Source organism: Angustibacter speluncae (assembly GCF_054777815.1).
This window is the reverse complement of record NZ_BAAHAF010000095.1, coordinates 1-48,072: the sequence shown is the minus strand read 5'-3', so window position 1 is coordinate 48,072 and position 48,072 is coordinate 1. Positions and strand designations below refer to the sequence as shown.

General features: G+C 74.9%; 43 protein-coding genes and 1 pseudogene. 23 read left to right on the top strand and 21 right to left on the bottom strand.

Annotation, left to right across the window (positions count from 1 at the left end):
- The first annotated feature begins 288 nt into the window (after positions 1 to 288).
- A complete protein-coding gene (locus tag ACYVKY_RS12400; RefSeq protein ID WP_460435299.1) occupies positions 289 to 2,607 on the top strand; it encodes a putative bifunctional diguanylate cyclase/phosphodiesterase in 2,319 nt (772 codons plus the stop codon).
- Here the strand turns inward: ACYVKY_RS12400 and ACYVKY_RS12395 are convergent.
- From ACYVKY_RS12395 to ACYVKY_RS12375, 5 genes are all read right to left on the bottom strand, one after another.
- Positions 2,578 to 3,336 carry a hypothetical protein gene (locus ACYVKY_RS12395; RefSeq protein WP_460435298.1) on the bottom strand — a complete coding sequence of 253 codons (759 nt, stop codon included), beginning with the start codon at positions 3,334 to 3,336 and terminating at the stop codon, positions 2,578 to 2,580. The genes ACYVKY_RS12400 and ACYVKY_RS12395 overlap by 30 nt on opposite strands.
- Positions 3,336 to 3,677 carry an S-adenosylmethionine decarboxylase gene (locus ACYVKY_RS12390; RefSeq protein ID WP_460435297.1) on the bottom strand — a complete coding sequence of 114 codons (342 nt, stop codon included), beginning with the start codon at positions 3,675 to 3,677 and terminating at the stop codon, positions 3,336 to 3,338. Before ACYVKY_RS12390 ends, ACYVKY_RS12395 begins: the two co-directional genes overlap by 1 nt.
- 234 nt (positions 3,678 to 3,911) lie before the next feature.
- The gene (locus ACYVKY_RS12385) at positions 3,912 to 4,376 is read right to left on the bottom strand and encodes a hypothetical protein (RefSeq protein WP_460435296.1); all 465 of its coding nucleotides are present in this window, start codon (positions 4,374 to 4,376) and stop codon (positions 3,912 to 3,914) included.
- Positions 4,377 to 4,409: 33 nt separating this feature from the next.
- Positions 4,410 to 5,588 carry a ribosome small subunit-dependent GTPase A gene (rsgA, locus tag ACYVKY_RS12380; RefSeq protein ID WP_460435295.1) on the bottom strand — a complete coding sequence of 393 codons (1,179 nt, stop codon included), beginning with the start codon at positions 5,586 to 5,588 and terminating at the stop codon, positions 4,410 to 4,412.
- Positions 5,589 to 5,754: 166 nt separating this feature from the next.
- A complete protein-coding gene (locus tag ACYVKY_RS12375; protein WP_460435294.1) occupies positions 5,755 to 6,837 on the bottom strand; it encodes a YihY/virulence factor BrkB family protein in 1,083 nt (360 codons plus the stop codon).
- 72 nt (positions 6,838 to 6,909) lie between these two features.
- Between ACYVKY_RS12375 and ACYVKY_RS12370 the strand changes: the two genes are divergently transcribed.
- From ACYVKY_RS12370 to treY, 3 genes are all read left to right on the top strand, one after another.
- The gene (locus ACYVKY_RS12370; RefSeq protein WP_460435293.1) at positions 6,910 to 8,607 is read left to right on the top strand and encodes an acyl-CoA dehydrogenase family protein; all 1,698 of its coding nucleotides are present in this window, start codon (positions 6,910 to 6,912) and stop codon (positions 8,605 to 8,607) included.
- A gap of 93 nt (positions 8,608 to 8,700) precedes the next feature.
- Complete coding sequence (glgX, locus tag ACYVKY_RS12365) at positions 8,701 to 10,950, top strand: glycogen debranching protein (RefSeq protein WP_460435292.1); 2,250 nt, start codon at positions 8,701 to 8,703, stop codon at positions 10,948 to 10,950.
- On the top strand, positions 10,947 to 13,502 hold the full coding sequence (gene treY / locus ACYVKY_RS12360; RefSeq protein ID WP_460435291.1) for a malto-oligosyltrehalose synthase: 2,556 nt from the start codon (positions 10,947 to 10,949) through the stop codon (positions 13,500 to 13,502). The genes glgX and treY overlap by 4 nt, the downstream gene beginning before the upstream one ends.
- On the opposite strand, the gene ACYVKY_RS12355 is transcribed toward treY, so the two are convergent.
- Positions 13,499 to 16,237, bottom strand: a complete 2,739-nt coding sequence (locus tag ACYVKY_RS12355) for a helix-turn-helix transcriptional regulator (protein ID WP_460435290.1) — start codon at positions 16,235 to 16,237, stop codon at positions 13,499 to 13,501. The two genes, treY and ACYVKY_RS12355, sit on opposite strands and share 4 nt — an antisense overlap.
- A gap of 120 nt (positions 16,238 to 16,357) precedes the next feature.
- Between ACYVKY_RS12355 and ACYVKY_RS12350 the strand changes: the two genes are divergently transcribed.
- Positions 16,358 to 17,455 (top strand): class I SAM-dependent methyltransferase, encoded by a 1,098-nt coding sequence (locus ACYVKY_RS12350; RefSeq protein ID WP_460435289.1) that lies wholly within the window; start codon positions 16,358 to 16,360, stop codon positions 17,453 to 17,455.
- A gap of 25 nt (positions 17,456 to 17,480) precedes the next feature.
- Positions 17,481 to 19,604: an alpha/beta fold hydrolase gene (locus tag ACYVKY_RS12345; RefSeq protein ID WP_460435288.1), complete on the top strand. Its 2,124-nt coding sequence runs from the start codon at positions 17,481 to 17,483 to the stop codon at positions 19,602 to 19,604.
- Here the strand turns inward: ACYVKY_RS12345 and ACYVKY_RS12340 are convergent.
- Entirely contained in the window at positions 19,601 to 20,203 is a 603-nt protein-coding gene (locus tag ACYVKY_RS12340; RefSeq protein ID WP_460435287.1) for a hypothetical protein, read from the bottom strand. The two genes, ACYVKY_RS12345 and ACYVKY_RS12340, sit on opposite strands and share 4 nt — an antisense overlap.
- Positions 20,190 to 21,047 (bottom strand): polyphosphate kinase 2 family protein, encoded by an 858-nt coding sequence (locus ACYVKY_RS12335; protein WP_460435286.1) that lies wholly within the window; start codon positions 21,045 to 21,047, stop codon positions 20,190 to 20,192. Before ACYVKY_RS12335 ends, ACYVKY_RS12340 begins: the two co-directional genes overlap by 14 nt.
- A gap of 69 nt (positions 21,048 to 21,116) precedes the next feature.
- Between ACYVKY_RS12335 and sigJ the strand changes: the two genes are divergently transcribed.
- Positions 21,117 to 22,037, top strand: a complete 921-nt coding sequence (gene sigJ / locus ACYVKY_RS12330; protein ID WP_460435285.1) for a sigma-70 family RNA polymerase sigma factor family protein — start codon at positions 21,117 to 21,119, stop codon at positions 22,035 to 22,037.
- On the opposite strand, the gene ACYVKY_RS12325 is transcribed toward sigJ, so the two are convergent.
- On the bottom strand, positions 22,019 to 22,615 hold the full coding sequence (locus ACYVKY_RS12325) for a carboxymuconolactone decarboxylase family protein (protein WP_460435284.1): 597 nt from the start codon (positions 22,613 to 22,615) through the stop codon (positions 22,019 to 22,021). The two genes, sigJ and ACYVKY_RS12325, sit on opposite strands and share 19 nt — an antisense overlap.
- 103 nt (positions 22,616 to 22,718) lie before the next feature.
- On the opposite strand from ACYVKY_RS12325, the gene ACYVKY_RS12320 reads away from it, so the two are divergent.
- Genes ACYVKY_RS12320 through treZ form a run of 3 tightly spaced genes read left to right on the top strand, consistent with a single transcriptional unit; the run spans position 22,719 to position 25,850 of the window.
- Positions 22,719 to 23,315 carry an ArsR/SmtB family transcription factor gene (locus ACYVKY_RS12320; protein WP_460435283.1) on the top strand — a complete coding sequence of 199 codons (597 nt, stop codon included), beginning with the start codon at positions 22,719 to 22,721 and terminating at the stop codon, positions 23,313 to 23,315.
- Complete coding sequence (locus ACYVKY_RS12315; RefSeq protein WP_460435282.1) at positions 23,312 to 24,076, top strand: SRPBCC family protein; 765 nt, start codon at positions 23,312 to 23,314, stop codon at positions 24,074 to 24,076. The genes ACYVKY_RS12320 and ACYVKY_RS12315 overlap by 4 nt, the downstream gene beginning before the upstream one ends.
- A 37-nt stretch (positions 24,077 to 24,113) precedes the next feature.
- Positions 24,114 to 25,850, top strand: a complete 1,737-nt coding sequence (treZ, locus tag ACYVKY_RS12310; RefSeq protein ID WP_460435281.1) for a malto-oligosyltrehalose trehalohydrolase — start codon at positions 24,114 to 24,116, stop codon at positions 25,848 to 25,850.
- A gap of 159 nt (positions 25,851 to 26,009) precedes the next feature.
- On the opposite strand, the gene zapE is transcribed toward treZ, so the two are convergent.
- Complete coding sequence (zapE, locus tag ACYVKY_RS12305; RefSeq protein WP_460435280.1) at positions 26,010 to 27,029, bottom strand: cell division protein ZapE; 1,020 nt, start codon at positions 27,027 to 27,029, stop codon at positions 26,010 to 26,012.
- A gap of 99 nt (positions 27,030 to 27,128) precedes the next feature.
- Between zapE and ACYVKY_RS12300 the strand changes: the two genes are divergently transcribed.
- From ACYVKY_RS12300 to ACYVKY_RS12285, 4 genes are read left to right on the top strand one after another with little or no spacing between them, the layout of a single operon-like run.
- A complete protein-coding gene (locus ACYVKY_RS12300) occupies positions 27,129 to 28,034 on the top strand; it encodes a CHAD domain-containing protein (RefSeq protein ID WP_460435279.1) in 906 nt (301 codons plus the stop codon).
- Complete coding sequence (locus ACYVKY_RS12295; protein ID WP_460435278.1) at positions 28,031 to 28,930, top strand: sulfurtransferase; 900 nt, start codon at positions 28,031 to 28,033, stop codon at positions 28,928 to 28,930. The genes ACYVKY_RS12300 and ACYVKY_RS12295 overlap by 4 nt, the downstream gene beginning before the upstream one ends.
- Positions 28,927 to 29,376 (top strand): SufE family protein, encoded by a 450-nt coding sequence (locus ACYVKY_RS12290; RefSeq protein ID WP_460435277.1) that lies wholly within the window; start codon positions 28,927 to 28,929, stop codon positions 29,374 to 29,376. The genes ACYVKY_RS12295 and ACYVKY_RS12290 overlap by 4 nt, the downstream gene beginning before the upstream one ends.
- On the top strand, positions 29,376 to 30,146 hold the full coding sequence (locus tag ACYVKY_RS12285) for a dihydrofolate reductase family protein (protein WP_460435276.1): 771 nt from the start codon (positions 29,376 to 29,378) through the stop codon (positions 30,144 to 30,146). The genes ACYVKY_RS12290 and ACYVKY_RS12285 overlap by 1 nt, the downstream gene beginning before the upstream one ends.
- Before the next feature lie 3 nt (positions 30,147 to 30,149).
- Here the strand turns inward: ACYVKY_RS12285 and ACYVKY_RS12280 are convergent, their stop codons facing one another.
- Complete coding sequence (locus ACYVKY_RS12280) at positions 30,150 to 31,334, bottom strand: alpha/beta hydrolase family protein (RefSeq protein ID WP_460435275.1); 1,185 nt, start codon at positions 31,332 to 31,334, stop codon at positions 30,150 to 30,152.
- Positions 31,331 to 31,762 carry a DoxX family protein gene (locus ACYVKY_RS12275; RefSeq protein ID WP_460435274.1) on the bottom strand — a complete coding sequence of 144 codons (432 nt, stop codon included), beginning with the start codon at positions 31,760 to 31,762 and terminating at the stop codon, positions 31,331 to 31,333. The genes ACYVKY_RS12280 and ACYVKY_RS12275 overlap by 4 nt, the downstream gene beginning before the upstream one ends.
- 177 nt (positions 31,763 to 31,939) lie before the next feature.
- Between ACYVKY_RS12275 and ACYVKY_RS12270 the strand changes: the two genes are divergently transcribed.
- A complete protein-coding gene (locus tag ACYVKY_RS12270) occupies positions 31,940 to 32,236 on the top strand; it encodes a Fe-S cluster assembly protein HesB (protein ID WP_460435273.1) in 297 nt (98 codons plus the stop codon).
- 69 nt (positions 32,237 to 32,305) lie between these two features.
- On the opposite strand, the gene ACYVKY_RS12265 is transcribed toward ACYVKY_RS12270, so the two are convergent.
- The 4 genes from ACYVKY_RS12265 to ACYVKY_RS12250 all read right to left on the bottom strand — a co-directional run bounded on the left by ACYVKY_RS12265 (position 32,306) and on the right by ACYVKY_RS12250 (position 35,338).
- Positions 32,306 to 33,385 (bottom strand): ATP-dependent DNA ligase, encoded by a 1,080-nt coding sequence (locus tag ACYVKY_RS12265; protein ID WP_460435272.1) that lies wholly within the window; start codon positions 33,383 to 33,385, stop codon positions 32,306 to 32,308.
- A gap of 9 nt (positions 33,386 to 33,394) precedes the next feature.
- Positions 33,395 to 33,883, bottom strand: coding sequence for a hypothetical protein (locus tag ACYVKY_RS12260; protein WP_460435271.1), 489 nt, complete (start codon positions 33,881 to 33,883; stop codon positions 33,395 to 33,397).
- A gap of 23 nt (positions 33,884 to 33,906) precedes the next feature.
- On the bottom strand, positions 33,907 to 34,674 hold the full coding sequence (locus ACYVKY_RS12255) for a hypothetical protein (protein WP_460435270.1): 768 nt from the start codon (positions 34,672 to 34,674) through the stop codon (positions 33,907 to 33,909).
- A 91-nt stretch (positions 34,675 to 34,765) separates the two neighbouring features.
- Positions 34,766 to 35,338, bottom strand: a complete 573-nt coding sequence (locus ACYVKY_RS12250; RefSeq protein WP_460435269.1) for a nucleotidyltransferase family protein — start codon at positions 35,336 to 35,338, stop codon at positions 34,766 to 34,768.
- Positions 35,339 to 35,408: 70 nt separating this feature from the next.
- On the opposite strand from ACYVKY_RS12250, the gene ACYVKY_RS12245 reads away from it, so the two are divergent.
- Complete coding sequence (locus tag ACYVKY_RS12245) at positions 35,409 to 36,173, top strand: endonuclease/exonuclease/phosphatase family protein (protein WP_460435268.1); 765 nt, start codon at positions 35,409 to 35,411, stop codon at positions 36,171 to 36,173.
- The gene (locus ACYVKY_RS12240) at positions 36,170 to 36,889 is read left to right on the top strand and encodes a polyamine aminopropyltransferase (protein ID WP_460435267.1); all 720 of its coding nucleotides are present in this window, start codon (positions 36,170 to 36,172) and stop codon (positions 36,887 to 36,889) included. Before ACYVKY_RS12245 ends, ACYVKY_RS12240 begins: the two co-directional genes overlap by 4 nt.
- A gap of 4 nt (positions 36,890 to 36,893) precedes the next feature.
- Here ACYVKY_RS12240 and ligD read toward each other — a convergent pair whose 3' ends face one another.
- The gene (ligD, locus tag ACYVKY_RS12235; RefSeq protein ID WP_460435266.1) at positions 36,894 to 37,943 is read right to left on the bottom strand and encodes a DNA polymerase domain-containing protein; all 1,050 of its coding nucleotides are present in this window, start codon (positions 37,941 to 37,943) and stop codon (positions 36,894 to 36,896) included.
- A gap of 22 nt (positions 37,944 to 37,965) precedes the next feature.
- Between ligD and msrB the strand changes: the two genes are divergently transcribed.
- Genes msrB through ACYVKY_RS12220 form a run of 3 tightly spaced genes read left to right on the top strand, consistent with a single transcriptional unit; the run spans position 37,966 to position 39,698 of the window.
- On the top strand, positions 37,966 to 38,400 hold the full coding sequence (msrB, locus tag ACYVKY_RS12230) for a peptide-methionine (R)-S-oxide reductase (protein WP_460435265.1): 435 nt from the start codon (positions 37,966 to 37,968) through the stop codon (positions 38,398 to 38,400).
- 10 nt (positions 38,401 to 38,410) lie between these two features.
- Positions 38,411 to 38,878 (top strand): GNAT family N-acetyltransferase, encoded by a 468-nt coding sequence (locus ACYVKY_RS12225; RefSeq protein ID WP_460435264.1) that lies wholly within the window; start codon positions 38,411 to 38,413, stop codon positions 38,876 to 38,878.
- A gap of 49 nt (positions 38,879 to 38,927) precedes the next feature.
- Positions 38,928 to 39,698, top strand: coding sequence for a class I SAM-dependent DNA methyltransferase (locus tag ACYVKY_RS12220; protein ID WP_460435300.1), 771 nt, complete (start codon positions 38,928 to 38,930; stop codon positions 39,696 to 39,698).
- Here ACYVKY_RS12220 and ACYVKY_RS12215 read toward each other — a convergent pair.
- On the bottom strand, positions 39,674 to 41,269 hold the full coding sequence (locus ACYVKY_RS12215) for an alpha-amylase family protein (protein ID WP_460435263.1): 1,596 nt from the start codon (positions 41,267 to 41,269) through the stop codon (positions 39,674 to 39,676). The genes ACYVKY_RS12220 and ACYVKY_RS12215 overlap by 25 nt on opposite strands.
- Positions 41,270 to 41,309: 40 nt before the next feature.
- On the opposite strand from ACYVKY_RS12215, the gene ACYVKY_RS12210 reads away from it, so the two are divergent.
- Positions 41,310 to 42,737, top strand: coding sequence for a serine hydrolase domain-containing protein (locus ACYVKY_RS12210; protein ID WP_460435262.1), 1,428 nt, complete (start codon positions 41,310 to 41,312; stop codon positions 42,735 to 42,737).
- Positions 42,738 to 42,743: 6 nt separating this feature from the next.
- On the opposite strand, the gene ACYVKY_RS12205 is transcribed toward ACYVKY_RS12210, so the two are convergent.
- Positions 42,744 to 43,940: a sigma-54-dependent transcriptional regulator family protein gene (locus tag ACYVKY_RS12205; protein WP_460435261.1), complete on the bottom strand. Its 1,197-nt coding sequence runs from the start codon at positions 43,938 to 43,940 to the stop codon at positions 42,744 to 42,746.
- 135 nt (positions 43,941 to 44,075) lie between these two features.
- Here ACYVKY_RS12205 and ACYVKY_RS12200 point away from each other — a divergent pair, with 135 nt between their 5' ends.
- Entirely contained in the window at positions 44,076 to 45,917 is a 1,842-nt protein-coding gene (locus ACYVKY_RS12200; protein ID WP_460435260.1) for a flavin-containing monooxygenase, read from the top strand.
- A 14-nt stretch (positions 45,918 to 45,931) separates the two neighbouring features.
- Here the strand turns inward: ACYVKY_RS12200 and hemQ are convergent, their stop codons facing one another.
- Positions 45,932 to 46,615 carry a chlorite dismutase family protein gene (gene hemQ / locus ACYVKY_RS12195; protein ID WP_460435259.1) on the bottom strand — a complete coding sequence of 228 codons (684 nt, stop codon included), beginning with the start codon at positions 46,613 to 46,615 and terminating at the stop codon, positions 45,932 to 45,934.
- Between the two features lie 92 nt (positions 46,616 to 46,707).
- On the opposite strand from hemQ, the gene ACYVKY_RS12190 reads away from it, so the two are divergent.
- Positions 46,708 to 47,493 (top strand): TerC family protein, encoded by a 786-nt coding sequence (locus ACYVKY_RS12190; RefSeq protein WP_460435258.1) that lies wholly within the window; start codon positions 46,708 to 46,710, stop codon positions 47,491 to 47,493.
- 3 nt (positions 47,494 to 47,496) lie between these two features.
- Here the strand turns inward: ACYVKY_RS12190 and ACYVKY_RS12185 are convergent.
- Positions 47,497 to 48,072, bottom strand: a pseudogene (locus ACYVKY_RS12185) (protoporphyrinogen oxidase); the annotation flags it as partial.

Genomic DNA, 48,072 nt, shown 5'->3' with positions numbered 1-48,072 from the left:
CGCCCCGTCCCCCCGGGCGAGCTCGGCGGCGTGCTGCGCCGGCGGCACGAGGCGACCGACGCCGGGCGGGCCGCCGGACCGGCCGCGTAGCCGCCCCCCTGCCGAGGGGCGGCGGACGGGTGCGTGCGGCGCCGCCGAACGGGTCGCCGCTCACCCGTCCGGGCGCCTGCGGGACCGCTCCCACCCGGTGCGGCTCAAGACGGTGCGTGACGGCGTCGATCCTCGGAGCACGGTGTCGGGGGACTCGAGGACGGTGCGGGGGGACCGTCCGGAGGAGGGAGGACGAGGATGCGCGCGTCGCGACCCCTGGCGGGTCACGGGCTCACGCTGCTCGCCGTCGCGCCCTGGTGCGTGGCGGCGACCGGGTTCACCTCGTCCTTCCTCCTGCCCGGCCCCGTCGACGGCCCCGCCGTCCGTACCGCGCTGCTGCTGACGACCGGCGGCTTCTTCGCCCTGCTGCTCGCCCGCGTCGTCGTGACCGGGGCGCGCCACCGGGCCCGCCGTCCCGCCCTGGCCCTGCTGTTCTCCGGCGTCGTGCTCTGGGCCGCGGGCTCGGCGACGCTCAGCGCGAGCCAGGCCCAGGAGGTCGTGCCGTTCCCCTCGCCCGGCGAGGCGCTGTACCTGCTGTCGTACCTGGGGCTGTTCGCCTTCCTCCTCGTCGACGTGCCCCGGCGCCGCCTGCCGGTCACGACGGTCTGGCTGGAGGCCGCGGTGCTGTCGACCGCCGGCGCCTGCCTGACCGCGTTCGCGGTGCTCACCCCGTTGTCGAGCTCGCTCGAGGGCGACGGCCTCGCCCTGCTGGTGGCCCTGCTCTACCCCCTCATCGACTGCCTGCTCGTCGTGCTGGTCGTCGCCCAGGTGCTGCTCGGGCTGCGCGGACGCACCTGGCGCACAGCGGGTCTCGTCCTCGCGTTCGTCCTGCTGGCCGTGGCCGACAGCAGCCTGGTGACCCACGGTGCCGCCCACGGGGAGTACGCCGCGAGCGTCTACCTCGAGTCGCTGTGGGGGGCCGCGTTCGGCGTGCTCGTCGCCGCCGCCGTCGCCCCGCAGCGCGAGGACCGGCTGCAGCCCCGTCCGCAGAACGGGTACCTGCTGCTGGTCGCGGCGTCGGTCGCGATCGCCGTGCTGGTGCTGCGCCCCGAGGGCCCGCTCGAGCCCTACGTCGTCGTCCCGGCCATGCTCGCGCTCGTCTGCACCGGTGCCCGCCTCGTCCTCGCGCTGCGCGAGGCGCAGGGCGCGGCCGAGGCGCTGCGGCTGTCGCGCACCGACGAGCTGACGGGCCTGCCCAACCGACGCGCCCTGCTGGCCACCGCCGACGAGCGGCTGGGCGGTCGCGGGACCACCGGGCTGCTGCTGCTCGACCTGGACGGCTTCAAGGACGTCAACGACAGCCTCGGGCACCAGGTCGGCGACCACCTGCTGGTGCTGATGGCGCAGCGGATGCGCTCGGCCGCCGACGACGACGTCCTGGTGAGCCGGCTCGGCGGCGACGAGTTCGCCCTGCTCGTCACCGGCGCCGACGACCTCACCCTCTTCGAGATCGCTGCGGACGTGCGCCGCGCGCTGCGCACGCCGGTGCGCACCGACGGCCTCGACCTGTCGGTCGACGCCTCGGTCGGCATCGCCGTCGCCCGTCCCGGGGACTCGGCCACCGAGCTGCTGCGGCGCGCGGACATCGCGATGTACCAGGCGAAGTCGTCGGGCGCCGGGACGCTGGCCTTCGATCCCGCGCACGACGGCCTGTCCCGCGAGCGGCTGCTGCGCGGCGAGGAGCTGCGGCACGCGCTCGAGCTCGACCAGCTCGTGCTCTGGTACCAGCCCCAGGTCGACGCCCGCACCGGTGCCGTCGTCGGCCTGGAGGCGCTGGTGCGCTGGGAGCACCCCAGCGAGGGCCTGCTCGGCCCGATGGAGTTCCTGCCGGACGCCCGGCGCGCCGGCCTGATGCCGCACCTGACCGTCGCGGTGACCCGGATGGCGCTGCGGCAGGCGCGGGAGTGGGCGACCGCGGGCGCGTCGTTCCGGGTGTCGGTGAACTGGGCCCCGCCCGAGCTGCTGGGCGGGCTCGCCCTCGACGCCCTGGTGCGCGACCTCGCCGACCTGGGTCCGGGCGGGACCTGCTCGCTCGCGGTCGAGGTGACCGAGGACTCGTTCGTCGCCGAGCCGCAGCGGGCCCGCGAGGTGCTGCAGCGGCTGCGCGACCTCGGCGTCGAGACCTCGATCGACGACTACGGCACCGGCTTCTCGTCGCTCGCGTACCTGCGCGACCTGCCCGTCCAGGAGCTGAAGATCGACCGCTCGTTCGTCTCGACCGTCACGGGCGACGAGCGCAGCGCGATGATCGTGCGCACCACCACGCAGATGGCGCACGGCCTCGGGCTGCGGCTCGTCGCCGAGGGGGTCGAGGACGACGACACGGCAGCCCTGCTGCGCGCCCTCGGGGTCGACGTCCTGCAGGGCTACGCCGTCTGCCGGCCGGTGCCGGCCGACGAGGTGCTCGGCTGGGTCGCCGACTGGCGCCGGCGCCACCCCGCGACGGCCAGGCCGGCGCCGCCGCGCCCGGCGACGCCGGCGACCGGCTCAGGTCGTCGGGAGCAGCTGTCCCGCTGACGCGCCGGCGGCGGCGAGACCGCGCTCGGCGTCCGCCAGCCCGATCGTCGCGCGCGGCCGCAGCCGGAACGCCTCCGGCGGCGGTACCTGGACGCCGTCCAGGCCGATGCCGAGCGTGACGAGCCGGTAGGCGTCCGGCAGGTTGCGGCGCTGGTTGTCGCGCATCGGCGCGTAGTGGCAGTACACCGGGACGCTCGCCGCCGAGCCGAGGTACGAGGCGACGCCGGTGCCGGGCAGCGGGTGGGTGACGATGCCGACCGAGGCGAGCAGCCGCTGCACCCGCACGTCGAGCACGGCGACGAACGTCGACATCCCGTTCTCGTGGGCCACGGTCATCAGCGCGTGGTACAGCACGAGCGCGAGCCGGGTGCCGCCGACCACGCCGGTGCGCACCCCGAGCGTGGCCACCTCCCAGGTCGTCGCCTGCTCGATGCCGGCGGCGCGCGCCGACCGCTCACCGTCGACGTCCCACGGGGCGGTACCGACGTCGACCAGGGTCTTGAAGCCGCTGCGGCCGCCCGGGGCCAGCAGCCGCACCGCCGCCAGCACGTGGTCGTCCTCGTCGGCGACCGCGACGAACACGGTGGCGTCCTCGTACGGGTCGTACTCGCGGGCGAGCTGCTCGCGGGTGTTGCCGAACCAGCGCAGGAACACCTCGGCCTCGCACTCGCGGGCCGACTCGAGCACGGCGCCGACCGGGTCGAAGACCAGTCGCAGCGGGGCGCCCATCAGAACTCCTTGGCGACGACCTCGGTGGCGCGGAACCACTCGCGGGTCATCTCGACGACGGCGTCGGCGCTGAACGGCTTGCAGGCGTACACGTCGACGCTGAAGAACATCCGCGGCTGGTCCCACGCGTAGAAGTGCGCGCCCGAGGTCTCCCAGTGGATCCAGCCGGCCCACCCGTACAGCGGCGACTGGTGGGTGACCGGCTCGGTCAGGGTGATCATGTCGATCGTCTTGGACAGCTGCGCGAGGTACATCGAGATGTCCTCGGCGCTGATGGACTCGGTGACGAGGCCCTCGACGACGAGGCGCTGGCGGTGGATCTCGGGGGCGAGGTCGATCACGGTCGGTCTCCCGGAAAGGCCGAAGGGACTCCCCGGCCGCCGAGGCGCACCGGGGAGGACGCCGGAGGGGTCGGCGGAGCACCATCGTCGCAGCGGGACGCCGCCGCCCGGGGCGGTTCCCGCACGCACGGCGACCGCGGTCACCCGCTCCGCGCACCCCCCGACCACGGACGGCCCCCCGGACCACCCGACGGGGCCCGTCCGGGTGAGCCACCGGTCATCCGGTCGGCCCCGTCAGTCCGGCTGGTCCCCCGTCGCCTCGGGCGGCAGGTGGGTCGCCGCGAGCTCGACCGACCGGCGCGCGGTGGCCACCTGACGCAGCGCCTCGTCGCGGTCGCCCGCGTCCTCGGCGACCGCCGCCGACGTCGCGGCCATCGACGCCTGCGCGGCCACCGCGGCCCACCGCGAGACGGCCCGGTGCAGCTCCGGGTGGTGCCCGTCGGGCCCGCGCGGCACCTCCAGGCCCGCGCTCGGCGCCTCGGCCTGGGCGCGCACGCACAGCGCGCGGACGCGGTCGAGACCCCCGACCAGCTCTGCCGCGACCTCGTCGAGCCCGGCGCGCACCGGCCCGGCAGGCACCGGCTCGACCACCTGGTGGAACCGGTCGACCGCACGCCGGGAGCGGTCGTGGGCACGGCGCCAGACGCCCTCCCCCAGCGGGTCGAGCCGGCGCCGCCACGGCCAGCGGATCGGGGTCACTCCCCCACGGTGCCAGGACCGGCGTGCGGGGGCTCAGGGGCGTCCGCGGCGGCCCTCGAGGCGCTGCTGCTCGCGGACGCCCGCGCGAATCTGCTTCCAGCGGGCCGCGCGCTGCGCCGCCACCCGCTGGTCGACGCGCGCGGCCTGGAACTCCTGCTCGCGCAACAGCTTCCGGTACGAGGTCATCCGCCGCTCCGACACGGTGCCGTCCTCGACGGCGGCGAGCACGGCGCAGCCCGGCTCGACCTCGTGCGAGCAGTCGCGGAACCGGCAGGTGCCGGCGAGCGCCTCGATCTCGGGGAAGACGTCGTCGAGGTCCTCGGCGCCCGACAGCCCGATGCTGCGCATGCCGGGGGTGTCGACGAGCGACCCGCCGCCCGGCACGAGGTGCAGCTCGCGGGTGACGGTGGTGTGCCGGCCCTTGTTCATCGTCCCGAGGTCCTGGGTGCGCATCAGGTCGCGCCCGGCGAGCACGTTCAGCAGCGTGGACTTGCCGACCCCCGAGGCCCCGAGGAACGCGAGCGTGCGGCCGGCGGCGAGCATCTCGCGCAACGGGTCGAGGCCGACGTCGTCCAGGGTCGACACGGCGAGCACGAGGACGCCGGGGGCGCTCTCGCTCATCTCGTCGACCACGGCCTGCGGGTCGGCCGCGAGGTCCGACTTGGTGAGGACGAGCACGGGGGTGGCGCCGGAGGCCCAGGCCAGCGCGAGCAGCCGCTCGACGCGGGCGGTGTCGGGGTCGGGGTCGAGCGCCTCGACCACGGCCACGACGTCGGCGTTCGCGACGAGCACCTGGCCGTGCGAGCTCTTGCCGACCTGGAGCCGCACGACGCTGGTGCGCCGCGGCAGCACCTCCTGCACGGACGGGCCGAGGCCGAGCTCGGCGTCGCCGGGGTCGACGAGCACCCAGTCGCCGGCCGCCGGCGTGCTGGTGGGGTCGTCGTCGACGCCGCGCGCGACGCGGGCCGACCACTCGACGACCGCGGGGCCGGACGCGAGCAGCACCTCGCAGGCGCCGCGGTCGGGCCGCAGGACCCTGCCGGGGACGAGGTCGCGGGCGGTCGGGAGCAGGTCGGCGGCCTCGTCGGCGGCGCCGGACCAGGTGTCGTCCCAGCCGGCGGAGCGCAGCAGCCGCAGCGGGGTGGCCGGGCCGGAGGGTGGTGGTGCGGGAGCGGTGGTGGGATCAGGGGACGGGGTGGTGCTGGTGGTCACGGGAGGGTCCTTCGCTGTGGGAGCGGAGCGTGCTGGTGGGGGTCGAGCTCACCCGGGGCGCGGTCATCGCCGTCCACCTCCTCCCGGACACCTTCGCGGGGTCCCGTCCTGCGTGCCGCCCGTGCGGCGCCGTCGCGACGAGGCTAGGCGCGCCCCGCGCGGCGGGTCACGCCGATTTCCCCGCCCTCCGGTCCCCCGCCTCCTCCGCCACCTGCGCCTGCTCGGCCTCGGTGTCGCGGACGGGCGTGAGGGTGCCTGCGACGACCGGCACCTCGCCCGTGAGCGCGAGCGCGGCGGCGCGCCGCGCGGCCGAGCGCTCGCCGTGCGGCCAGAGCTCGTCGACGGCCGCGTTCACGGCCGCGCCGATGAGCACCGCGATCGCGACGAGGTACAGCCACACCAGCACCACGATCGGCGTCGTCAGCGGGCCGTAGATCGACAGGCTCGCGGTCGAGGACCCGCTGCCCGGCAGGGCGAGTCCGAGCACCGCGCGCAGCAGCGCGCTGGCCAGCACCCAGATCACCAGGGCGGTCAGCGCACCCGGCAGGTCGCGGCGCCAGGCCGTCCGCAGCGGCACGCTCACGTGGTAGAGCGTGGCCAGCAGCGCGACGCCGAGCAGGGTGACGACGGGCCAGTAGAGGACCAGGACGGGGTCGAACGGCGCCGGCAGCGCCCGTCCGAGCAGGGTCGGGCCGACCAGGACGAGCGGGATGGTCACCGCCCCGAGCGCGAGCAGCAGGACGTAGAGCAGGAACGACAGCACCCGGGTGCGCACCAGGCTCCGGTGGCCGCCGAGGCCGTACATGATCGAGATGGTGTCGAGGTACACGTTCAGCGCCCGCGACCCCGACCACAGCGACAGCACGAAGCCGATCGAGACCAGGTCGAGGCGCGGCGAGTCGAGGGCGTCCTCGAGGGTCGGGATGATCACCGTGTTGACGACGTCGTCGGTGAGGAACGGCGACAGGTACTCGCGCAGTCCGTTCTTCAGCTGCAGCGCGGTGTCGGTGCCGAGCCGCGACCCGATCCAGGCGGCCGAGCCGGCCAGCCCGAGCACGAGCGGCGGCAGCGACAGCAGGGCGAAGAAGCCCGACTCGGCGGCCAGCCCGGTCACCCGGTAGCGCAGGCACACCTGCACCGTGTGCACCACCAGGGCCACGAGCGGACGCAGCGGACCGCGGTCGACGACGTCCACCAGCGCGCGGCGGGCACTCGCCCACCGCTGCCCGATCACCCCGTCGGCGGCCACCCGGCCACGGTAGCGAGCACGGGGTGCCGCGGCCCGGCGCCCGGGCCGTGCGGCGGGCACTACCGTGGTCCGGTGCCCGCGACCCACGCCGTGACCAACCAGGTGCCGCCCCTCACCGACCGGGCCGCGGCGTCGCTGTGGAGCGGTGACGCGGTGCTCCGCGAGGCGGTCGCCCGGCACGGCGCGGACGCCCACGAGCCCCGGCTGGCCGAGCTCGGCGAGCTCGCGGCGGGTGCCAAGGCGCGCGCGTGGGGCGAGCAGGCCGAGCGGTACGCGCCCGTCCTGCGCACCCACGACCAGCGCGGCGTGCGGCTCGACGAGGTCGAGTACCACCCCGCGTACCACCAGCTGATGCGCGTCGGGGTCGAGCACGGCCTCGGCGGCGGCGCCTGGACGGCCGACCCCGGCACCGGTGCCCATGTCGCACGGGCCGCGGGGCTGCTGCTGTGGAGCCAGGTCGACGCCGGCCACACCTGCCCCCTGTCGATGACCGCGGCGGCCGTGCCCGCGCTGCGCACCGACCCGGTGCTCGCCGACGTGTGGGTGCCGCGGCTGGCCGCCACCGACTACGACCCCGGGCTGCGCCGCGCGCGCGACAAGGCGGGCGCGCTCGCGGGCATGGGCATGACCGAGAAGCAGGGCGGGTCCGACCTGTCGGGCACCTCGACCGTCGCGGTCCGCACCGCGGGCGGCCCGCTCGAGGGCGGCGAGGGCTACCGCCTCACCGGTCACAAGTGGTTCTGCTCGGCGCCGATGAGCGACCTGTTCCTCGTCCTCGCCCGGGTCGGCACGGCCGACGGCCCGCTCACCTGCTTCGTCGTCCCCCGCGTGCTCGAGGACGGCAGCCGCAACCCGTGGCACCTGCAGCGGCTCAAGGACAAGCTCGGCAACCGGGCCAACGCCTCGAGCGAGGTCGAGCTCGACGGCACCTGGGGCGTGCGCCTCGGCGGCGAGGGCGAGGGGCTGCGCACGATCCTGGCGATGGTGAACGCCACCCGCCTCGACTGCGTCGTGGGGTCGGCCGCCACCATGCGCGCCGGGTTGGTGGGCGCGGTGCACCACGCGCGGCACCGGAGGGCGTTCGGGTCGCTGCTGGTCGACCAGCCGCTGATGTCGAACGTGCTCGCCGACCTCGCGATCGAGTCCGAGGCCGCCACCGTGCTCGGGCTGCGCCTGGCCGCCGCGGCCGACGCCGCCGCGGCCGGCGACAGCGGCGAGCGGGCGCTGCTGCGGGTCGGCGTCGCCGTCGGCAAGTACTGGGTCTGCAAGCGCACCCCGTTCGTCGCGGCCGAGGCGCTGGAGTGCCTCGGCGGCAACGGCTACGTCGAGGAGAACGGCATGGCCCGCCTCTTCCGCGAGTCGCCGCTGAACTCGGTGTGGGAGGGCTCGGGCAACGTGGTCGCCCTCGACGTGCTGCGCAGCCTCGGCCGCCACCCCGAGTCGCTCGACGCCGTCGTGGCCGAGCTGCACGCGGCCCGCGGCGCGTCCCGCCGGCTCGACGCCGTGCTCGACGAGGTGAGCGGCACCCTCCGCTCGGCCGCGCAGGAGCTCGCGACCGACCCGGCGTCGGTCACCGGCGCCGCCCGCTGGCTGGTCGAGCGCCTCGCGGTGACCCTGCAGGCGTCCCTGCTGGTGCGGTTCAGCACCCGCAAGGTGGCCGACGCCTTCCTCGCGACCCGGGTCGAGCGGCAGGGCGGGTCGTGCCTCGGCACGCTGCCCGTCGGCGAGCGCACCACCCGCGAGGTCGTCGAGCGGGCGGTCGCGGTCTAGGCCATCCTCGGAGGGCACCACCCCTGCGCAGCGTCGCGCACCACCCCTGGCACCACCCCCTCGCACCACCCCACTGACCACACGGAGCAACGCGTGCAGATCTGGCCCGGCAAGCCCTACCCCCTCGGGGCGACCTACGACGGGAGCGGGACGAACTTCGCCCTCTTCTCGGAGGTCGCCGAGCGGGTCGTCCTGTGCCTGATCGCCGACGACGGCACGCAGGAGTGCATCGACCTCACCGAGGTCGACGGCTTCGTCTGGCACGTCTACCTGCCCTCGGTGCAGCCGGGCCAGCGCTACGGCTACCGCGTGCACGGCCCGTACGAGCCGGAGAAGGGCCTGCGCTGCGACCCCTCGAAGCTGCTGCTCGACCCCTACGCCAAGGCGGTCGACGGCCAGGTCGACGGCGACCCGTCGCTGTTCTCGTACCGGTTCGACGACCCGGAGGAGCGCAACACCGACGACAGCCTCGGTCACACGATGCTGTCGGTCGTCATCAACCCGTTCTTCGACTGGGCCGACGACCGCCTGCCGCGGCACGAGTACCACAACACGGTGATCTACGAGGCGCACGTCAAGGGCCTCACCCAGACCCACCCCGGCATCCCGGACGAGATCCGCGGCACCTACGCCGGCATCGGCCACCCGGCGATGATCGACCACCTCAGGGGCCTGGGCGTCACCGCGATCGAGCTGATGCCGGTGCACCAGTTCGTGCAGGACACGCACCTGCAGGAGAAGGGCCTCGCGAACTACTGGGGCTACAACACGATCGGGTTCTTCGCCCCGCACAACGCCTACTCCAGCAACGGCACCCGCGGCCAGCAGGTGCAGGAGTTCAAGGCGATGGTCAAGGCGCTGCACGCCGCCGGCATCGAGGTCATCCTCGACGTCGTCTACAACCACACCGCCGAGGGCAACCACAACGGCCCGACGCTGTGCTTCCGCGGCATCGACAACACCGCGTACTACCGCCTGGTCGACGACGAGCAGCAGCACTACTACGACACCACCGGCACCGGCAACAGCCTGCTGATGCGGCACCCGCACGTGCTGCAGCTGATCATGGACTCGCTGCGGTACTGGGTGCTCGACATGCACGTCGACGGCTTCCGCTTCGACCTCGCGGCCACCCTGGCCCGCCAGTTCCACGAGGTCGACCGGCTGAGCGCGTTCTTCGACCTGGTGCAGCAGGACCCGGTGATCTCGCAGGTGAAGCTGATCGCCGAGCCGTGGGACCTCGGCGACGGCGGCTACCAGGTCGGCGGGTTCCCCCCGCTGTGGACCGAGTGGAACGGCAGCTACCGCGACATCGTCCGCGACTTCTGGCGGGGCGAGCCGGCCACGCTCGGCGAGTTCGCCTCGCGCATCACCGGCTCGTCCGACCTCTACCAGGACGACGGCCGCCGCCCGATCGCGAGCATCAACTTCGTCACGGCGCACGACGGCTTCACCATGCGCGACCTGGTGTCGTACAACGAGAAGCACAACGACGCCAACGGCGAGGGCGGCAACGACGGCGAGAGCCACAACCGGTCGTGGAACTGCGGCGCCGAGGGCGACACCGACGACCCGGCGATCCTCAAGCTGCGGCACCGCCAGATGCGCAACCTGATGACGACGCTGCTGCTGAGCCAGGGCGTGCCGATGATCGCCCACGGCGACGAGATCGGCCGCAGCCAGGGCGGCAACAACAACGTCTACTGCCAGGACAACGAGATCTCCTGGATGGACTGGCAGCTCGACGACGAGGGCCGGTCGATGCTCGCCTTCACGCAGTCGGTCGTGACGCTGCGCCAGCAGCACCCGGTGTTCCGGCGCCGGCGGTTCTTCGCCGGCAGCGCCGACCACGGGGGCGAGTCCGAGCTGGGCGACATCGCGTGGTTCACGCCCACCGGTGAGCACATGGGTGAGGAGCACTGGCGCAACGGGTACGCCCGCTCGCTGATGGTGTTCCTCAACGGCGAGGCGATCCCGGAGCCGGACCCCCGGGGCCAGCGCGTGGTCGACGACTCGTTCCTCATCCTGTTCAACGGCCACCACGAGAAGCTGTCGTTCACGCTGCCCCCGGCCGAGTACGGCGCCACCTGGGTGGTCGTCTTCGACACCGCCGAGCGGCACGCGACCGGCACCGAGTTCCCGTCCGACGACGAGGTCGTCTGCTCCTCGCGCAGCACCGTCGTGCTGACGCGACCGCGCACCGGCACCGGTCCGGCGGGCGAGCTCGAGATGGCCGCCACCGTCCCGGTGATCGACCCGGTGCGGCAGGCGATCGAGACGGCGGCCGAGAACGAGGCCGACGACGCCGCGACCGAGCAGGGCGAGGAGGCCGAGCAGGCGTGAGCGAGCCGCACCGCTGGCCCTCGCACCGACCGGCGGCCGGGCGGCCGGTGCCGGTCTCGACCTACCGCCTGCAGGTCAACGCCGACCAGACGTTCGCCGACGTCGCGCGGGCGGCGCCGTACCTCGCCTCGCTCGGCGTGACCCACGCCTACCTGTCGCCGGTGCTGGCCGCCGCCCCCGGGTCGACGCACGGCTACGACGTGCTCGACCACTCGCGGCTGTCGCCGGAGGCGGGTGGGCGCGAGGCGTTCGACGCGATGGTGTCGGCGCTGCGCGAGCACGGGCTCGGGGTCGTGGCCGACGTCGTGCCGAACCACATGGTGGTGCCGGTGCCGGTGCGGCTGAACAGCCAGCTGTGGTCGGTGCTGCGCGAGGGGCCGCACTCCCCCTTCGCGTCCTGGTTCGACATCGACTGGGGCGCAACCCGTCTGACGTCACTGCAGGTCGAGCCCGGTGACGAGGGCGTCCGCTCCATCCTGATGCCCGTGCTGGGCGCGCGCATCGGCCAGGTGCTCGCCGAGGGCGACCTCGTGCTCGACGCGACCGGTGACGAGCCGGTGCTGCGCTACCACGAGCACGAGTTCCCGGTGCGGCCCGGCACCGAGCACCTGCCGCTCGCCGAGCTCGTCGACCGCCAGTGGTACCGCCTCGCGCACTGGAAGGTCGGTGACAGCGAGCTGAACTACCGCCGCTTCTTCGACGTCGGCACCCTGGCTGCCGTCCGCGTCGAGGACCCCGACGTGTTCGAGGCGACGCACCGGCTGCTCGTCGACCTGGTCGCCGACGGCTCGCTCGACGGGCTGCGGATCGACCACCCGGACGGGCTCGCCGACCCGCGGCAGTACCTGCGCCGGCTGGCCGAGGCCACCGGCGGCTCCTGGGTCGTCGTCGAGAAGATCCTCGAGGGCGAGGAGCCGCTGCCCGACGACTGGCCGTGCGCCGGCACCACCGGGTACGACGCCCTGCTGCGGGTGGGTGGCCTGTTCGTGCACCCGTCGGCAGCCGGTGCGCTGCAAGCGACCTGGTCGCAGTTCGCCGGCGACGACCCCGACCTGCTGCGCGACATGCACCACGTCGTCGAGCTGGCCAAGCACGAGGTCGTGCGCGGCGGCCTCTACGCCGAGGTGCACCGCCTCGTCGAGCTGCTGGTCGGCATCACCTCCGCCGACATCCGGCTGCGCGACCACACCCGCCGCGGGCTCGAGGCCGTGGTCACCGCGCTGCTGGTCGCCTTCGACCGGTACCGCGCCTACGTCGTGCCCGGTGAGCAGGCCCCCCCGGCGCAGGTCGAGGTGGTGCGGCACGCCGCCGACCTGGCGCGCGAGCGGCTGCCCGACGACCTGCACGAGACCCTCGACCTGGTCGTCGACCTCGTGCTCGGGCACGAGGCCGGCAGCGCGGGCCGCAGCGGCGACGCCGACCGCGCCGAGCTGGTCGTGCGGTTCCAGCAGACCTGCGGGCCGGTGATGGCCAAGGGCATCGAGGACACCGCGTACTACCGCTCGTTCCGGCTGCTCGCCCTCAACGAGGTCGGGGGCGACCCCGACCGGTTCGGGGTCAGCCCCGAGCAGGTGCACGCGTGGGCCGAGCGGCAGCTGACCCACTGGCCCACCGCCATGACGACGCTGTCGACGCACGACACCAAGCGCGCCGAGGACGCCCGGGCGCGCCTCGCCGTGCTGTCGGAGGTGCCCGGGCTGTGGGACGAGTCGGTGCGCGCGTGGCACGCGGCCTCGGCCGACGTGCGCTCGCCCCTGCTCGACGGGCCCACGGAGTACCTCGTCTGGCAGACCCTGATCGCGACGTGGGACCACGTCGCCGACGAGCCGATCTCGTCCGAGCGGCTGCTCACCTACCTCACCAAGGCGGTGCGCGAGGCCAAGGTGCGCACCACCTGGACGGCCGTCGACGAGCCGTACGAGCAGGCGGTCGCCGCGTTCGCCACCGGTGTGCTCGGGTCGGCCGACCTCGTCGACGGGGTGCGGGCGTTCGTCGCGGCGACCGCCGACCTGGTGCGGGTCGGCGTGCTGGGCCAGAAGCTCGTCCAGCTCACCACCGCCGGCGTCCCCGACGTCTACCAGGGCACCGAGCTGGTCGAGTCCTCGCTCGTCGACCCCGACAACCGGCGTCCGGTCGACCTCGTCGACCGCGGTGCCCGGCTCGAGCGCCTCGACGCCGGGCAGGCGCCGCGCGGCCTCGACGAGGAGAAGCTGCTGGTCACCTCACGGGCGCTGCGGCTGCGGCGCGACCACCCGGAGGCGTTCGTCGGCACCGGTGCGGGGTACGCGCCGCTGCCGACCACCACCGGTCACGTGGTGGCGTTCACACGCACCGACGACGGCGGGCCGCGGGTGGTGACGCTCGCGACCCGGCTGGCGAAGGAGCTCGACGACCTCGGTGGCTGGGGCGAGCACACGGTGGCCCTGCCCGAGGGGCGCTGGCACGACCTGCTGACCGGTCGCGACGTCGACGGCGGCGCGCCCGTGCGGCTCGGCGAGCTGCTGACGGCGCTGCCGGTGGCGCTGCTGGTCCGCGTCGAGGACGCGCGCTAGGCACCCTCCAGCGCGGCCATCGCGCGCGCGAGCTCGTCGCGGGAGCGGATGCCGAGCTTGATGTACACGTTGCGCAGGTGGAACTCGACCGTCTTGGGGCTGAGGAACAGCGCCGCCGCGGCCTCGCGCGTGGTGAGCCCGGTCGCGATCACCTGCGCGGTCTGCCGCTCCTGCGGCGTCAGCTGCTCGACGGGCCCGGTGCTGCGCCGGCGCACCGTCCGGCCGGTGGCCCGCAGCTCGGCCGCGGCGCGGTCGGCCCACGGCCGCGCACCGAGCCGGACGAGGTCGGCCAGCACCGCCTCGAGCAGCGGCCGGGCGTCGGTGGGACGCCGGTCCCGACGCAGGCGGGCGCCGAACGCCATTCGCGTGCGGGCGGTCTCGTAGACGTCGGCGGTGCGGGCGTGGTGGGCGAGCGCGGCCTCGAGGTGCGCCTCGTCGACGCCGTCCGGCCGGGACGTCCCGACAGCGCGGTGCGCCCGCGCCAGCGACCACGGCTGCCCCTTGTCCTGCGCCGCGATCAGGTACGTGTCGGCCAGCGCTGCCGCCTCGTCGGGACGCCCTGCGGCCCAGCAGGTCTCGACCAGCTCGGGGACGGGTGACAGGTCGGGATCGCCGAGACCGAGCCGGTCGAGCAGGGACAGCAGCGACCGGTAGCGCTCCTCGGCCGCCGCCACCCGACCGGCTCCGGCCTCGAGGTCACCGAGGGCCGATGCCGCCCAGGCCCGGGCCAGGTGCACCTCGTGCCGCTCCCCCAGCGCGTCGGCCCGGGCGGCGGCCTCGCGCGCCTGCTCGTCCTCGCCGCGCCGGGCCTGCAGCCAGGCCAGGCCGGCGAGCGCGAACGCGGCGTCGGTGCTCTGGCCCAGCTCGTCGGCGAGCCGGGCGGCCTCGAGGTAGCCGGCCTCGGCGTCGGCCCAGCGGTCTGACGTCGCGTCGTCGCGCGCCACCGTCCCGAGCAGCATCGCCAGGTGCGCCGACGCCGCCCCTCGGCGGAGCCGGTCGACCACGGCGCCCAACCGGTCGCGCGCCGTCCCCTCGCGCAGGAACATCGGGCCGAGCACCGCCCACTGCACCCGCAGCGGGTCGTCGACCCCCGGGGTCGCCGGCACGGCCAGCCCCATGCGGACGAGCTCGGCACCGCGGTCGCCGGACCCGGCCAGGACGTGGGCGGCGCCCGCGGCGACCAGGCCGACGCCGCGCACGGGGGCGGTCGTCCTCGGGCCGAGCAGGTCGAGCACGCGGTCGGCCGCGGCGACCGCGTGCGCGGTGTCGCCGAGGTAGAAGCAGGCGTGCACGGCGTCGGCGAGCAGGAGCACCGCCCGGTCGGGGTCGATCCCGGCGGCGCGCTCGGCACCGGCGAGCAGCAGGTCGCGGGCGACCGGCAGGGACCCGGCGCGGGCCTCGACGGCGCCCCGGAGCTCACTCACCCGCACGGCCTGCACCGGCGACGCGGACGCCTCGACGCGGTCGAGCAGCGCGGTCGCGCGGCGGGGCAGCCCGGCCAGCCACGCGCCGGCCGCCGCGTCGAGCACCCTCACCGTCCGGTCGGCCGGGTCCGGCGAGAGCACCGCGGCCCGCTCCAGCAGCGCGGCCGCCACCGCGTGCGCCCCCCGCCCACCGGCACCCTCCGCGGCCGCGACCAGGGTGGTCGCGACGTCCTCGTCGGGCCCGAGCACGGACTCGGCTAGGTGCCACGCCCGGCGCTCCTGGGTGGCCGCCGAGGGTGCCGGGCCCTGCGCCACCGCCAGCGCGTCGGCCAGCGCCCGGTGCGCCTCGCGCCGGCGCGCAGGGTCGGCGGCGCCGTGCACGGCAGCCCGCACGAGCGGGTGCCGGAACTCGACCGTCCCCGGCCCCACCACCACCAGTCCCGCCCGCTCGGCGTGGACGAGGGCACCGACGTCCAGACCTGTTGCCCGGCAGGCGAGGTCGAGCAGCGCCAGGTCGTGCGTCCCGGCGGCGGCGAGCAGCAGCACCTGCTGGGCGTCGTCCGGCAGGTCGGACGCACGGGCTGCGAACGCGTCCTGCAGCCCGCGCTCCAGCGCGACCGGCGCGCCGCTCTCCGACCCGCGCAGCGCCTGCGGCCGCGCCGCCAGCTCGAGCAGCGCGAGCGGGTTGCCCGCGGTGGCCCGGTGCAGGTGCGCGGCGCGGTCGCGGGTGCCGCCGACCAGCAGCCGGGCGGCCTCGACGTCCAGCCCGGTCAGCGGCAACGGCTCGAGCCCGGCACCGGCGAGGGGCGACTGCTCGTCGGGCCGCATCGCCACCAGCAGCGCGAGCCGGTCGGTGACGAGCCGACGGGCGACGAACGCGAGCGCCTCCGCCGACGGCCGGTCGAGCAGGTGCGCGTCGTCCACGAGCACGAGCAGGGGGTCGTCGTCGGCGGCCCGGCTGAGCAGCCCGAGGGTCGCGACGCCGACCCCGAGCCGGTCGGGGCTCGTCCCGCTGCGGGTGCGCAGGGCGACCCCGAGCGCCTCCTGCTGCGGGGCCGGGAGGCGCTCGAGCAGGTCGAGCAGGGGCGCGCAGAGCTGGTGCAGGCCGGCGAACGAGAGCTCCCGCTCCGCGACGGCCCCGCGCAGCTCGAGCACGCGCATCCCGCCCGCCCGGGCGCGCACGTCGTCGAGCACCGCGCTCTTGCCGATCCCGGGCTCGCCCGTCAGCAGCAGCGCGCCGCTGCGGCCGACCCGGGCCGCGGCGAGCACGCGGTCCACGACCTGCCGCTCGTGCTCGCGTCCGACCAGCACGCGGGGAGTCTAGGGCGGTTCCCAGGGGGGTTCCCTGATGCCCGGGCGGTCCGGCCGTCCCTAGCGTCCCCGGCACGTGGACGGCGCCGCCCGGTGCCGGCAGGACGAGCGGAGGACGACATGACCGAGCTGCAGGACCGCGCCGACGACGCCACCACCGGCGCCGTCGACCCCGACCGCCTGATGGCGTTCGTGCTGAAGGCGGTCGACGAGGTGGGCGCCACGCTCAACGCGGCGCTGGTCGTGATGGGCGACAAGCTCGGCTACTACCGCGCGATGGTGGCCTCGGGGCCGACGACGCCGGCCCGGCTCGCCGACGACACCGGCACCGGGGAGCCCTACGCCCGGGAGTGGCTCAACGCGCAGGCGGCCGGCGGCTACGTCGAGTACGACCCGGCGTCGGCCACCTACCGGCTCCCGGCCGAGCAGGCCGTCGCGCTCACCGACGAGGACAGCCCCGCGTTCCTGCCGGGCTTCTTCCAGATCGCGCTCGGCACGGTGCACGACACCGACCACGTCCTGGAGGCGGCGCGCAGCGGCTCGGGCGTCGGCTGGCACGAGCACGTGAGCGACGTGCACGTCGGCTGCGAGCGGTTCTTCCGGCCGGGCTACCACGCGCACCTGGTGGCCGAGTGGCTGCCGGCGCTCGACGGCGTCGTCGAACGGCTCGGTCGCGGTGCCCGCGTCGCCGACGTCGGCTGCGGGCACGGGGCCTCGACGGTGCTGATGGCGCAGGCGTTCCCGGCGTCGCAGTTCATCGGGTCGGACTACCACGACGCGTCGATCGCGGTGGCGCGCGAGCGGGCGGAGGAGGCGGGCGTGGCCGGGCGCACGAGCTTCGTCACGGCGTCGGCGCAGGCCCTCGACGGCGGCCCCTACGACCTCGTCACGACCTTCGACGCCCTGCACGACATGGGCGACCCGGTCGGGGCGGCGCGCCGGGTGCGCGAGGCGCTGGCCGACGACGGCACCTGGATGCTGGTGGAACCTGCTGCGGGAGAGCGTGTCGAGGACAACCTGCACCCGATCGGTCGGGCCTACTACGGCTTCTCGACGCTGCTGTGCACACCTGCGTCGCTGTCGCAGGACGTCGGCCTCGCGATCGGCACCCAGGCGGGCCCGGCCCGGCTGCGCGACGTCGTCACCGCCGCCGGCTTCACCCGGTTCGCCGCCGTGGCCGGGACGCCGTTCAACACCGTCTACGAGGTGCGGCCGTAGCGCGGGGGCTGCGGGGAGGGCGACCATGAGGAACGTGGAGCGGTGGGCCAGGAAGCCGGACGCGGAGGGGACGGCGCTGTCGGAGGACGGCGTCGAGATCGCCTGGCGCGTCTTCGGTTCGGGTCCCACGACCGTGGTGCTGATGCCGACCTGGTCGATCATCCACTCGCGGTTCTGGAAGGGGCAGGTCGCCCACCTCGCCCGGCACCACCGGGTGGTGACGTTCGACGGGCGCGGCTGCGGACGGTCCGGGCGACCGTCCGGGCCGGCGTCGTACGGGCACGACCGCTTCGTCGCCGACACCGTCGCGGTGCTGGCCGCCACCGGCACCGAGCAGGCGGTGCTCGTGGGCTTGTCGCGCGGTGCGGCGTGGTCGCTCGGGGTGGCCGCCGAGCACCCGGAGAACGTGCTCGGGCTGTTCCTCGTCGGTCCGAGCCCCGGGGTCGGCACGCGCGAGGGGTGGGACAGCCCGGTCACCGACCCGCAGGGGTGGGAGAAGTACAACCGGCGGCACTGGCTCGACGGCGGGTACCGAGACTTCCTGGACTTCTTCTTCGACCAGATGTTCCCCGAGCCGCACTCGACCCAGCAGGTCGAGGACTGCGTCCGGTGGGGCCTGGAGACCTCGCCGGAGGTGCTGGTCGACACCGTCGCCGCCTGGGGCGGGGCCGACGGCGCCGTCACCGCCGACCCCGCCGACCTGTGCGCGCGGGTGCGGTGCCCCGTGGTCGTCGTGCACGGCACCGACGACCGCGTCACCCGGTCCGAGGTCGGGCGCCGCGTCGCCGAGCTGACCGGTGGCTCGCTGGTGCTGCTCGGGGGGTCGGGGCACGGGCCGATGTCGCGCGACCCGGTCGCGGTGAACCACCTGCTCGACGACTTCCTGGGGCGGGTCGCACCCCCTCCCCCGGCGCCGCAGGTCGTACGGCCGTCGGCGCGGCACCGTCCCCGGCGGGTGCTCTACCTGTCCTCGCCGATCGGGCTCGGCCACGCCCGCCGCGACCTGGCCGTCGCCCAGGAGCTGCGCACGCTGCACCCCGACGTCGAGGTCGACTGGCTGGCGCAGCACCCGGTGACCGCCGTGCTCGAGCAGGCGGGCGAGCGGGTGCACCCGGCGTCGCGCTGGCTGCTGTCGGAGTCCCAGCACGTCGAGGACGTCGCGCACGAGCACGACCTGCACGCGTTCGACGCCATCCGCTCGATGGACGAGGTGCTCGTCGCGAACTTCATGGTGTTCGACGAGGTGGTGCGCGAGACGCCGTACGACCTCGTGGTGGGTGACGAGGCCTGGGACGTCGACCACCTGCTGCACGAGAACCCGTCGCTGAAGCGGTTCGCGTTCGCCTGGATGACGGACTTCGTCGGGTGGCTGCCCGTTCCGGGTGCCGGACCCGAGGAGCGCAGGCTGGTCGCTGACCACAACGCGGAGATGCTCGAGCAGCGCGAGCGCTTCCGGTGGGTGCGCGACCGGTCCGTGTTCGTCGGCGACCCGGACGACGTCGTGCCCGACGAGTTCGGGCCCGGCCTGCCGTCGATCCGCGCGTGGACCGACGAGCACTTCGACTTCGCCGGGTACGTCACGGGTTTCGACCCGTCGGGACTGCTCGACCGCGGTGCGCTGCGCGCCGACCTGGGGTACCGGGAGGACGAGCGGGTGTGCGTGGTGTCGGTGGGCGGGTCGGGCGTCGGGCACCACCTGCTGCGCCGCGTGCTGGACGCCGTGCCGCTGGTGCGCCGGCAGGCGCCCGACCTGCGGTTCGTCGTGGTCGCCGGCCCCCGCATCGACCCGCGGTCGCTGCCGCGGCGGCGCGGTGCGCGGGTGGTCGGCCACGTCCCCGACCTGCACCGGCACCTGGCGGCGTCCGACCTCGCCGTGGTGCAGGGCGGTCTGACGACCTGCATGGAGCTCACCGCGACCGGGCGGCCGTTCCTGCGGGTGCCCCTGCGGCACCACTTCGAGCAGCAGCTGCACGTGCGGCACCGGCTCGACCGGTACCGGGCCGGGCGGCACGTCGACTACGAGGAGGCCTGCGAGCCGGACCGTCTCGCGGAGCTGGTCCTGACCGAGGTGGGGCAGGAGGTGTCGTACCGACCGGTGGCGGGCGACGGGGCCGCGAGGGCCGCCCGGCTGCTCGCCGAGCTGCTCTAGTCCTCGCGGACCGGCTGCTCCGCGCGCAGCCGCTCGAACGCGGCCAGGTCCTCGCGGGCGAGCTGCGGGCTGGCGCGCACCATATGGCCCCTGGCCTCCAGCGCGGCGATCGCCGACCGCCACTGCGCCTGCGACCGCCGCCCCGCCCGGGTGCGGGAGGCCTCGAGCCGGCGCAGCGACCGCGTCGACACGAGCGGCACCTGCTCGTAGGTCCCGTCGGCGCCCTGCCCGGTGACGTACAGCCAGGTCTCGCCGGCCCCGGAACCGGGACCGCCGGTACCGGGCCGCTCCCACCGGCCGACTGCGGCGAGCAGCACGCGGTCCCACGGGAGGTGCTCGGCGCGCAGCAGCTCGCGGCGGTCGACGCCCTCCGGACCGACGACGGTGCGGGCTCGGAGCACGGCGGCGGTGCCGGCCGCCAGCGCCGAGACGGCAGCGAGCACCAGGACCGCGGGGTGGCGCACGTCGAGCAGCGTCGCGAGGACCAGCACGGCCGCGGCCGGGACGACCCCGACCGCGCCGGCCCACAGGTCGCGCGCGCGGGGCCCGACGGTCAGCGAGGGCGCCGTCGTGCCGTGGTCGCCCTCAGGAGGCGGCAAGGCGCGCCTGCTCGGCCTCGACGTCGAACTCGGCGGGGGGCCACTGCGGGTCGAGGTCGGTGAGGGCGTCGAGCAGCAGCTGCTGCACCGCCCAGCGCGCGTACCACTTCCGGTCGGCCGGTACGACGTGCCAGCGGGCCTGCGGGGTGGAGCACCGGGTCAGCGCGAGCTGGTACGCCTCCTGGTAGTCGTCCCACCGGAGCCGCTCGTCGACGTCGCCGGGGTTGTACTTCCAGTACTTGTCGGGACGCTCGAGCCGCTCGGCCAGGCGCTCCTTCTGCTCGCCCTTGGAGATGTGCAGCATCACCTTGACGACCGTGGTGCCCCGCGCCACCAGGCGCTGCTCGAACTCTTTGATCTGCTCGTACCTCGCGTCGACGACGTGCCGCGGCACCAGCGAACGCACCCGGGCGATGAGCACGTCCTCGTAGTGCGAGCGGTCGAACACCCCGATCAGGCCCGGACGCGGCAGCGCGCGCTCGATGCGCCAGAGGAAGTCGTGCGCGAGCTCCTCCTCCGTCGGGGCCTTGAACGACCGCAGGTGCACGCCCTGCGGGTCGACGGCGCCCATGACGTGGCGCATGATGCCGCCCTTGCCCGAGGTGTCCATGCCCTGCACGACGAGCAGCACCGAGCGGGTGCCGTCCGAGGTGCCCTCGGCGAACAGCCGCTCCTGCAGGGCGGACAGCTCGTCGGTGCCCGCGGCGAGCGCGGCCTGCCCTGCGGCCTTGTCGCCGCCGAACCCGGGCGTGGAGCGGGTGTCGACGTCGTCGAGCCGGAACACCTCGCCCACCGCCAGCACGTCGGCCACCTGCTGCGGTGCGTCAGCCTCGGTCTTCGCCATGGGCCGACCCTAGTGGTGTCACGATGTGGCGGGCTGCACCGTCGAGCACCCTGTGAGGACCTGTCTGCCGTGACCACCACCGACGACGCCGCGGCCGTCTTCGCCGCCGAGCGCACCCGCCTGCTGGGGGTCGCCTACCGGCTGACCAGCAGCTGGGCCGACGCCGAGGACGTCGTGGCCGACGTGTGGCCGCGCTTCGCGGAGCACGTCGACGAGATCCGTTCTCCCGCGGCGTGGCTCACCACCGTGGTGAGCCGCGCTGCGCTCGACCTGCTGCGCTCGGCGCGGGTGCGGCGAGAGCAGTACGTCGGTCCGTGGCTGCCCGAGCCGCTCGTCCACGACCTCGACGGCCGCCCGCTCGGCGGGCGCAGCGACGACCCGGCCGAGCTCGCCGAGCTCGGGGAGTCGGTGCGGATGGCGTTCCTCGTCGTGCTCGACCGGCTCACGCCCGAGCAGCGGGTGGCCGTGGTGCTGCACGACGCCCTCGGCGTGCCGTTCGACCAGGTGGCGCAGGTGCTCGAGGTGAGCACCGAGGCGGCTCGCCAGCACGCGGTGCGCGGACGGCGCCGGCTGCACGAGGCGGCCCTGCCGCCGCCGGCGCAGGTCGCCGAGCAGCAGCGGGTGCTCGGCGACCTGCAGCAGGCCCTGCTGGCCGGCGACCCCGACCGGATCGCCGCGCTGCTCGCGCCCGACGTGGTGCTCGTCGCGGACCACGCGGGTCGCGTCACGGCCGCCGGCCGCCGGCTCGACGGGGCCGACGAGGTGGCGCGCTTCCTCGCCGGGCTCGCGCGGATCGCGGAGTGGGACCTGGTCTCGTTCCGCACGGTCCTCGTGAACGGCCAGCCGGGCGTGGTGGTGCACAACGGGTCGAGCAAGCCGCGCACCGCGCCGGTCGGCGTCTACGCGTTCACGGTGCACGACGGCGCGGTGCAGGCCGTGCACGCCGTGCTCGCGCCCGACAAGGTCGGCCGCTACCTGGCGCTCGACTGAGCCGCGGCGAGGGCGCACGCGTCGCCGGAGCTGAAGCCCTGCGAGGTGAGGCCGAGCGCCGAGTTGAACCGTCCGCGCATGTTCTCCAGCGCCGCCCAGAACGAGATCTCGACGACACCGGCCTCGCCGAAGCGCTCGACCAGGTCGGCGACCATGGCGTCGTCGACCTCGACCGGCTCGGCCGACAGCGCCTCGGCGTAGGCGAACGCCGCCTTGGCGTCGGCGTCGAGGACGTCGTCGGGTGCCTGCCGCCACGCCACCGCGTGCCGCAGCACCTGCGGGTCGAGACCCTGCTGCTCCCAGCGGCTCGCGCCGAAGTCGATGCACCACGAGCAGCCGAGCCGCACCGACACCACGAACGTGACGAGCTCGGGCAGGTGCGGCGGGAGCACCGACCTCCCGCGCTGCGCGGTCGTCTCGAGCAGCGCCCACGGGAACAGCACACCCGGGCGGTGGGCCATCGCCCCCACGGTGTCGACGTCCCCGCCCATCATCCGCCGCGAGGCGCGCAGGGCGAGACGGGTCGCGAGCGACGGCGGGGTGGCGAAGGTGCGGGGGTCGGTGCTGATGCGCGGCATCGGGTCTCCTGGAGTCGGTGCGGTGTCGTACCCGGTCGACGGCGCGGCCCCGCCGGGCGTGACGTATTGACAAACGGATTTGTCCAATGCCACCGTCGTCCCCGTGGCGACGAGCAGCGGGGCGGCGGTGGCGCTGGTCGACGACCCCGACCGGCTGCTGGCCGGCCTGTCCCCCGTGCGGCGCCGCGTGCTCGACGCGCTCGCCGAGCCCGCCTCGGCCACGGCCGTCGCCGAGCGGCTGGGCCTCACCCGCCAGCAGGTCGCGTACCACTGCAAGGTGCTCGAGCAGGCGGGCCTGGTCGAGCTGGTCGAGCTGCGGCAGCGGCGCGGGTTCACCGAGCGCGTCCTGCGCCGCAGCGCGCAGGAGTTCGTCGTCGACCCCGACGTGCTGCCGCGCGGACGGGTGCGCGAGCGCGACCGGCACGCGGCCGACCACCTGGTGGGCACCGCGTCCGGCGTCGTCCGCGACGTCACGCGGATGCAGGCGGCCGCGCAGTCGCGCGGCCAGCGCCTGCTCACCTTCACGCTCGAGACCGAGGTCGCGCTCGCGCGGCCGTCCGACGTGCACGCCTACACCGACGCGCTGGCCGAGGCCCTCGCCGAGGTCACCCGCAGGTTCCACTCCCCCGGCGGACGGCGGCACCGCGTCGTCGTCGGGGGCCATCCCGCACCCCGTCCCCGCCCCCAGGAGCAGCCGTGAACGACCTGCCCGAGCCCGACTCCGTCCGCGTCCACGACGAGGACGGCCGTCCCGTCGTCGAGGTCGTGGTCGCCGCGCCCGTCGCGACGGTGTGGGAGCACCTGCGAGACCCCGCGCTGATCGCCCGCTGGCACGGCTGGGACTACGACGAGCTCGACGAGGAGATCGACCTGATCTACGGCTCGGGCGCGCGCGAGGCGACCGAGCCGTACGCGCTCGAGACCAGGGGCGGGGCGGCGCCGGGCTCCTTCGAGCACGGCGACCGGTTCGACCTGCGCCGGTCCGGCGACTGCACGGTCGTGCGCATCACCCGCGGCCCGCGCGGCACCGACCCCGACTGGGACGCGATGTACGACGACATCACCCAGGGCTGGGTGTCGTTCCTCGCCCAGCTGCGCTTCGTCGTGGAGACCCACGGCGACGTCGCGCGTCGCACGGTGTTCCTGCACGCGGCCGGCGGCCCGTCCGCGCGGGAGCTGCTCGAGCTGGACCGGACGCGGGGCGGGGCCTGGTCGGCCACCCCTGCCGAGGGGCTCGACCTGGCGGGCACCGTCTTCTTCCGCACCGGGGCGCAGACCGGCGCCACCGTCGACGCGTACGGTCCCGGGCTCGTGGTCGCGGCCGACAAGGCCGCGGACGGCGGCGGCTTCGACTCGATGGTGATCGTGTCGACGTTCGGGCTCGCCGACGACGCGTTCGACCAGGTCGAGACCGCGTGGCGGCGCTGGTGGGTCGACACCCACCCCGAGCCCGCCTCCTGAGGGGGCGTGCGCCGACCCCGCGTGATTGGCTGGACGCGTGCACACCTTCTCCGTCTGGGCCCCGTCCGCCACCGCGGTCGACGTCGTCCTCCCGGGCGACGGACGACGAGAGCCGCTGCGCCGCAACGACGACGGCTGGTGGAGCGCCGAGGTCGACGACGCCGGGCACGGTACCGACTACTGGTACTCGCTCGACGGCGCCGACCCTGTGCCCGACCCGCGCTCGGCGTGGCAGCCCGACGGCGTGCACGGCCCCAGCCGCGTGTTCGACGCCGCCCGGCACCGGTGGGACGACACCTCGTGGAGCGGGACCGACGTGCGCGGTGCGCTGTTCTACGAGCTGCACGTGGGCACCTTCACGGCCGAGGGCACGCTCGACTCGGCGGTCGAGCGGCTCGACCACCTGGTGTCGCTCGGCGTCGACGTCGTCGAGCTGATGCCGCTGGCCGCGTTCCCGGGACGCTGGGGCTGGGGCTACGACGGCGTCGACCTCTACGCCGTGCACGAGCCGTACGGCGGGCCGGCGGCGCTGCAGCGCTTCGTCGACGCCTGCCACACCAGGGGGCTCGCGGTGTGCCTCGACGTCGTCTACAACCACCTCGGGCCGAGCGGCAACTACCTGCACGGCTACGGGCCGTACTTCACCGACAAGCACCACACGCCGTGGGGGCAGGCGGTCAACCTCGACGACGACGGCAGCGAGCACGTGCGCCGGTTCGTCGTCGACAACGCGCTGCGCTGGTTCCGCGACTTCCACGTCGACGCGCTGCGGCTCGACGCCGTGCACGCGCTGGTCGACGACTCCGAGCAGCACGTGCTGGCGCAGCTGGCCGACGAGACGGCGGCGCTGGCGTCCGAGCTGGGTCGCCCGCTCGGCCTGGTGGCCGAGTCCGACCTCAACGACGCGCGGATGGTGACGCCCACGGCCTCGGGCGGTCTGGGCATGACCGCGCAGTGGGACGACGACTTCCACCACGCCGTGCACTCGCTCACCACCGGTGAGCGGCAGGGCTACTACGTCGACTTCGGCGAGTACGCGACGCTCGCGAAGGTGCTCACCTCGGTCTTCCTGCACGACGGCGGCCACTCCACCTTCCGCGGCACCGACTGGGGCGCACCGGTCGACCGCGCCGCCCTGGGCGGGCACGCCTTCCTGGCGTACACCAGCAACCACGACCAGGTGGGCAACCGGGCGACCGGAGACCGGCCGTCGGCGAACGTCTCGCCGGGCGTGCTGGCGGCCGCCGCGGCCCTGACCCTCACCTCGCCGTTCACGCCGATGCTGTTCATGGGCGAGGAGTGGGGGGCGGCCACGCCGTGGCAGTTCTTCACCGACCACGAGGACCCCGACCTGGCCGAGTCGATCCGCGAGGGCCGGCGCCGCGAGTTCGCCGAGCACGGCTGGGCCGCCGAGGTGCCCGACCCGCAGCACCACGCCACCCGCGACGCGTCCGTGCTCGACTGGGACGAGATCGCCGTGCAGCCGCACCAGCGGCTCCTGGCCTGGCACCGCGAGCTGGTCTCGCTGCGCCGGCGCGAGGACGACCTGCGCACCGACGACCTGCGCACCGTCCACGTCGAGCACGACGAGGAGGCCGGCTGGCTCGTCGTGCACCGGGGGTCGCTGCGCCTGGTGCTGAACCTCGCTGCCGAGCAGCGCACCGTGCCGCTGGGGGCCACCCCGCTCGCGACCCTCGCCGCGTGGGACGGCGCCATGCTCGAGCCGGACGGCGTCACCCTCCCCGGCCCGTCGGCCGCCATCGTCCGGGTGTGAGCGACGCGAGGGCGTCCTGAGACCGAGACCGCAGTACCCGGGCGTGGCGGACGGGCGGACGCCCATCTCCTGCAGTCTCGGCGACGGCGCGCCACCGATCGTGACGATCTGCGCGTGCGTGTCTCGATGACGGGCCGATCGTCATGATCAGCGGCGGCGTCAGGCGGGCAGGTCGGCGCGGGCCATCGCGGTCAGCCGCGATAGCGCCCGGCGGTACTTCTTGCGGTACCCGCCCTCGAGCATGGCCTCGGTGAACAGCCCGTCGAGCCGCACGCCGCTGGTCCGCAGCACGACGTCGCGGTCGTACATCCGGTCGACGAGCGCGACCAGCCGCAGCGCGACGTTCTGGTCCTCGACCTGCTCGACCCCGCGCCAGCCCGCGACGGCGACGCCGTCGAGCAGGGCGCCGTACCGGCTCGGGTGCACCGTCGCCAGGTGGGCGGTCAGCGCGTGGAACTCGTCGACCACCGCGGACCCGCCGGTCGCCGCCGCGGCGACGTCGTCGTCCGGCAGCGGCTCGGGCGGCACCGGGTTGCCGCGGTGGCGGTAGTCGTCGCCGTCGATGCGCACGACGTCGAAGTGGCCTGCCACCGCCTGGATCTCGCGGAGGAAGTCGTCGGCGGCGAACCGCCCCTCCCCCAGCGCGTCCGGCAGCGTGTTCGACGTGGCCGCGAGCCGCACGCCGGCGTCGGCGAGCTCGCGCAGCAGCCGCGCCATGAGCACCGTGTCGCCGGGGTCGTCGAGCTCGAACTCGTCGACGCACACCAGCCGGTTGGTCGACAACGCCGTGACCGCCTCGCGGAACCCGAGGGCGCCGACGAGGTTCGTGTACTCGACGAAGGTGCCGAACGCCTTCGGCGCCGGGGCCGCGTGCCAGAGGGCCGCGAGCAGGTGCGTCTTGCCGACGCCGAAGCCGCCGTCCAGGTAGACGCCCGGACGGCCGGAGTCGCGGCCGCCGCGGCCCAGCAGGCGCCGCAGACCGCTCCCGGACGGCCGCTCCCCCAGCCGCGCCGCGAACGCGCGCAGCAGCTCGACCGCCCTCTCCTGCGTCGGCTGCGCGGGGTCCGCCCGGTAGCCGTCGAACGACACGGACGCGAAGTGCGGCGGCGGCACCAGGTCGGCCAGCAACCGGTCGCGCGGCACCACGGGATCGCGGTCGACCAGTCGGGCGGCGGGCACCGGCCGAGCCTACGGGGGCGTGCCTGCACCCGCCCCGGGTCCCGGGTGCACCCGGACGGACCACCCCGACGGGGTCCCCGGCGGCGTAGGTTGACGGGCGTGCAGGGGGCCGGCGAGCTGTCCGAGGTGACCGGCCCCACCGCGTCCCCGGCGGGTGCCGCCCTGCGCGGCTACCTGCTGGAGCAGTCCGACGACCTCCGCCTCGCCGTCGCCGACGACGACGTGCACGACGCGCGGGTCGCCTGCCGCCGCATCCGCAGCGCGCTGCTGGACCACCTCCCTCACGGGCCGGACGACCGGCGCGACGACGCCCGTCGGATCGCGCTCACCGCGAAGGAGCTCGGGCGCGCGATGTCGTCCGCCCGCGACGCCGAGGTGGTCGGCGAGGTCGTGCGTGGCTGGGCCGTCGACGACAAGTGGACCCGTGAGCACCTCGCCGCCGTGCTGCGCCTGCTGCGCGCCGACGCCGAGCCCGACGGCGACACCGACGCGGCCGCGCTCGACGACGACCTGCTGCACCTGGCCGCGCAGGTCGCGGCGTACGCCGGCGTCCCGGGGTGGGACCCGGTGGCGTCCCCCTCGTCGGACGGTGTCGGGTCCGCGCCCGGACGGGCGCGCGCACGGTTGCGCGCCCGCGTCCGGCGGGCACGGGCCAGCGGCGAGGCGCCCGGCACCGGCAGCACCTGGCACGACGTGCGCAAGGCGGCCAAGCGCCTGCGCTACGCCGCCGAGGTGGCCCAGACCGCCGGCGTCGTGGGCGCCGGCGACACCGTGGAGCGGGCCCGCTGGCTGCAGCGGGTGCTCGGCGACCTGCAGGACCTGGAGCTCGTGCGCCAGCGGCTCGCGCACGCCGGGGGCGACCTGCACCTCGAGCACCGGCTGGCGGTCGCCCGGGAGTCGCTGGAGGCCGACCTGCCGTCGGCGCTCGCCGACGTGGTGGGAGGATCGGAGGCAGACCCGGCCGCGCCGCCGCAGCCCCCACCGACCCTCCAGGAGCAGTCGTGACCCTGCCCGCCGACACCGACCCCGCCTTCGCCGACTACGCCCACCCGGAGCGGCTCGTCAGCACCCAGTGGCTGGCCGACCACCTCGGCACCGAGGGCCTCGTCGTCGTCGAGAGCGACGAGGACGTGCTGCTCTACGAGACCGGCCACGTCCCGGGCGCGGTGAAGATCGACTGGCACCTCGACCTGAACGACCCCGTCACCCGCGACTACGTCGACGGCGAGGGCTTCGCCCGGCTCGTCGGCGGCAAGGGCATCGGCCGCGGCACCACCGTCGTCATCTACGGCGACAAGAACAACTGGTGGGCGGCCTACGCGCTGTGGGTGTTCACCCTGTTCGGCCACGAGGACGTGCGCCTGCTCGACGGCGGACGAGCCAAGTGGGAGGCGGAGGGCCGCGAGTACACCACCGACGTGCCGTCGCCCACGCCGGTCGAGTACCCGGTGGTCGAGCGCGACGACGCCACGATCCGCGCCTTCCTCGACGACGTGAAGGAGCACCTCGGCAAGCCGATGGTCGACGTCCGCTCGCCGGAGGAGTACACCGGCGCGCGCACGCACATGCCGGCCTACCCCGAGGAGGGCGCGCTGCGCGGCGGCCACATCCCCGGCGCGCAGTCCGTCCCGTGGGCCCGCGCCGCGGCCGACGACGGCACGTTCAAGCGGCGCGCCGAGCTCGAGCAGATCTACCTGCAGGAGAAGGGCCTCGACCCCTCCGACGACGTCGTCGCCTACTGCCGCATCGGCGAGCGCTCGAGCCACACCTGGTTCGTGCTGACGCACCTGCTCGGCTTCGAGAAGGTGCGCAACTACGACGGCTCCTGGACCGAGTGGGGCAACGTCGTCCGCGTCCCGATCGTCAAGGGCGACGAGCCCGGCGAGGTGCCCGGACGGTGAGCGGCTCGGCGCTGCCCGCGGCGCTGCAGGAGATCGCCGACGACTTCGCCGCGCTCGCGGTGCCCGACCGGCTGCAGCTGCTGCTCGACTTCAGCCGCGACCTGCCGCCGCTGCCCGACCGCCTGGCCGACCACCCCGAGCTGCTCGAGGCCGTGCCGGAGTGCCAGTCGCCCATCTTCGTGACCGCGGAGGTCGACGGCAGCGGCCCGGACGCGCCTGTGCGCCTGTGGTTCTCGGCTCCGGCGGAGGCACCGACGACCCGCGGCTTCGCGGGCATCCTCGCCGAGGGCCTCGACGGGCTCACCGCGGGCGAGGTCGCCGCGCTGCCCGACGACCTGTCCGACCGGTTCTCGCTGGCCGAGGCGGTCAGCCTGCTGCGACTGCGGGGCATGGCGGGCATGCTCGGACGGATCAAGCGGCAGGTGCGCGAGAAGGCCGGGCTCTGATGCGGCTGCTGCTCGGCAGCGGCGCCCCACGCGACGACCTCACCCGCGACGACCTGGTCGCGCTGCACGCGCACCCGGACCCGTTGCCCGAGACCGGTTGGGTGCGAACCAACTTCGTGGCGAGCCTCGACGGCGCGGTCACGGGTGGGGACGGCCTCTCGGCGTCGCTGCAGACCCCTGCGGACCAGTCCGTGTTCTCGGTGCTGCGCGGGCTCGCCGACGTGGTGGTCGCGGGCGCGGGCACGGTCAGGGCCGAGGGCTATCCCGCCCGGCTCGACGTGAAGCGCTGGGCGCAGGACGACCGGGCCGCGCGCGGGCAGCAGGCCGCCCCGTGCCTGGCGGTCGTCACGTCGTCCGGCTCGGTCCCCGACGCGCTGCTCGCCGCACCGGGGCGCGACGACGACGGCTGGCACCTGCTCGTGCTCGTCGCTGCCGCGGCCGGAGACGAGCGGCTCGACCACCTGCGGTCCTCGCTCGGCGAGGAGTGCGTCGTGGTCGCCGGCGACGACGACGTCGACCCGCACCGCGCGGTCGCGGCGCTGGTCGAGCGCGGTCTGCCGCGCGTGCTCTGCGAGGGCGGGCCGCGCCTGATGTCGCGCTGGGTCGGCGCCGGTCGGGTCGACGAGATGCTCCAGACCACAGCGCCTCTCGTCGTCGGCGGCGACGGTCGCCGCGTGCTCGACGGGCCCGCGGTCGACGGCGACCCGTGGCACCTCGCGCACCTGCTCGAGCAGGACGGCACCCTGCTCGCGCGCTGGACGGCTCGCTGACCGTCAGAGGTGCTGGAGCAGGAACCGGGCGACCTCGCGCTCCCAGCGGTCGGGATCGGTGTTCCACTCCCGGCAGTGCCGCGCGTGCGGGAAGCCCACGAAGGTCACCAGGTCGGGACGCGCCTCGGCCAGCCGGCGCGAGGGCCCCGACGGCACGTACTCGTCGTCGTCGCTGTGCACCAGCAGCACCGGCAGCCGCAGCTCGGCGGCGCGCGAGACCCAGTCGAGGCGCCGCAGGTCGACGGGGGCGTCGGTGCCGACCACGCGCCGCCAGGCCCTGTCGGCCAGCATCATCAGACCGAGCCGTCCGATCGGCAGCGGCAGCCGGTTGATCTGCGCGTGGTGCTCGAGCACGTCCTTCCAGTCGATCACCGGCGAGTCGAGCACGAGCGCCTTGACCCGGTCGGCCGTCCACGACCGCGACACGTGCTGCAGCACGATCGCACCGCCCATCGACCAGCCGAACAGCACGACCTTGCTCGCGCCGTGCTCGAGCGCGTGGAGCACGGCGGCCTCGACGTCCTGCCACTCGGTGTCGCCGAGGCTGAGTCGGCCGCCGTAGGTCGTCGGTCCGTCGGGGTCGTTGCGGTAGCTCGGCACCAGCACGGGCACGCCGAGCCGGTGCAGCAGGGGCACCGCCCGCAGGCACTCCTCGCGCGTGGCCCCGCGCCCGTGCACGAGCACCGCCCAGACGTCGCGCTTCTTCACGTCCTTGGGCGGCGGGACGAACCAGGTGGGCAGCACCCCGGCGTCGGACCTGACCTCGACGTCGACGTGGCGCAGCCCGAGCGCGGAGGTCGGCGTCCCGGTGAAGTAGTACTGGTTCCAGCGGGCCGGGCCCGGCTCGAGCCGCCCGCTGTCGAGCGCCTCGACGCGCCGGGTCACGGTGACGGCGCGCACGTCCTTCTCGACGACGTCGCCGAGCCGCACGTGCCCCTGGCCGCGCTGCAACCACAGGCCGTAGCGACCCGGGGAGGTCGTCTCGGGGGTCGCGTCGAGGGTGACGGTGCCGTCGCCGACGGCGAGCACCCGCACGTCGTCGGGCTTGACGCGGTCGGGCGTCACGACGCGGCGCGCGAAGTGCACGGCCACGCCGGAGACGGCCGCGCCCGCGAGCACGACGGCGCCACCGCCGACCGCGGCCCCGAGCGCCGCGGCCCGGGCGACCGGGTGGCCGCGGCCGCTCACCGCGTCCGCCCCGGGGCGTGCGGGGCCGGTTCGACGTCGCCGGCGACGGCGAGAGCCCAGGTGACGAGCGGCACCTGCAGCGGGAGCCGGGCCACGGTGAGCACCTTGGTGCCGGTGGACGCGCGCGGCGAGCGCAGGGCGCGGGCCGCCATCGTCAGGTTGCCGGGGAAGACGCCGACGAACAGCGCCGCACTCGCGAGCGCACCGATGCGACGGGTGCGAGGGACGAGCAGCGCCGCGGCGCAGGCGATCTCGGCCACGCCGGAGCCGTACACCCACGGGCGCGGCGCACCGAGCGCGCGCGGGATCAAACTGTCGTACGGGTCGGGCTTCACCAGGTGCAGCGTGCCCGCCGCGCCCAGCGCGACGGCGAGCGCACGCCAGCCGGGTCGGCGCGTGCGCGGGCGGCCCTGCGCTGGTGGGGTCACCCGACGATCATGCCTGGTCCGTGCCCGCTCGGCACGGTCGGCGCGCGTGAGGGCCGACACGCGCGGGATGCACGGCGTTTGACCTCCGCCGTCCGTCGGGGCGACGGTGGAGGGGTCCGCCGGGGGCGCGAGGCCGCGCCACCCGCGACAGTCCCCCACCTCTGAGGAGATCACCTCGTGCTGAACCTGACCGACCGCGCCCAGAGCTCGATCCGTCAGATCCTGGTGCAGAACGACCTGCCCGACTCGGCGGGTCTGCGCATCGTGAACGAGCCCGCCGCGCCGGGTGGTGACGAGCAGCTGGGCCTGACCCTGGCGGCGCTGCCCGCCGAGGACGACGCCGTCGTCGAGGAGGGTGGCGCGCGCGTGTTCCTCGACCAGGGCGCCGCGGTGCTGCTCGACGACAAGACGCTCGACGCCGGCGCGGACGCCGAGGGCATGGTGCAGTTCGCCCTCACGCCGCAGGCGGTCTGACGCCGCACGCACGTCCGACGGGCCGTCCCCTCGCGGGGGCGGCCCGTCGTCGCGTCCCGAGCGAGCGCGTCAGCGGGTGCCGAGCACCTCGCCGAGGTCGAAGCCGACCGGCCGCTCCAGCTGGTCGTAGGTGCAGCTGCTCGGCTCGCGGTCGGGACGCCAGCGCACGAACTGCGCGACGTGCCGGAACCGCGCCCCCTCCATGTAGTCGTACCGCACCTCGAGCACGCGCTCCGGGCGCAGCGGCGTGAACGACAGGTCCTTGCCGCCGTTCCAGCGGCTGCCCGCGTTGCGCTGCGGGGTGCGCTCCCCCTCGGTGTGCGCGCCCCAGTTCCAGGGGTGGTCGTCGAGGTCGGTGACCAGCGGCTGCAGCTCGGTGAACAGCTCCTTGCGCCGCGCCATCGGGAACGACCCGCACACGCCCACCGACGCCAGCACGCCGCGGTCGTCGAACAGCCCGAGCAGCAGCGAGCCGATCGCCTCGTCGTCCTGCTTGTGCGTGCGGTAGCCCGCGAGCACGACGTCGCAGGTGCGCTCGTGCTTGATCTTCCACATCACCCGCTTGTCGGGCTGGTACCGCAGGTCGAGCGGCTTGGCGATGAGGCCGTCGAGGCCGGCGCCCTCGAACTGCTCGAACCAGCGCTGCGCCTCGTCGACGTCGTGCGTCACCGGCGTCACGTGCACGCGCGCGGACGGGTCCTGCGCGGCGTCGCCGAGCGCCTGCACCAGCAGCTCGCGCCGCTCGCTGATCGGGCGGCCGGTCAGGTCGTCGTCGCCGAGGGCGAGCAGGTCGAAGGCGACGAAGCGCGCCGGGGTCTGCTCGGCGAGCAGGCGCACCCGGCTGTCGGCGGGGTGGATGCGCTGCTGGAGCGCCTCGAACTCGAGCCGGTTCGCGACCTCGTCGGCGACGACGATCTCGCCGTCGACGACCGCGCGCTCGGGGAAGTGCGCCAGCACCGCCTCCACGACGTCCGGGAAGTAGCGGGTGAGCGGCTTCTCGTTGCGGCTGCCGATCACGACCTCGTCGCCGTCACGGAACACGATGCTGCGGAACCCGTCCCACTTGGGCTCGTACATCTGGCCCGGCGGGATGGCCTTCACCGGCTTGGCCAGCATCGGCTTGACGGGGGGCATCACCGGCAGGTCCATGGCGTTCCCTCAGCCCAGGAAGGTGGTGCCGGCGTACTTGTGCAGCACCGGCACGCCGAGCCGGTCGCGGGCCTGCGAGGCCCAGTCGCGGTGGAACGTGTCCTCCACCGCGTGGGGGCGCGTCACGACCACCACCTCGCGCGCGGGGGCCGCGGCGACCGCGGCCTCGAGCGAGGGCAGCGGGTCGTCGTCGGTGACCGCGCCGTCGGCCTCGGCGCCGGCGCCGCGCAGGGCGGCGAGGGAGGCCTCGAGGGCGGCGGCGGCGTCGGCGCGGGCCTCCTGCGGGTCGGGCTCGCTGCGCAGCTCGGCGAGCGCCTGCCGCAGCTCGCCGAGGCTGAGGTGGTCGAGCACGTCGACGAGCAGGTTGCGCTCGGTGTCGGCGGGCACGAGCACGCGGTACGTGACCGCCTCGCCCTGGTGCAGCCCGGTGATGTGCCGCGCGTCGGCCTCGCCCAGCGCCTGCTCGGTGAGCACGACCACGACCTCGGTGTCCGTCATGCGCGCCAGGCTAGTCGGCGTCGTCAGGCCACGGTGAGCGCCACCGTCGTGCACGCCCAGGTGGTGCCGCCGGCGTCGCCGGGCACCGTCAGGACGGTGACGCTGTGGGCGCCGGTCGGCAGCCCGCCCTCCGGGGAGGCGGTGACGCGCACCTGGTCGCCGTCGACCGGCTCGACCTGCACCGGCACCGGCGTGGCGCCGTCGAGGTACGCGAGCGCCTCGCCACCGGCCGGCAGCGTGACGGTCACGACGTCGGTCGTCGTGGCGCGCGCCGGGTCGGCGGGCGACTCGAGCTCGGGGAGCGGGTGCACGAACGCCTCGACCTTCGGCCCCTGCCCCTCGTCGACGACGAGCCACGACCGGGCGGTGGTCTCGGTGGTGCCCTCGACCTGCCGCTCCCCCGCGTAGGTGACGAGCCACGCGCCGGGACGCACCTCGACCGCGGTGCGCTGGAGGCCGGGCTGGGCGTAGGTCGACATGCCCTCGGCCAGGCCGCTCATCAGCACCTCGATGCCGCCCATCATCTCGACGGCGCGCAGCGACGACGGGCCGAGGCCCGCGGCGACCTGCGCGGGGTCGCCGGACGCCGTGGCGGCCAGCCAGGCGTCGACGGCGGCGTAGGCGGCGTCCTCGCCGTCGGTCGGCGCGGAGGTGGCCGGCGCGGACGCCGACGACTCGTCGCCGCTGGTGGACGAGGTGGTCGTCGTCGCGGGCGGGGCGTCGTCGGCGCACCCCGCCACGAACGCGAGCAGGGCGACGGCGGGGACGAGGGCTCTGGGTCGAGCGCGCACGGGACGGACCTCCTGGGGACGTGCCGGCAGGGCGGGCGGGCCGCCCGTCCTCCTCCTACGACGCACCAGGACGCGGAAACGTTGCAGGAGATCAGCCGGAGGATCCGTCGGGCGCCACCTCCAGGCGCCGCAGGAGCAGCAGGAACGCCTCGGCGAACGGGTTGTCGGCCGTCACCTCGCGCACCCGGGCCCAGTCGACCTGCTCGCGCAGCGCCCGCACCTGCGGGAGCAGCGCGGCGAGGTCGCAGTGGTGCTCGTCGAGGGAGTTGAGCTTGGCGCAGACGTAGTGCGTGACGGTCACGACCGGCATCACGACCGACAGCACCGACAGCTCCTCGGACTCCTCGACCTGCTCGCGCCGCACCGGCACCCCGTTGGTGCGGTGCAGCAGGTCGACCACGACGCCGTCGGTGAGCACCTTGCGCAGCCACCCCTCGGGCGGCTCGACGACCTCGAGCCCCTCGGCGCGCAGCCCCTCCACCACGGCGGCGACGTCGTCCTCCGCGACCAGGAAGTCGACGTCGTGCAGCGGCTCCGGGGCGCCGCGGACCCAGGCGGCGTACCCGCCGGCGAGCGCGTACGGGAGCCCGGTGGCGCGCAGGCCGGCCGCGACCCGCTTCAGCGCTGCGCGCTGGGCCTCCTGCTCGGCTGTCGGCTCGGGCACGGCCCGAACCTACGACCCGGCGGCGACGCACGCATGGCGGGCGGGGCGCGGACGCGGCAGCCTGTGGGCCATGCGCCTCGGCACCTTCAACATCCTGAACGGCAAGGTCTCGCACGCGGCGACCGGCGTCGACACGTCCCTGCTCACCCGGGCCGTGCGCGACCTCGACTGCGACGTGCTGGCCCTGCAGGAGGTCGACCGCGACCAGGAGCGGTCGGGGCACGCCGACCTGACGGCGGTGGCGGCCGAGGCGATGGGCGCCCCGCACCACCGCTTCGTGGCGGCGCTCTCCGGCACGCCCGGCGCCACCTGGACGGCCGCGACCGGCGAGGAGGAGCCCGGCACCGCCGCGTACGGGGTCGCGCTGCTGAGTCGGCTCCCGGTGCGGTCGTGGCAGGTGGTGCGGCTGCCCGGCCTGCCGCGCAAGGTGCCCGTCGTGGCCCGCGGGCGACGCCGCCCGATGCTGCTCGGCGACGAGCCGCGCGTGGCAGTCGCCGCGGTGGTCGAGACGCCGCGGGGCCCGCTGACGGTGGCCTGCACGCACCTGTCGTTCGTCCCGCGCTGGAACAGCCACCAGCTGAAGGTGCTGCTGCGCGGCCTGCGCGACGCACCGCGCCCGCTCGTGCTGATGGGCGACCTGAACATGACGCCGCGGCAGGCGCGCGGTGCGACCGGCATGCGCGCGCTCGCGACCGGCCGCACGTTCCCGGCGGACCGTCCGTCGGTGCAGCTCGACCACGTGCTCGCCGACCGCTACGTCGGCGAGCGCCACCCCGTCTCGCGGACGGTGCGCGCCCCGCTGTCGGACCACCGCGCCCTGGTCGTCGACCTGTGAGCCGGCGGTTCGAGGAGCTCGCGTTCGCCGAGACGCCGATGGGCGAGCTGACCCTGCGCCGCCGCGTCGAGCCGGTGCTCGGGGTCGAGGTGCACGAGGTGCGGCTCGGCGAGGAGTACCTGATGTCGAGCCTGTTCACCGAGGGCGAGGAGGAGCTCGCGCGGCTCGGGCTCGCCGCGCTCGACGCGTCCGGGTCGGTCGACGTCGTCGTCGGCGGGCTCGGGCTCGGCTTCACGGCTCGTGCGGCCCTCGCGGACGAGCGGGTGGCCGCCATGCTCGTCGTCGACGCGCTCCCCGACGTGATCGACTGGCACGTCAGGGGTCTGCTGCCCGGCAGCGAGCAGCTGACCGCGGATCCGCGGGTCCGCCTGGTCGAGGGCGACTTCTTCGCGATGTCGGCCGGCGAGGGCTACGACCCCGATGCGCCCGGACGCCGCTTCGACGCCGTGCTGCTCGACGTCGACCACACCCCCGACCACCGGCTGAACCCGAGCCACGGCGGCTTCTACACCGTCGACGGGCTCACCCGGATGGCGCGGTTCCTGCGTCCGGGAGGGGTGTTCGCGCTCTGGTCGGACGAGGCGCCCGATCCCGCCTTCACCGCGGTGATGGAGCAGGTGCTCGACGACGTGCGCGGCCACGTCGTCGACTTCCCGAACCCGCTGACCGGCGGACGGTCGGTGAACGGGGTCTACGTCGGCCTGGCGCGGGCCTGACCGGCTACTCGCCCTCGGCCCAGTTCGCGGCGTTCTTGCGGCTCGGCTGCACCCGCGGGGGCTCGCCCGGCATCTTCGGGTAGTCGGGAGGGAACGGCATCTCCCCCTGGCCGGCGGCCACGTCGCGGTCCCACCACTGCAGCAGCGTGGTGAGGTCACCTGCGGCGTCGGCCATGCCTGCGCGCGGGTCGTCGCGCCCGGCCAGCAGGTCGGGCGCGGTGCGGACGGTGTAGTCGGCGGGGTCGGCGCCGCGCAGGTCGTCCCACGCGAGCGGCCACGACACCGGGGCGTGCGGCAGCGGGCGCGGCGAGTACGCGCTGGCCAGCGTCCGGTCGCGCGCGGCCTGGTTGAAGTCGACGAACACGCGCTCGCCGCGCTCCTCCTTCCACCACGCGGTGGTCACCAGGTCCGGGACGCGCCGCTCCAGCTCGCGGGCGAGCGCGATCACCGCGTGCCGCACGACGAGGAACTCGTGGTCGGGCCGGACCACCACGTCGACGTGCACACCGCGGTTGCCGGACGTCTTGGGCCACCCGGTCAGGCCGGCGTCGGCGAGCACCTCGCGCAGCACGAACGCCGCCTCGACGGCGTCGGCGAACCCGCGTCCGGGCTGGGGGTCGAGGTCGATCCGCATCTGGTCGGGGCGGTCGACGTCGCCGGTGCGCACCGGCCACGGGTGGAAGGTCACCGTGTTCATCTGCACCGCCCACAGCGCACCGGCGACCTCGTCGACGACGAGCTGGTCGTGGGAGCGCCCGCTCGGGTAGGTGACCGCGACCGTGCGCATGAAGTCGGGGACGCCGCGCGGCGGGTTCTTGGAGTAGAAGGCCTCGCCGTCGACGCCGCCCGGGAAACGCTGCAGCGTGACCGGCCGGTCGCCGAGGGCGTCGACCAGCAGCGGGCCGGCGGCCAGCACGTACCGCGCGAGGTCCTCCTTGGTGACCCCCGCCTCGGGCCACATCACCCGCTCCGGGCTCGACAGCCGCACCTCGCGCGCCTGCGGGCTGCCCGGCCCCTGCGGGACCTCGAGCACGGTCGCCGATGCCTTCGCCATGGGCCGACCGTAGCCTGGGTGCATGGCACACGGCATGGAACCGACCGGACGCGCGTACCCCGTCAGCAAGAGCGACGAGGAGTGGAGGGTCGAGCTGTCGCCGCAGGAGTTCCAGGTGCTGCGCCAGGCCGGCACCGAGCGCCCCGGCAGCAGCTCGTTCGAGCACGACGAGACGGTGGGCGTGTACGCGTGCCGCGCGTGCGGCACCGAGCTGTTCCGCAGCGAGACCAAGTTCGACGCGCACTGCGGCTGGCCGGCGTTCTACGCGCCGCTCGCCGAGGACCGGGTCGAGTACATCGAGGACGTCTCGATGGGCATGCGCCGGGTCGAGGTGCGCTGCGCCACCTGCGGGTCGCACCTCGGGCACGTCTTCGAGGGCGAGGGTTTCGACACCCCGACCGACCAGCGCTACTGCATCAACGGCATCTCGCTGACCCAGGTGCCCGACGCGACGTGAGCGCGCGCCGATGACCGCGGACGTGCACCGCGCGCGGTTCGACGAGCTCGACCTGCGGACGTTCCACGACCTGGTGCGGCTGCGCGTCGACGTGTTCGTCGTCGAGCAGCGCGCCGCGTACGCCGAGCTCGACGGCCGCGACCCCGAGCCCGGCACCGAGCACTGGTGGACGGCGGACGCCGCCGGCCCCACCGCGTACCTGCGCGTGCTCGCCGAGCCCGACGGCTCGGGGCGCATCGGGCGCGTGGTGACCCGTCCGGACGCCCGCGGGAGCGGCCTGTCGGGGAGTCTGCTCGACGACGTAGTCGACGTCCACGGCCACCGGGTGCTGGTGCTCGACGCGCAGATCCAGGTGCGGGACCACTACGCCCGCAGGGGTTTTCGCGTGAGCGGCGACGAGTACACCGACGAGGACGGCATCCCCCACGTCCCGATGCGGCGCGAGCCGGGTGGAAACGCGGGTGACGAGCCCGCGTGAGCGAGGCAGGGTCGGGTCCGTGCCCTTCGACCACACCGGACTCGACCACCTGACGCAGGACGACCTCTGGGACGCCCGCGCCGCGGCCCGCTACGACACACCGGGCGCGGGGATGTTCGCCGACGACGTGCTCGGCCCCACCCTCGACCGGCTCGTCGGTCTCGCCGGCGGCGGCCGTGTGCTCGAGCTGGCGGTCGGCACCGGGCGCGTCGCGGTGCCGCTGGTGGAGCGCGGCGTCGACGTCGCCGGCATCGAGCTCTCGGCGCCCATGATCGCCCGGCTGCGCGAGAAGGTGGACGAGCACCGGCTGCCCGTCGTCCACGGCGACATGGCGAGCGCACGCGTGCCGGGCGAGTTCTCGCTCGTCGTGCTGGTGTTCAACACCATCGCCAACCTGCTCACCCAGGACGCGCAGGTCGCGTGCTTTCGCAACGCGGCCCGGCACCTGCGTCCGGGCGGGCGGTTCGTCGTGGAGCTGTGGGTGCCGCAGCTGCGCTCGCTGCCGCCCGGCGCGCAGGCGTCGGTCTTCTCGGTCGACGACGGCTACCTCGGCGTGGACACCATCGACCCGCTGCACCAGCGCGTCATCTCCCACCACGTCCGGTTCGGTGAGGGACGTGGGGCGACGATCGCCCGCACCCCGCACCGCTACGTCTGGCCCGCCGAGCTCGACCTGATGGCGCGGCTGGCGGGCCTGCGGCTGGAGCGCCGGGACGCGGACTGGTCGGGGGCGCTGTTCACGGCGGAGTCGACCTCGCACGTGTCGGTCTACCGCCTCGACGATCCCGACGGGCGTCAGGAGCGGGCGAACACCCCGTAGCCGAAGCCGTCGGCGCGCGCCCCGTCGGCCGCCAGCACGACGCCAGCGACCTCGAGCGGGCGGGCGTCCTGCCAGCCGTCCGGCAGCGCGACGGAGGCGGGCTCGCGACGGGGGTTGACCACCACCAGGTGGCTGCCGCCGCCGCGGACGTAGGCGAACGGGTAGCCCTCGTGCAGCACCTCGACCTCGGCGTGCGACCCGAACGCCGGGGTGGCCCGTCGCAGGGCGATCAGCCGCCGCACCAGGTGCAGCAGCGACCCCTCGTCGGTGCGCTGCGTCGCGACGTCCGGTCGGTCCGGCGAGGGGTCGACCGGCAGGTACAGCCGCTCGGCGGGCGCCGTCGAGAACCCGGCGTTCGGCGAGGTGTCCCACTGCATCGGGGTGCGCGAGCCGGTGCGGTCCTCGGCGGGCGGCAGGAAGCTGCCCTCGGTGTCGGGCAGGCCCTCCACGTACCGCATCCCGATCTCGTCGCCGTAGTAGATGGTCGGCAGCGTCGGCCAGGTCAGCAGGAACGCGAACGCCGCCCGGGCCTGGTCGGCCGTGCGCGGGCCCGTCACGAGCCGGGCGAAGTCGTGGTTCGCCGTCGGCAGCGCGACGTGCCCGCCGTCGACGCCGATGGCCGCCGTGGCCTCGCGCCACTCGCGCAGGAACGTGTCGATGCCGCCGCTGCCCTCGGGGTCGAAGAAGAACCGGTCGCGCTCGGTCCAGCTCGTGCTCGTGGTCCCGACGCCGGTGTGCCAGAGCGAGCGCAACGCCGGCCGCGGCGAGAAGTGCAGGAAGAAGTCGGCGTGGAACCCGGCCGGCACCGACACCGCCGGGTCGCCCCACTCCGACAGCAGGGCGGCGTCCGGGTACGCGTCGTCGATCCACGCCCGCATCTCGCCCCAGAGCCTGCCCGTCTCGACGTAGCCCGGGTCGTCCTTGACGAGCGAGGCGGCCATGTCGACGCGGAACCCGTTGACACCCAGGTCGAACCAGTGCGACATGACGTCGCGCAGCGCCTGCCGGTTGGCCCGGGGCCCGTCGGCGTCGACCGGCTGGCGCCACGGCTGCGACGGGTCCTGACGGGCGTAGCCGAAGTTCAGCGCGGGCTGGCAGGGGTAGAAGTTCAGGAGGTAGTAACCGCCCCGGCTGCCGGGCGTCGGCGACCACACGCTCGCCGGCGGACCGACCTTCGGGCTGCCGATGTAGCGGTGGTCGTCGGGGTCGTCGGCCCACTGCCGGAACCACGGGTGCTGGTCGCTCGTGTGGCCCGCGACCAGGTCGAGCAGGACCCGGATGCCCTTGCTGCGCGCGGCGTCGACGAACGCGACCAGGTCGTCGTTCGTCCCGTACCGCGGTGCGACGGTGAGGTAGTCGCTGACGTCGTACCCCGCGTCGGCGAACGGCGAGGCGAACAGCGGGCTGAACCACACCGCGTCGACGCCGAGCCACGCGAGGTGGTCGAGCCGCTCCAGCGCACCGGGCAGGTCGCCGATGCCGTCACCGTCCGAGTCCGCGAAGGTCTGCGGGTAGATCTGGTAGAGGACGGCGTCGGCGAGCCAGGACGGCTGGGGGCGTGGGCTGCTCACCCCAGGCACCTTACGCACGACCGTGGCTAGGGTCGACGGCGTGAGCCTCCCCCGCAGCACCCCCCGCGCCCAGGGCGTCGACGCCCGCGGCGTCGACGCCTTCGTCTCCGCCCTCGACGGCACGCCCGACGTCGAGCTGCACTCGCTCGCGCTGGTGCGCGGCGACCACCTCGTCGCCGAGGGCTGGTGGGCGCCGTACGGGCGCGACCGGGTGCACCTGCTGTACTCGCTGAGCAAGTCGTTCACGTCGGCGGCGCTGGGGTTCGCGCTCGACGAGGGACTGCTCGACCTCGACGACACCCTGCTGCAGCACCTGCCGCACCTGGCCGAGGGTCTGCCGGACGGGCCGGCGCACGACCCGGTGCTGCGGCACCTCGCGTCGATGGCCAGCGGGCACACCTGGGACACCTGGGCCGACGCGGTCGCGCGCGACCGGGCCGAGCCCCTGCGCGGGTTCCTCGCGCTCGCCCCCGACGGCACGCCGGGCACCACGTTCGCCTACAACCAGAGCTGCACCTACGCGGTGGCGACCGTGGTGCAGCACCTGGCCGGGACGACACTCACCGAGTACCTGCGCCCGCGGCTGCTCGACCCGCTCGGCGTCGGCGAGGTCTGGTGGCAGCAGCACCCGCGCGGGCGCGACCTGGGCTTCACCGGCCTGCACGCGCGCACCGAGGACCTGGCGCGGTTCGGGCAGACCCTCCTGCGGGACGGCCGGTTCGACGGCCGCCAGGTGCTGCCCGCCGGCTGGGTCGAGGCCGCGAGCCGGCCGCACGTCGAGACCGCGGGCGAGGAGAACCCGGACTGGGCGCAGGGGTACGGGTACCAGTTCTGGACGGCGCGCCACGGGTACCGCGGCGACGGCGCGTACGGCCAGTTCGTCGTTGTGCTTCCCGAGCAGGACGCCGTGCTCGCGGTGACCGGCCAGTCCGAGGACATGCAGGCGGTGCTGGACGCGGCATGGGAGCACCTGCTCCCCGCCCTCGGTGCGTCGCTCCCTGACGACGCGGCCGCCCACGACGACGCGCTCGCCGCGCGCCTGGCCGGGCTGGCGCTGCCGGTCGAGCAGGGGCGAGCGACGCCGGACGACGAGACCGCGTGGGGCTCGGTGCGATTCACCCCGCACGCCGGCGGCGAGCGCGTCCCGCGCGGGCTGCGGCGGGTGCAGGTCGATCGCGTGGACGACGCCTGGGTGCTGCGGGTGCACGAGGGCGACGACGTGCTGTCGGCCGAGCTGGGCACCGACGGCTGGCGCACCACCGAGGACGCCTCGACGGCCGCCCTGGTGCCGGTCGCGACGACGGCCGCGTGGCAGCCCGACGGCATGCTCCGCGTCCGGCTCGCGTTCCTCGAGGCGCCGCACGGCCTGCGGCTCGTGCTCGACCCCCGCGACGGCAGCGCGGACGTCCGCTGGACGACCGAGCCCCTGCGCGGCGACACCGTCACCACCTGCGCGGCGCCGCGCTGACGACCCTCAGCCCTCGACCACGAGGTCGACGTCGGGCGCGATGCGGTACGGCCCGGTCGCGACGAGCGCGCCGACCGACCGGCGCAACCGGCTGAGCTCGGCGCGCACGGTCACCTGGTGGTCGGCGTCGCCGAACATCGCGGTGCTGAGCGCCGCCGCACCCATGCCGGCGGGACCGGCCGCGCCGAGCAGCCGCAGGATCGCGGCGTGCCGTGGCGAGAGCGCGGTGCGCCACGACCGGTCCCCGGCGTCGACCTGCAGGACCTCCTCGCGGCCCTCAGGTCGCAGGACGGCCCGCACCCGCGCCCGTGCCCCGTCCGGTCGCAGGAGCCAGCCGGCTCCGACCCGCTCCGGCAGGCACAGCCCGAGGCCGGGGACCGCGAGCGGGCGGTGCTCGCTGGGGACGGCCACCCGGTCGCGCCCGGCGACGCCCTGGTGGTGGGCGACCCACCCGTCGTCGTCGACCAGCAGCAGCGGTCCGGTGGCGGTGGCCAGCACGTGCTCGGCCGAGCGGCGCAGCCGCTGCAGGGACGTCTCGTGGTGGCGCCACAGCGTCTGCTCGGCCAGCCTCGTGACGGTGTCGACGAGGGCGAGCAGCGCCGGGTGCATCGTCAGGGCCGGGCCGCTGACGTCGATCACGCCGAGCAGCGCACCCGTCCGAGGATCGTGGACCGGCCACGACGTGCAGTACCAGGGGTGCTGCCCTTGCTCGAAGTGCTCGGCCGAGAACAGCTGCACCGGCGCCTGTTCCGCGAGCGCGGTGCCGATCGCGTTGGTGCCGACCTGCGCCTCGGTCCACGTGGCCCCCTCGGCGAACCCGAGGTGGTCGGCCCGCAGCAGCACCCCCGGCGAGCCCTGGCGCCAGAGGATGACGCCGTCCGCGTCGGTGACGACGACGATGAAGTGCGAGGCGTCGGCGACGGCACCGAGGGCGGCTCGGACGTCGTCGACCACCAGCGACAGCGGCGAGGAGCGCCGCCGACGCTCCAGCTCGGCCAGATCGAGGGGGTCGCGTGCGCCGGGACGCGACGGGTCGAGCCCCAGGTCGAGCACCCGCTGCCACGACCGCGCCACCACCGGCCGCGGCCGGCTCGGTGGGCGGGCGCCGACCATCACCGCGTCGTGGACGCGCACGAGCAGGCGGGCGTGCTGGCCGAGGTCGGTGCCCGGTCGCACCGCTCCGGCGTCGGACGTCGTCGTCACGGCCGCCTCCTGCAGGGGTCGCGGCCAGCGTAGGCGCGCTGTGCCGACCGGACCAGGCTGCAACGTCGTGCAACCCTTCCGCCACGTCGCCGCCCGGGGCTCTGCTGTTCGCACTCGCGACACGGGAGGACCCTCATGACCGACACCCTCGACCGCACCGACGGCGCGGTGGCCGCTGCGCCGGACGCCAGCGCCCGCGCCACCGCGTGGCTGGACGCCTTCGAGACCGCGTTGCGCGGCCGGGACGTGGAGGCCGCGACCGCGCTGTTCGCCACCACCAGCTTCTGGCGCGACCTGGTGGCCTTCAGCTGGAACCTCACGACGGTCGAGGACCACGAGGGAGTCCGTGACCTGCTGCAGCACACCCTCGAGCGCACGGACCCCAGCGCGTTCGCCCTGGACGAGCCCGCCGACGAGGCCGACGGCGTCGTCACCGCCTGGATCACGTTCGAGACCGCCGCGGGACGCGGCCGCGGCCTGCTGCGGCTGCGGGAGGAGGGCGGGGCCGACCGCGCCTGGACGCTGCTCACCACGCTCTACGAGCTGAAGGGGCACGAGGAGCCGCGAGGCACGCACCGCCCGATGGGTGCCGAGCACGGCGCGAGCAAGGAGCGGACGACGTGGAAGGAGAGCCGGCAGGCCGAGGCCGAGAGCCTCGGCAGCACCACGCAACCGCACGTCCTGGTCGTCGGAGGCGGGCAGGGCGGCATCGCCCTCGGCGCCCGGCTGCGTCAGCTCGGCGTCCCGAGCCTGGTCATCGACAAGCACCCGCGACCGGGCGACCAGTGGCGCGGCCGGTACAAGTCGCTCTGCCTGCACGACCCGGTCTGGTACGACCACCTGCCCTACCTGAAGTTCCCCGACAACTGGCCGGTGTTCGCACCCAAGGACAAGATCGCCGACTGGCTCGAGGCGTACACGTCGGTCATGGAGGTGCCGTACTGGTCGAGCACCACCGCGACGTCGGCCACCTGGTCGGACGAGACCCAGGAGTGGACGGTCGAGGTCGAACGCGAGGGCCGCGCGCTCACCCTGCGCCCGAAGGAGCTGGTGTTCGCCACCGGCATGTCGGGCAAGGCGAACGTCCCGCAGCTGGAGGGCGCCGACGTCTTCCGCGGCGACCTGCACCACTCGTCGGCCCACCCCGGCCCGGACGCGTACCGCGGCAAGCGGGCTGTCGTGATCGGGAGCAACAACTCGGCATTCGACATCTGCGGCGCGTTGTGGGAGAACGACGTCGACGTGACGATGGTGCAGCGCTCGTCGACGCACGTCGTCAAGAGCGACAGTCTCATGGACATCGGCCTGGGCGACCTGTACTCGGAGCGCGCGCTGGCCGCCGGGGTCACCACGGAGAAGGCCGACCTGATCTTCGCCTCGCTGCCGTACCGGATCCTGCACGAGTTCCAGATCCCGGCGTACCAGGCGATGGCCGAGCGGGACAAGGACTTCTACGACCGGCTCGAGGCGTCCGGCTTCCGGCACGACTGGGGCGACGACGGCTCCGGCCTGTTCATGAAGTACCTGCGGCGCGGCTCCGGCTACTACATCGACGTCGGTGCAGCCGATCTCGTGGCCGACGGGCAGGTGAAGCTGGCGCACGGCCAGGTGGTGCGGCTCACCGAGGACGCCGTGGTGCTCGAGGACGGCACCGAGCTGCCGGCCGATCTCGTCGTGCTCGCCACGGGCTACGGCTCGATGAACGGCTGGGTCGCCGACCTGGTCGACCAGGACACGGCCGACCGGCTCGGCAAGGTGTGGGGGCTGGGGTCGGAGACGACCAAGGACCCGGGCCCGTGGGAGGGCGAGCAGCGCAACATGTGGAAGCCGACGCAGGTGCCGCACCTGTGGATGCACGGCGGCAACCTGCACCAGTCACGGCACTACTCGCTGTACCTCGCGCTCCAGCTCAAGGCCCGCTACGAGGGCCTCGACACCCCGGTCTACCGGCTCGCGGAGGTGCACCACACCTCCTGAGGGACGGCTGTGGCTCAGGGCAGGCGGGCGACCAGCTCGGCCGGCGTGACGCGCGGGCCGGTGTAGAAGGGGATCTCCTCGCGCACGTGGCGGCGTGCCTCGGTGGCGCGCAGGTCGCGCATCAGGTCGACGATGCGGTGCAGCTCGTCGGCCTCGAAGGCGAGGATCCACTCGTAGTCGCCGAGGGCGAACGACGACACCGTGTTCGCGCGCACGTCCGGGTACCCGCGGGCCGCCTTGCCGTGGTCGACGAGCATCTGGCGCCGCTCGTCGTCCGGCAGCAGGTACCACTCGTACGAGCGGACGAACGGGTAGACGCACACGTACGCCCGCGCGTCCTCGCCGGCCATGAACGCCGGCACGTGGCCCTTGTTGAACTCGGCGGGGCGGTGCAGGGCGACCTGCGACCAGACCGGCTCGAGGTGGCGACCGAGGTCGCTGCGGCGCAGCGCCTGGTAGGCCGCCTGCACCGTCTCGACGTCGGACGCGTGCCACCACACCATCAGGTCGGCGTCGGCGCGCAGCCCCGAGACGTCGTACCAGCCGCGCACCTCCAGGTCGTCGCCGAGCGCCCCGAGCGCCTCCTCGACCTGGCCCACCAGCGGGTCGCGCAGCGCGGGCAGCGGCGTCGCGGCGCGGAACACCGACCACATCGTGTAGCGGATGGTCTCGTTGATCTCACGGGCCTTGGGGGGCATGGACCCATCCTCTCGCGACCCCCGCGAGCGCCGGACGCCGCCCTCGGCGCGCTCGCCACCGCGCGTGCCGCACCTGTGGGAGGCTCCGCGCCGTGGAGATCTTCACCAGCCCCGAGCTGCTGCTCGCGTTCCTCACGCTGTTCATGCTCGAGCTGGTGCTCGGCATCGACAACGTGGTGTTCATCTCGATCCTGACCAACCGGCTCCCCGAGCACCAGCGCCAGCGCGCCCGGATCGTCGGGCTGTCGCTCGCGATGATCCTGCGGATCGTGCTGCTGTTCTTCGCCAGCTGGATCGTCGGGCTCACCGACCCGTGGATCACCCTCGGCGACTCGGACGCGCTCCAGCTCTCCGGGCGCGACCTGATCCTGCTCGCCGGCGGGCTGTTCCTCATCTACAAGGCGGTCACGGAGATCCACCACAAGCTCGAGGGCGAGGAGGAGAAGACCGAGGGCGGCGCGGTCAAGCACGCCGCGTTCGGCGCGATCATCGTGCAGATCATCCTCATCGACCTGGTGTTCTCCATCGACTCGGTCATCACCGCGGTCGGGATGGTCGACGAGCTGTCGATCATGATCGCCGCCGTCGTGCTGTCGATCGGCCTGATGATGTTCGTCGCGGGCCGGATCAGCGACTTCGTGAACAAGCACCCCACGGTGAAGATCCTCGCGCTGAGCTTCCTGGTGCTGATCGGCGCGACGCTGGTCGCCGAGTCGTTCGACGTCCACGTCGACAAGCCGTTCATCTACGGCCCGATCGCGTTCGCCATCGCCGTCGAGACGCTCAACCTCATCTACAAGCGCCGGCGCGAGGCGAGCACCGAGCCGGTGCACCTGCACGAGAAGTACCGCGAGCAGGAGACGACTCCGACGGCCTGAGCGTCAGTCCCGGCCGAGCCCCGCCAGCAGCCCGGCCGCGGCCGCGGTCGCCGTCGCCACGCAGGCGGGGACGCCGACGCCTCCCCACACCGAGCCCGCGAGCGCCAGCCCGGGCTCGGCCGCGACGGCGGCGCGCACGTCGGCCACCAGGTCGAGGTGGCCGACGTCGTACTGCGGCAGCCCGCCGCCCCAGCGGGTGACCGCGACGGCCTCGGGGTGCAGCGGCGTCCCCAGCAGCTCGGCCGCGTCGGCGAGCGCGGCGGCGGCGAGGTCGTCGTCGGGACGCTGCAGCGGCCCCACCTCGCCGGCCCGGCCGACCGACACGCGCAGCACGTCGCGCCCGTCCGCGGAGTCGCGCACCCAGTCCCACTTGCGCGAGGCGAACGTCATCGCCTTGGCCAGGCGCCCCTCGACGGCCGGGACGAGCACCCCGGACAGCCCCTCGCCGGCGGCGTCCAGCGCGCCCGTCGGGAGCACCGCGGTGACGAGGGCGAGCGACGCGACCCGCACCGCACCGAGCCTGCGGGCGGCCCCGGGCAGCGGGCCCGCGAGCAGCAGCGCCGCCGCCGGGGCGGGCAC

What these genes read in the sequence shown, in the direction of transcription:
- ligD (WP_460435266.1), bottom strand. Translation starts at nt 37,943, where the DNA reads ATGGCGAAGGCATCGGCGACCGTGCTCGAGGTCCCGCAGGGGCCGGGC.
- ACYVKY_RS12325 (WP_460435284.1), bottom strand. Translation starts at nt 22,615, where the DNA reads ATGCCGCGCATCAGCACCGACCCCCGCACCTTCGCCACCCCGCCGTCG.
- ACYVKY_RS12335 (WP_460435286.1), bottom strand. Translation starts at nt 21,047, where the DNA reads ATGGCGAAGACCGAGGCTGACGCACCGCAGCAGGTGGCCGACGTGCTG.
- ACYVKY_RS12350 (WP_460435289.1), top strand. Translation starts at nt 16,358, where the DNA reads ATGACCGAGCTGCAGGACCGCGCCGACGACGCCACCACCGGCGCCGTC.
- ACYVKY_RS12395 (WP_460435298.1), bottom strand. Translation starts at nt 3,336, where the DNA reads ATGGGCGCCCCGCTGCGACTGGTCTTCGACCCGGTCGGCGCCGTGCTC.
- ACYVKY_RS12245 (WP_460435268.1), top strand. Translation starts at nt 35,409, where the DNA reads ATGCGCCTCGGCACCTTCAACATCCTGAACGGCAAGGTCTCGCACGCG.
- ACYVKY_RS12225 (WP_460435264.1), top strand. Translation starts at nt 38,411, where the DNA reads ATGACCGCGGACGTGCACCGCGCGCGGTTCGACGAGCTCGACCTGCGG.
- msrB (WP_460435265.1), top strand. Translation starts at nt 37,966, where the DNA reads ATGGCACACGGCATGGAACCGACCGGACGCGCGTACCCCGTCAGCAAG.
- ACYVKY_RS12400 (WP_460435299.1), top strand. Translation starts at nt 289, where the DNA reads ATGCGCGCGTCGCGACCCCTGGCGGGTCACGGGCTCACGCTGCTCGCC.
- ACYVKY_RS12265 (WP_460435272.1), bottom strand. Translation starts at nt 33,385, where the DNA reads ATGGACCTGCCGGTGATGCCCCCCGTCAAGCCGATGCTGGCCAAGCCG.
- ACYVKY_RS12260 (WP_460435271.1), bottom strand. Translation starts at nt 33,883, where the DNA reads ATGACGGACACCGAGGTCGTGGTCGTGCTCACCGAGCAGGCGCTGGGC.
- ACYVKY_RS12200 (WP_460435260.1), top strand. Translation starts at nt 44,076, where the DNA reads ATGACCGACACCCTCGACCGCACCGACGGCGCGGTGGCCGCTGCGCCG.
- hemQ (WP_460435259.1), bottom strand. Translation starts at nt 46,615, where the DNA reads ATGCCCCCCAAGGCCCGTGAGATCAACGAGACCATCCGCTACACGATG.
- ACYVKY_RS12285 (WP_460435276.1), top strand. Translation starts at nt 29,376, where the DNA reads ATGCGGCTGCTGCTCGGCAGCGGCGCCCCACGCGACGACCTCACCCGC.
- ACYVKY_RS12345 (WP_460435288.1), top strand. Translation starts at nt 17,481, where the DNA reads ATGAGGAACGTGGAGCGGTGGGCCAGGAAGCCGGACGCGGAGGGGACG.